General features: G+C 71.6%; 50 protein-coding genes and 1 tRNA gene (2 of these 51 running past the window's edge). 30 read left to right on the forward strand and 21 right to left on the reverse strand.

The window, feature by feature from the left end; genetic code table 11:
- Positions 1-827, forward strand: partial view of a sodium:solute symporter family protein gene (locus LQF12_RS02620; protein ID WP_231054452.1) — the 3' end only. It extends 859 nt beyond the left edge of the window; 827 of the gene's 1,686 nt are visible here — the last part of the coding sequence; the start codon falls outside the window, past its left edge; the stop codon is at positions 825-827.
- 18 nt (positions 828-845) lie between these two features.
- Positions 846-983: a putative transporter small subunit gene (locus tag LQF12_RS02625; protein ID WP_231054453.1), complete on the forward strand. Its 138-nt coding sequence runs from the start codon at positions 846-848 to the stop codon at positions 981-983.
- Positions 984-992: 9 nt separating this feature from the next.
- Here LQF12_RS02625 and LQF12_RS02630 read toward each other — a convergent pair whose 3' ends face one another.
- Complete coding sequence (locus LQF12_RS02630) at positions 993-1,892, reverse strand: DNA-3-methyladenine glycosylase family protein (protein WP_231054454.1); 900 nt, start codon at positions 1,890-1,892, stop codon at positions 993-995.
- Positions 1,893-1,932: 40 nt separating this feature from the next.
- Positions 1,933-2,658 (reverse strand): MerR family transcriptional regulator, encoded by a 726-nt coding sequence (locus LQF12_RS02635; RefSeq protein ID WP_231054455.1) that lies wholly within the window; start codon positions 2,656-2,658, stop codon positions 1,933-1,935.
- A gap of 112 nt (positions 2,659-2,770) precedes the next feature.
- On the opposite strand from LQF12_RS02635, the gene cysS reads away from it, so the two are divergent.
- The 5 genes from cysS to LQF12_RS02660 all read left to right on the forward strand — a co-directional run bounded on the left by cysS (position 2,771) and on the right by LQF12_RS02660 (position 8,284).
- The gene (gene cysS / locus LQF12_RS02640; RefSeq protein ID WP_231054456.1) at positions 2,771-4,204 is read left to right on the forward strand and encodes a cysteine--tRNA ligase; all 1,434 of its coding nucleotides are present in this window, start codon (positions 2,771-2,773) and stop codon (positions 4,202-4,204) included.
- Positions 4,194-5,168: a 23S rRNA (guanosine(2251)-2'-O)-methyltransferase RlmB gene (gene rlmB, locus LQF12_RS02645; RefSeq protein WP_231054457.1), complete on the forward strand. Its 975-nt coding sequence runs from the start codon at positions 4,194-4,196 to the stop codon at positions 5,166-5,168. The genes cysS and rlmB overlap by 11 nt, the downstream gene beginning before the upstream one ends.
- Positions 5,169-5,212: 44 nt before the next feature.
- Positions 5,213-6,427: a hypothetical protein gene (locus LQF12_RS02650; RefSeq protein ID WP_231054458.1), complete on the forward strand. Its 1,215-nt coding sequence runs from the start codon at positions 5,213-5,215 to the stop codon at positions 6,425-6,427.
- A gap of 76 nt (positions 6,428-6,503) precedes the next feature.
- Complete coding sequence (locus LQF12_RS02655) at positions 6,504-7,211, forward strand: ThuA domain-containing protein (protein ID WP_435531207.1); 708 nt, start codon at positions 6,504-6,506, stop codon at positions 7,209-7,211.
- On the forward strand, positions 7,208-8,284 hold the full coding sequence (locus LQF12_RS02660) for a Gfo/Idh/MocA family protein (RefSeq protein WP_231054460.1): 1,077 nt from the start codon (positions 7,208-7,210) through the stop codon (positions 8,282-8,284). The genes LQF12_RS02655 and LQF12_RS02660 overlap by 4 nt, the downstream gene beginning before the upstream one ends.
- Positions 8,285-8,287: 3 nt before the next feature.
- Here the strand turns inward: LQF12_RS02660 and LQF12_RS02665 are convergent, their stop codons facing one another.
- Complete coding sequence (locus LQF12_RS02665) at positions 8,288-9,310, reverse strand: LacI family DNA-binding transcriptional regulator (RefSeq protein ID WP_231054461.1); 1,023 nt, start codon at positions 9,308-9,310, stop codon at positions 8,288-8,290.
- Positions 9,311-9,418: 108 nt separating this feature from the next.
- On the opposite strand from LQF12_RS02665, the gene LQF12_RS02670 reads away from it, so the two are divergent.
- Positions 9,419-11,227 (forward strand): glycoside hydrolase family 2 protein, encoded by a 1,809-nt coding sequence (locus tag LQF12_RS02670; protein ID WP_231054462.1) that lies wholly within the window; start codon positions 9,419-9,421, stop codon positions 11,225-11,227.
- Positions 11,228-11,255: 28 nt separating this feature from the next.
- Here the strand turns inward: LQF12_RS02670 and LQF12_RS02675 are convergent, their stop codons facing one another.
- The 4 genes from LQF12_RS02675 to LQF12_RS02690 form a co-directional block, all read right to left on the reverse strand.
- The gene (locus tag LQF12_RS02675) at positions 11,256-12,506 is read right to left on the reverse strand and encodes a DUF4032 domain-containing protein (RefSeq protein ID WP_231054463.1); all 1,251 of its coding nucleotides are present in this window, start codon (positions 12,504-12,506) and stop codon (positions 11,256-11,258) included.
- Between the two features lie 82 nt (positions 12,507-12,588).
- Complete coding sequence (locus LQF12_RS02680) at positions 12,589-13,713, reverse strand: ABC transporter ATP-binding protein (protein WP_231054464.1); 1,125 nt, start codon at positions 13,711-13,713, stop codon at positions 12,589-12,591.
- Positions 13,714-13,837: 124 nt separating this feature from the next.
- Positions 13,838-14,626 carry a trehalose-phosphatase gene (gene otsB / locus LQF12_RS02685; RefSeq protein WP_231054465.1) on the reverse strand — a complete coding sequence of 263 codons (789 nt, stop codon included), beginning with the start codon at positions 14,624-14,626 and terminating at the stop codon, positions 13,838-13,840.
- Between the two features lie 10 nt (positions 14,627-14,636).
- Positions 14,637-16,064: an alpha,alpha-trehalose-phosphate synthase (UDP-forming) gene (locus LQF12_RS02690; RefSeq protein WP_231054466.1), complete on the reverse strand. Its 1,428-nt coding sequence runs from the start codon at positions 16,062-16,064 to the stop codon at positions 14,637-14,639.
- A 70-nt stretch (positions 16,065-16,134) separates the two neighbouring features.
- Here LQF12_RS02690 and LQF12_RS16395 point away from each other — a divergent pair, with 70 nt between their 5' ends.
- The 6 genes from LQF12_RS16395 (at position 16,135) to LQF12_RS02720 (ending at position 22,285) form a co-directional block, all read left to right on the forward strand.
- Positions 16,135-17,844 (forward strand): serine/threonine-protein kinase, encoded by a 1,710-nt coding sequence (locus LQF12_RS16395; RefSeq protein ID WP_290370721.1) that lies wholly within the window; start codon positions 16,135-16,137, stop codon positions 17,842-17,844.
- A gap of 57 nt (positions 17,845-17,901) precedes the next feature.
- Positions 17,902-18,396, forward strand: a complete 495-nt coding sequence (locus LQF12_RS02700; RefSeq protein ID WP_231054467.1) for a hypothetical protein — start codon at positions 17,902-17,904, stop codon at positions 18,394-18,396.
- 59 nt (positions 18,397-18,455) lie between these two features.
- Complete coding sequence (locus LQF12_RS02705; RefSeq protein WP_231054468.1) at positions 18,456-19,250, forward strand: DsbA family protein; 795 nt, start codon at positions 18,456-18,458, stop codon at positions 19,248-19,250.
- Between the two features lie 86 nt (positions 19,251-19,336).
- Positions 19,337-19,412 (forward strand) — tRNA-Thr (locus LQF12_RS02710).
- 27 nt (positions 19,413-19,439) lie between these two features.
- The gene (locus LQF12_RS02715) at positions 19,440-20,267 is read left to right on the forward strand and encodes a hydroxymethylpyrimidine/phosphomethylpyrimidine kinase (protein WP_231054469.1); all 828 of its coding nucleotides are present in this window, start codon (positions 19,440-19,442) and stop codon (positions 20,265-20,267) included.
- 44 nt (positions 20,268-20,311) lie between these two features.
- Positions 20,312-22,285 (forward strand): S9 family peptidase, encoded by a 1,974-nt coding sequence (locus tag LQF12_RS02720; RefSeq protein WP_231054470.1) that lies wholly within the window; start codon positions 20,312-20,314, stop codon positions 22,283-22,285.
- Positions 22,286-22,289: 4 nt separating this feature from the next.
- Here the strand turns inward: LQF12_RS02720 and LQF12_RS02725 are convergent, their stop codons facing one another.
- Both LQF12_RS02725 and LQF12_RS02730 read right to left on the reverse strand, forming a co-directional pair.
- Complete coding sequence (locus LQF12_RS02725; RefSeq protein WP_231054471.1) at positions 22,290-23,081, reverse strand: SGNH/GDSL hydrolase family protein; 792 nt, start codon at positions 23,079-23,081, stop codon at positions 22,290-22,292.
- Complete coding sequence (locus tag LQF12_RS02730) at positions 23,078-23,773, reverse strand: uracil-DNA glycosylase (protein ID WP_231054472.1); 696 nt, start codon at positions 23,771-23,773, stop codon at positions 23,078-23,080. The genes LQF12_RS02725 and LQF12_RS02730 overlap by 4 nt, the downstream gene beginning before the upstream one ends.
- A gap of 145 nt (positions 23,774-23,918) precedes the next feature.
- Here LQF12_RS02730 and LQF12_RS02735 point away from each other — a divergent pair, with 145 nt between their 5' ends.
- Together LQF12_RS02735 and LQF12_RS02740 are read left to right on the forward strand one after the other, a co-directional pair.
- Positions 23,919-24,209, forward strand: coding sequence for a DUF3263 domain-containing protein (locus LQF12_RS02735; protein ID WP_231054473.1), 291 nt, complete (start codon positions 23,919-23,921; stop codon positions 24,207-24,209).
- Between the two features lie 29 nt (positions 24,210-24,238).
- Positions 24,239-24,862, forward strand: a complete 624-nt coding sequence (locus LQF12_RS02740; RefSeq protein ID WP_231054474.1) for a LytR C-terminal domain-containing protein — start codon at positions 24,239-24,241, stop codon at positions 24,860-24,862.
- 9 nt (positions 24,863-24,871) lie between these two features.
- On the opposite strand, the gene LQF12_RS02745 is transcribed toward LQF12_RS02740, so the two are convergent.
- Complete coding sequence (locus tag LQF12_RS02745; protein WP_231054475.1) at positions 24,872-26,194, reverse strand: glycoside hydrolase family 15 protein; 1,323 nt, start codon at positions 26,192-26,194, stop codon at positions 24,872-24,874.
- A gap of 158 nt (positions 26,195-26,352) precedes the next feature.
- Here LQF12_RS02745 and LQF12_RS02750 point away from each other — a divergent pair, with 158 nt between their 5' ends.
- The 5 genes from LQF12_RS02750 (at position 26,353) to groL (ending at position 36,323) form a co-directional block, all read left to right on the forward strand.
- On the forward strand, positions 26,353-30,876 hold the full coding sequence (locus LQF12_RS02750; protein WP_231054476.1) for a Rib/alpha-like domain-containing protein: 4,524 nt from the start codon (positions 26,353-26,355) through the stop codon (positions 30,874-30,876).
- Between the two features lie 131 nt (positions 30,877-31,007).
- On the forward strand, positions 31,008-31,835 hold the full coding sequence (locus tag LQF12_RS02755; RefSeq protein ID WP_231054477.1) for a DUF5819 family protein: 828 nt from the start codon (positions 31,008-31,010) through the stop codon (positions 31,833-31,835).
- Positions 31,832-32,980, forward strand: a complete 1,149-nt coding sequence (locus LQF12_RS02760) for an HTTM domain-containing protein (RefSeq protein WP_231054478.1) — start codon at positions 31,832-31,834, stop codon at positions 32,978-32,980. Before LQF12_RS02755 ends, LQF12_RS02760 begins: the two co-directional genes overlap by 4 nt.
- Positions 32,981-33,012: 32 nt before the next feature.
- Positions 33,013-34,488 (forward strand): phytoene desaturase family protein, encoded by a 1,476-nt coding sequence (locus tag LQF12_RS02765; protein ID WP_231054479.1) that lies wholly within the window; start codon positions 33,013-33,015, stop codon positions 34,486-34,488.
- Positions 34,489-34,688: 200 nt separating this feature from the next.
- Positions 34,689-36,323, forward strand: a complete 1,635-nt coding sequence (groL, locus tag LQF12_RS02770) for a chaperonin GroEL (RefSeq protein WP_231054480.1) — start codon at positions 34,689-34,691, stop codon at positions 36,321-36,323.
- A gap of 98 nt (positions 36,324-36,421) precedes the next feature.
- Here groL and LQF12_RS02775 read toward each other — a convergent pair whose 3' ends face one another.
- The 3 genes from LQF12_RS02775 to LQF12_RS02785 form a co-directional block, all read right to left on the reverse strand.
- On the reverse strand, positions 36,422-37,309 hold the full coding sequence (locus LQF12_RS02775; protein ID WP_231054481.1) for a DUF4031 domain-containing protein: 888 nt from the start codon (positions 37,307-37,309) through the stop codon (positions 36,422-36,424).
- Between the two features lie 16 nt (positions 37,310-37,325).
- Positions 37,326-37,616, reverse strand: a complete 291-nt coding sequence (locus tag LQF12_RS02780; protein WP_231054482.1) for a WXG100 family type VII secretion target — start codon at positions 37,614-37,616, stop codon at positions 37,326-37,328.
- 146 nt (positions 37,617-37,762) lie between these two features.
- Entirely contained in the window at positions 37,763-38,758 is a 996-nt protein-coding gene (locus LQF12_RS02785; protein ID WP_435531208.1) for an HD domain-containing protein, read from the reverse strand.
- Positions 38,759-38,905: 147 nt separating this feature from the next.
- Between LQF12_RS02785 and LQF12_RS16480 the strand changes: the two genes are divergently transcribed.
- From LQF12_RS16480 to LQF12_RS02810, 4 genes are all read left to right on the forward strand, one after another.
- Positions 38,906-39,907 carry a molybdopterin-binding protein gene (locus LQF12_RS16480; RefSeq protein ID WP_354004692.1) on the forward strand — a complete coding sequence of 334 codons (1,002 nt, stop codon included), beginning with the start codon at positions 38,906-38,908 and terminating at the stop codon, positions 39,905-39,907.
- The gene (gene moaA, locus LQF12_RS02800) at positions 39,907-40,920 is read left to right on the forward strand and encodes a GTP 3',8-cyclase MoaA (RefSeq protein ID WP_231054483.1); all 1,014 of its coding nucleotides are present in this window, start codon (positions 39,907-39,909) and stop codon (positions 40,918-40,920) included. Before LQF12_RS16480 ends, moaA begins: the two co-directional genes overlap by 1 nt.
- Positions 40,913-41,404, forward strand: a complete 492-nt coding sequence (locus tag LQF12_RS02805) for a hypothetical protein (RefSeq protein ID WP_231054484.1) — start codon at positions 40,913-40,915, stop codon at positions 41,402-41,404. Before moaA ends, LQF12_RS02805 begins: the two co-directional genes overlap by 8 nt.
- Positions 41,405-41,468: 64 nt before the next feature.
- Positions 41,469-42,254 carry an inositol monophosphatase family protein gene (locus LQF12_RS02810; protein ID WP_231054485.1) on the forward strand — a complete coding sequence of 262 codons (786 nt, stop codon included), beginning with the start codon at positions 41,469-41,471 and terminating at the stop codon, positions 42,252-42,254.
- A 105-nt stretch (positions 42,255-42,359) separates the two neighbouring features.
- Here LQF12_RS02810 and LQF12_RS02815 read toward each other — a convergent pair whose 3' ends face one another.
- Genes LQF12_RS02815 through LQF12_RS02845 form a run of 7 tightly spaced genes read right to left on the reverse strand, consistent with a single transcriptional unit; the run spans position 42,360 to position 47,165 of the window.
- On the reverse strand, positions 42,360-42,596 hold the full coding sequence (locus tag LQF12_RS02815) for a MoaD/ThiS family protein (protein ID WP_231054486.1): 237 nt from the start codon (positions 42,594-42,596) through the stop codon (positions 42,360-42,362).
- The gene (locus LQF12_RS02820) at positions 42,593-42,853 is read right to left on the reverse strand and encodes a DUF6457 domain-containing protein (RefSeq protein ID WP_231054487.1); all 261 of its coding nucleotides are present in this window, start codon (positions 42,851-42,853) and stop codon (positions 42,593-42,595) included. Before LQF12_RS02820 ends, LQF12_RS02815 begins: the two co-directional genes overlap by 4 nt.
- Positions 42,850-43,485 (reverse strand): molybdenum cofactor guanylyltransferase, encoded by a 636-nt coding sequence (gene mobA, locus LQF12_RS02825; RefSeq protein WP_231054488.1) that lies wholly within the window; start codon positions 43,483-43,485, stop codon positions 42,850-42,852. Before mobA ends, LQF12_RS02820 begins: the two co-directional genes overlap by 4 nt.
- Positions 43,486-43,495: 10 nt before the next feature.
- Positions 43,496-43,975 carry a cyclic pyranopterin monophosphate synthase MoaC gene (gene moaC / locus LQF12_RS02830; RefSeq protein ID WP_231054489.1) on the reverse strand — a complete coding sequence of 160 codons (480 nt, stop codon included), beginning with the start codon at positions 43,973-43,975 and terminating at the stop codon, positions 43,496-43,498.
- On the reverse strand, positions 43,972-45,216 hold the full coding sequence (locus tag LQF12_RS02835) for a molybdopterin molybdotransferase MoeA (RefSeq protein WP_231054490.1): 1,245 nt from the start codon (positions 45,214-45,216) through the stop codon (positions 43,972-43,974). Before LQF12_RS02835 ends, moaC begins: the two co-directional genes overlap by 4 nt.
- Complete coding sequence (locus LQF12_RS02840) at positions 45,213-46,364, reverse strand: ThiF family adenylyltransferase (RefSeq protein ID WP_231054491.1); 1,152 nt, start codon at positions 46,362-46,364, stop codon at positions 45,213-45,215. Before LQF12_RS02840 ends, LQF12_RS02835 begins: the two co-directional genes overlap by 4 nt.
- A 36-nt stretch (positions 46,365-46,400) precedes the next feature.
- On the reverse strand, positions 46,401-47,165 hold the full coding sequence (locus tag LQF12_RS02845; protein ID WP_231054492.1) for an SDR family NAD(P)-dependent oxidoreductase: 765 nt from the start codon (positions 47,163-47,165) through the stop codon (positions 46,401-46,403).
- Positions 47,166-47,293: 128 nt separating this feature from the next.
- Between LQF12_RS02845 and LQF12_RS02850 the strand changes: the two genes are divergently transcribed.
- The 5 genes from LQF12_RS02850 (at position 47,294) to LQF12_RS02870 (ending at position 56,284) form a co-directional block, all read left to right on the forward strand.
- Entirely contained in the window at positions 47,294-53,170 is a 5,877-nt protein-coding gene (locus LQF12_RS02850) for an Ig-like domain-containing protein (protein ID WP_231054493.1), read from the forward strand.
- A 120-nt stretch (positions 53,171-53,290) separates the two neighbouring features.
- The gene (locus tag LQF12_RS02855) at positions 53,291-53,680 is read left to right on the forward strand and encodes a TOBE domain-containing protein (protein WP_231054494.1); all 390 of its coding nucleotides are present in this window, start codon (positions 53,291-53,293) and stop codon (positions 53,678-53,680) included.
- Positions 53,677-54,441 carry a molybdate ABC transporter substrate-binding protein gene (gene modA / locus LQF12_RS02860; RefSeq protein ID WP_231054495.1) on the forward strand — a complete coding sequence of 255 codons (765 nt, stop codon included), beginning with the start codon at positions 53,677-53,679 and terminating at the stop codon, positions 54,439-54,441. The genes LQF12_RS02855 and modA overlap by 4 nt, the downstream gene beginning before the upstream one ends.
- A gap of 44 nt (positions 54,442-54,485) precedes the next feature.
- Positions 54,486-55,256, forward strand: coding sequence for an ABC transporter permease (locus LQF12_RS02865; protein WP_231054496.1), 771 nt, complete (start codon positions 54,486-54,488; stop codon positions 55,254-55,256).
- Positions 55,253-56,284: a sulfate/molybdate ABC transporter ATP-binding protein gene (locus LQF12_RS02870; RefSeq protein ID WP_231054497.1), complete on the forward strand. Its 1,032-nt coding sequence runs from the start codon at positions 55,253-55,255 to the stop codon at positions 56,282-56,284. The genes LQF12_RS02865 and LQF12_RS02870 overlap by 4 nt, the downstream gene beginning before the upstream one ends.
- Before the next feature lie 20 nt (positions 56,285-56,304).
- On the opposite strand, the gene LQF12_RS02875 is transcribed toward LQF12_RS02870, so the two are convergent.
- On the reverse strand, positions 56,305-57,218 hold the 3' portion of the coding sequence (locus LQF12_RS02875) for a sensor histidine kinase (protein WP_231054498.1). It continues 517 nt past the right edge of the window; only the last 914 of its 1,431 coding nucleotides appear in the window; its start codon lies beyond the right edge, outside the window; its stop codon occupies positions 56,305-56,307.

Here is a 57,218-nt window from a genome sequence, read left to right on the forward strand (position 1 = left end):
TGCTCGGTGTGATCGCTCTGTACGCGGGGCTGGAGCCGCTCGGCGGCGATACCAACAACTTGATCCCGCACATGGCGGCCACGTACTTGCCCGGCATCCTGATCGCGGTGTTCTTCGTCATGATCATCGGATCGCTGGCCTCGACCGCCGATTCGGACCTCTCGGCGCTTGCGGCCATCGTGATGGCCGATGTCTATGGCCAGAACATCGCAGGCAAGAAGCGAGCAGACCCGCGCACCATGGTGTGGATCGGCCGGATCACGATGATCGTGGCGGTCGCCGCAGCCTTGTACTTCGCCAGCGGCCAGATGAACATCCTCGACCTCTTGGTGTTCGTCGGGGCCCTGTGGGGCACGCTGGTATTCCCTGTGATCGCGAGCTTCTACTGGAAGAAGGTTTCGAACCTCGCGTTCACGGCTGCCGTCCTCGCTGCGATGGCCTGCTTCCTGCCGGTGCGATTCGAATGGGTCGAGCTGGCTGGGCCGGTCGGGATCGTCGTCGACGTCCTGTCGGTGATCGGCGTCGGCATCGTCCTCGGACTGATGGCATTCGGATTCTTCGGTCTGCGTACCGCGCGAATCGTCGGGGTCGTTTCGGCTGTGGCCGCGGCCCCGTTCACGATCGGCTTTCTGCACGAGTACGCGGTGCTGTCCGGATCGTTGGTCGCCTACGCCGTCAGTGCACTCGTGTGCATCGCGCTCTCGGTGCGCAGCGGCGTGAGCTTCGACTTCGCCGTGCTCGCCGAGCGTACGGGGAAGTTCGACGAGTCGGACGCCTCCGTAGGCGACACCGGCCAGACCGATCTCGATCTCGACCGCACTCGCTGAGGGCTGGAAGGAATTCCTATGGACTTCTCTGCTTTGATCATGACCCTGTACATCCTGGTGTGGCCTGTCATCGTCGCCGGCACGTTGTTCGTCATCGTGCGGTCCTTCACGAAGGAGGCACGCGCGGCCAAGCGGGATGGCCGGACGATGATCTGATCGAGGAGATCATGCCGGTCCCTCCAGCTGGGCGTGCCGCCACAGATGGTGCGCCGCATAGGTGCGCCAGGGTGCGAACTCCGTACCGCGTGGGTCTGCCGGGGCGCCGCTGAGCCCCACGGCCGTTCGGCGCAGCACGAGGTCGGTGCCGCAGTAGGCGTCCGGATCGCCGAAAGCGCGCATCCGCACGTACTGGGCCGTCCAGGGGCCGATGCCGGGGACGGCGAGCAACGCCGCCTCGGCCTCATCGGCACTGATCCCCCCGTCCAGGTCCATTCCCTCCAGTACCGCGCGGCTCAGCGCGAGCACCGCGCGACGGCGTCCGGCCGGCATGGCGAGGACGCTTTCCTGTGCGGTGTCGTCCGTGCCGAGGGCGGCGACCTGCGCGGGCGTCGGGAACACGTGCGTCACTGTCCCGACCGGGGTGGGTAGGCGCGTCCCCGTCGCGGTCACCAACCGGGCGGCGTGGGTGCGTGCCGCTGTCAGCGACACCTGTTGCGCGAGCACCGCGCGCACTGCCACCTCGAAGCCTCCTGGATGTTGCGGAGCGCGCAGGCCGGGCCGTGCCCGCACCAGCGGTCCCAGCCACGGATGGGCGCCGAGCCCCTCGAGGACGTCGGTGGGATCCCGGTCCAGATCGGCCGTGCGTCGCACTATCGACTCCGCCTGGGCCCGGTCGGCGGGAACGCTCAGTCGGACAGTGGCGCGCAGCACCCCGGGGGCCGTGGCCTCTGGCTCGGGGCGGCGGAGTTCGAGAACCCCCGGACCATGGGCGAGGTGAACGGCCCGGCGGTACCGGGCGCCGTCGATGTCCTCCACGCCGGCCACCGTGCGTGCGGCGAGGTATGCCCACAGCGCCTCCCCGTCGAACGGAGACGCTGTGGGCAGCTCGATCGTGGTGATGTGCACCTGGGCATCGTGTCAGCAGACCCGAGAGCCTTCCGGGCTCTCAGGCGCTCGCGCGCGTGATGAACTCGATCTGCTCGGCGCTCGGGCCACCGTAGTCACGACGGATGGCCTCGGCATTGTCCTGCTGCATCGAGTAGAGCGACTCACGCAGCTGCGCATCACCCTGGTGGAACTCGTGCAGCAGCGCCTGCCACTCACGCCCGAGGGCACGCCCGTCCTCACTCGCCGGGTCGACTCCGGCGTCGATCGCCCGCTGGACCCGGCTGATGAGATCCGGCCAGGCGGCCTCGACGCCGGCGATCCGCTCAGCGTCGGTGTCCTTCCGCTCGGCGAGCGCACTGAGCTGCTCTGGGCTGAAGTACTTCTGGACGGTCTCGTCCACGATGATCACCTTCCTGATGACGTCCAAGAGGTCGTCGGAGGATCGTCCGGATCCAGCAGCGAGAGTCGCGGCCAGTCCGTCCCGGAGCCGGCGCAGTGCGGCGATCTGCTCGTCCACCGCGGCGAGATGGCTGGTGAGCACCTCGCCGACCTCGGCCGCGCCGTCGAGCAACGTCCGCACCGTGGCCAGGTCGACCCCGAGGCGTCGCAGCGTGAGCACGTGGTATACCCGCTCCACGTCAGACCCGGTGTAGAGCCGGTGGCCAGCCGTGGTCCGGGCCGTCGGCACCACGAGCCCGAGATCGTCCCAGTGGTGCAGCGTGCGCACCGTCAGGCCGGTGGCTCGCGCGAGCCCGCCGACCTTCCAGCTCCCGTCCTGCTCCATCGATTCCTCCTCCGCCCTCACCGGCGCTCTCTGCGCCGGTGAGAAGGACGCTAGGACCTCACGCCGCGTGAGGTGCAAGTGCCCGCGTCCCCATGGCCGCTAAACTCGCCGGGTGACTGTCCGCCTGCATGATTCCGCCACGCGCGAGGTTCGCGACCTCACGCCCCGCCGACCGGGCCACGTGGGGATCTACCTGTGCGGTGCCACCGTCCAGGGCGCTCCCCACATCGGGCATCTGCGCTCGGCTATCGCCTTCGACATCCTGGTGCGCTGGCTGCAGCGCCAGGGCCTCGCGGTGACCCTCGTGCGCAACGTCACCGACATCGACGACAAGATCCTCACCAAGTCCGGCGAGGCGGACGTCCCGTGGTGGGCCTGGGCACACCGGTTCGAGCGGGCCTTCGCCGCCGCCTACGCCGCGCTCGGGGTGCTGCCGCCCACCTACGAGCCCCGCGCCACCGGCCACGTGCCGGAGATGGTCGGGCTGATCGAGCGGCTGATCGAACGCGGACACGCCTACACCGGTGCGGAGGGCAACGTCTACTTCGATGTGCGCTCCTGGAGCGAGTACGGGGCGCTCACCCACCAGCTGCTGGAGAACCTCAGCGCCGAGGAGGATGAAGCCTCCGACAAGCGCGACCCGCGCGACTTCGCGCTCTGGAAGGCGTCGAAGGCCACCGACCCCGACGGCGCCGCCTGGCCCACTCCGTGGGGGACCGGGCGCCCCGGTTGGCACCTGGAGTGCTCGGCGATGGCCCGCAAGTACCTCGGTGAGGGCTTCGACATCCATGGCGGGGGCATCGACCTGCGCTTCCCGCACCACGAGAACGAGCTCGCCCAGTCCCGGGCCGCCGGATGGGACTTCACCCAGGTGTGGATGCACAACGCTTGGGTGACGGTCGGCGGAGAGAAGATGAGCAAGTCGCTCGGCAACTCCCTGACGGTGGAGGCGGTGCTGGAGCGCACCACGCCGGTGGTGCTGCGCTACGCCCTCGGCGGCGTGCACTACCGCTCCACGCTGGAGTTCTCGGAGGACACGCTGGCCGAGTCCGCCGCCGCATGGGAGCGGATCAGCCAGTTCGTCACCCGCGCCGGCGAATTCGCCGGCGTCGCCTCCGAGTCCGAGGTGGCCGAAGCTCCACTGCCCGAGGCATTCGCCGCCGCCCTCGACGACGACCTCAACGTCTCCGCGGCGTTGGCGGTCGTCCACGAGCACGTACGCCGCGGCAACACCCTCCTGGCCGGCACAGGCGAGGCCGATGACGTACGCACGCACGGGCTGGCTGTTCGTGCGATGCTGTCCGTGCTGGGTCTGGATCCGCTTGCCGAGCCGTGGGCCGGGGAGGCCGCCCACGACGACGCAGCCCACCACGCCCTGTCCGTCCTGGTCCAGGCGGTGCTCACCGAACGGGCGCAGGCCCGCGCCGCCAAGGACTACGCGCGCGCCGATGCGTTGCGCGACCGCCTCGCCGAGGCGGGAATCGTCGTCGAAGACTCCGCCGGCAGTGTCCGGTGGAGCGTGAAGGAGGCCCCAGGTGGCCGGTAACTCCAAGCGTCAGGGAGCCGTGCGCAAGTCCGGCTCCAAGAAGGGTGCCCAGGTCGGCACCGGTGGGCACCGCCGCAAGGCGCTCGAGGGCAAGGGACCCACGCCCAAGGCCGAGGACCGGCCCTATCACCCTGCCCACAAGCGCAAGGCGGCGGCCGATCGCGAAGCGCAGAAGCGCGGCGGGGCGCCGAGCCGGGGCGGCCAGCGGGTGGCCAAGAGCCACGAGCTCGTCGTGGGGCGCAACTCCGTGGTGGAGGCTCTGCGTGCCCAGATCCCCGTCAGCGCGGTCTACCTCGCGACCGGGATCGACGCCGACGACCGCACCCGCGAGATCGTGGCGGCGGTCGCCGCGCGCAGCCTGCCGGTCAAGGAGGTGCGCAAGCCCGAGCTGGATGCCCTCACCGACCGGGCGGTCCACCAAGGAGTGGCCCTGGAGGTGCCCGCCTACGACTATGCCGAGCCCGACGACCTGCTCGATGCCGCCGCCGGTCGCGGTGGCGCGCCGTTGATCGTCGCGCTCGACGGAATCACCGACCCGCGCAACCTCGGCGCCACGCTGCGCTCGGCCGGAGCCTTCGGGGTGGACGGCCTGGTCGTCCCCGCCCGCCGCTCCGCCGGCGTGACGGCCACGGCGTGGAAGGTCTCCGCCGGTGCGGCAGCCCGGGTGCCGGTAGCACGCGCGACCAACCTGGTCCGTGCGTTGCAGGACTACAAGAAGGCCGGGTGCTTCGTGGTCGGTCTCGACGGTGGGGGCGAGACCCGCGTCGGGGATCTGGAGCTGGCCACCGACCCCCTGGTGGTCGTGCTCGGCTCGGAGGGCAAGGGCCTGAGCCGTCTCGTGCAGGAGACCTGCGACATGGTGGTCTCCATCCCCATGGCGGCCTCGACCGAGTCCCTCAACGCAGGCACCGCCGTCGGGATTGCGCTGTACGAGATCGCACAACGGCGCGCCGAGCGCCGCTGAGTGATCTGCACTGCGCTCGCGAGAGTGGTCGGTAGGCTCTGGGGATGAGCACGTCGACCTCGTGGCAGCGTTGTCAGGGACAGATCCTGGCCCCGGAGCAGCAGGTGCTGCGTGCGGCCGGGTTCCTTGACGGGGCCCTGGTGGTGGCGATCCTGGAAGCGGACCCGGAGGAACCGACCGTCGTCTCGATCACCGTCGCCGTGGATGAGCAGTCGCGGGTAGCCGTCCTGGACGAGTCGCTCGCCGGTGTCATCGCCGGGCCGCCGCTGGCCGAGCTCGTCGAGGCGCTGGCGACTGAGTGCCGGGGCAGGGCCCAGTTCGGCGACCTGATCGCCACCTGCGAGGAGCGCGAGGACGACCCGTTCGAGCCGCATCTGGAGATCGCCTCCGTGACCGAGCGAGCCGTCGTGCTCACCCCGGCCACCGGGGAGGCACTCGAGGACCTGGCGACCGACGCCGGTACGACCCTCGACGCGCTGGCTCTCCCGAACCGGTCCGCCGCGCTGGTCGAGGACGTGGCCACGATCGATGAGCTCGGCCTACGCGGCGCCCGCCTTCCCGCGATCGTTCTCGAGCGTCGCACGGTCCGCGCTGCGCTGACGGTGCTGGGCGAGACCGAGGGTCAGCACGTCTGGGGCCTGGAACGGGCGACGATCCCGGACGGACGCGTCGCGGAATCCTTCGCCGATGAGCTTCTCGGACAGGGGGCGCTGCTCGAGGCCGTCAGCCGCACCTGGCCCGGCGTCGACCGCGCGCGGCTGCGCGCCGCGCTCGGGGGTGACGTGAACTTCGAGGAGGTGCTCGCCGCGCTCGAGACCGGTGCGGCGGCAGGCGCACTGGCACGGTTCCTCGAGGGTGACGTCGCGGCCGCAGACGTCGAGGGTGTCGAGCAGATCGCGCCGGTGCCCATCGCCGAGCTGGTGCGGCGCCGCGCGCACGTGGCGGCCGAGGACGCCCGGAGGGCGGCCCAGCAAGCACGTGAGGACGCGCGCCGTCGGGCCCAGCAGGCGGCCGAGGATGCCCGGACCGGGATGACGGCGTTCGCGGAAGCGGCGGAGGAGCCCGTGCGCACCTGGGCGCCCTATGTCGCCGCTGCCGTCGACGTCGCGGTCGGGACCCTGATCTGGCGCCGTGCGGCGCGGCCGGGAACGCGCCCCGGATGGGCGACCACGGGCAAGGTCACCGCCGGGATCCTCTGGGGTGGTGCCGCGGCCAATGTGGTGGCAGCGGTGTGGCCGCGCGTGCGCGGCGCGCGCTGAGCCCGGGCAGACCGCTGGTTGGTTGTTCGGCGCACCATATCTAGACTGTCGATGACCCGGACCTTCGAGGACGAGGATGGCTGTGACGACGCACGACACGCCCGCACGCCGGGCCTTGGTGGTACGAGGTGGCTGGGAGGGTCATTCACCGGTCGAGGCGACCGAGATGTTCCTGCCGTTCCTGCGTGAGCACGGTTTCGAGGTGGCCGTGCACGACTCGCTCGAGGTCTACGCCGACGCCGAGACCATGGCCGCGACGGACCTGATCGTGCAGTGCTGGACGATGGGGACGATCGAGAAGGAGCAGTTCTCCGGTCTCGCCGGGGCCGTCGCCTCGGGCACCGGGTTCGCCGGCTGGCACGGCGGGATCGCCGACTCCTTCCGCGCCACCAACGACTACCTGCACCTGGTGGGCGGCCAGTTCGCCACCCATCCCTCGCGCCCCGCCGAGCAGCGCGTGGGCCAGGCTCGCGACAACTACCTCCAGCACCGGGTGCACATCACCTCCGACCACGAGATCGTCGCCGGCATCGGCGACTTCGACCTTGACACCGAGCAGTACTGGGTCCTCACCGACGACCTCATCGACGTGCACGCCACCACCACCCACCCCGCACGCGAGGACCAGCCATGGCATCGCGAGGTCACCTGCCCCGCGGTGTGGACCCGCCACTGGGGCTACGGCCGGGTCTTCGTGGCCACCCCCGGGCACTCGGTGGATGTGCTCGAGCACCCGAGCGTGCGCACGATCGTCGAGCGGGGACTGCTGTGGGCGGCGCGATGACGGTACGCATCGGCATCGTGGGCCTGGGCAAGATCCTCGACCAGTACCTCGCCACCTTCGACCGGCTCCCGCAGGCCCAGGTGACGGCGGTCGCGGACCTGGACGCCGCCCGCGCCGAGGAGGTCGCTGCTCAGGTGGGCGCCCGCGCGCTGAGCGTGGAAGCGCTGGTCAGCGATCCCGAGGTGGACGTCGTGCTCAACCTGACCATCCCCGCTGCGCACGCCGAGGTGGCCCACGCCGCCATCGCGGCCGGGAAGCCCGTGTACACCGAGAAGCCGCTGGCCGCCACGGCCACCGACGCGTTCGGGGTGCTGGAGGCCGCGCGTGCGGCGGGCGTGCGCGTCGGCGGGGCGCCGGACACGGTGCTGGGTGCGGGGATCCAGACCGCACGGGCCGCCGTCGACGCCGGCCGGGTCGGGATCCCCACCTCGGCGACGGCCACCTTCGCCTGCCCGGGACACGAGTCCTGGCACCCGAACCCCGACTTCTACTACCAGGCCGGTGGCGGGCCGCTGCTGGACATGGGGCCGTACTACCTGACCACGTTGGTGACCATGCTCGGGGAGGTGGCCTCCGCCGTCGGGGTGGCCGGTGCGGCGCACGAGACCCGCACCATCGGCTCCGGCGCACGAGCCGGCCAGAGCGTGCCGGTGGACGTGGCCACGCACGTGACCGGCATCCTCACCCATGCCGGCGGTGCGATCTCCACCGTGGTCATGAGCTTCGACACGGCCGGCACGGAGGCCCCGAAGATCGAGGTGCACGGCACGAAAGGCTCGCTGAGCGTGCCCGACCCCAACCGCTTCGACGGCGACGTCCGGCTGCGTGCGCAGGGTTCGCCGGAGTGGGTGGTGCTGGAGCCCTCGGCCGGGGACATCCCCGGCGGGCGGGGGATCGGCGTCGTGGACATGATGACGGCGGGTGACGAGGCGGGGGTGCGGGCCTCCGGCGAGCTCGCGCTGCACGTGCTCGAGGTGATGGAGGGCATGCTCACCTCTGCCGAGACGGGCCGCGCGGTCCCGATCTCCTCCCGGGTGCAGCGACCGGCTCCGGTGCCGCTGACCCGGTCCTGACTCTCAGGGGCGGGTGCTGCCGCGGTGCAGGAGGTGATGGGCGACCACGAGCTCGGCGGGGGACTCATGGGAGCCCTCGATCCGGGCGATCACCAGGTCGACGGCGTGCCGTGCCACGGCGCGCACGTCCAGGTCGATGGTGGTCAGTGGCCGCCAGGTGAAGCGCCCTTCGTCGATCCCGTCCCACCCGGTGACCTGCACCTGCTCCGGGACGTTCACCCCGGCCTCCCGGAGCGCGTGCAGAGCGCCGACGGCGATCAGGTCGCTCGCGCAGACGAGCGCGTCGAAGTCGCGCCCCTGGGCCAGCAGGTCCGCCACGGTGCGAGCGCCCTCCTCCCGGCTGTAGCGCTGGGTGGGCACCACGGGAGCGGCGTCGTCGGTCGCCAGTCCGAGCGCGTCCAGGAAGCCCTCCGCGCGTAGCCAGCCGGTGCCGAACCGGTGCCGCGGATCGGCGCCGAGGAAGAGCGGGCGCCGCGCACCACGGGCGAGAACGTGCTCGGTGGCCGTGCGGGCAGCGCTGCGGTTGTCGTAGATGACGTGGTCCAGCGCCGATCCGGCGACGCGCTCACCGAGCAGCACCAGCGGCACGTGGGCGCGGGCGCCGACCACGTCGGCCCCGTCGAGGGAGAGCGGACTGAGGATGACGCCGTCGGCCACCTGGGTGTCGAAACCGCGTAGCGCCGCCCGTTCCCCGGCCTCCAGGCCGCGCGTCTCGGTGATCAGGGCGGTGTAGCCGCGCATCCCGGCGTGGGCGAGCACCTCGTGTGCGAGGTCGGCGAAGTACGGGGTGGTGAGTTCGGGAACGGCCAGGGCGATGATGAACGAGCGCCCGTACCGGAGCTGGCGGCCGGCCGGGCTGCGGCGGTAGCCGAGCTCGGCGATCGCCTCCTCCACCCGGAGGCGGGTGTGCGGGCGGACGTTGACACCGCCGTTCATCACATTCGAGACGGTCTTCCATGACACACCGGCGCGCTCGGCCACGTCCTTGATGGTGGGCGGGCGCTGCTGATCGGGCTGGTCGGGCACCTGGCCCCTCTCGATGGTGCTTGACGGTCGGTCTGCTCGCGGCCTACCGTAACGGAGACATCATTACAACGTGAGAATTTGCGTTCCTCCGATCGAGAAGGCCATCACATGAGCACCGACGCTCCGCGTCCCGAGCACCCCCGCCCGCAGTTCGTCCGAGACACCTGGGAAACGCTGAACGGCACCTGGGACTTCGAGTTCGATCCGGGTGACTCCGGGCTGGAGCGTGGTCTGCTCGAGCGACCGCTGAGTGGCTCGATCACCGTGCCGTTCGCTCCCGAGTCCGAGCTCTCCGGGATCGGGGACGTCGACTTCCACGAGGCCGTCTGGTACCGGCGCGAGGTGACGATCCCGGCCGGGTGGACCGGTCTGCGGCCGCAGCTGCACTTCGCTGCGGTGGACCACGACGCGACCGTGTGGGTGGATGGTACCGAGGTGGTGCGTCATCGCGGCGGCTTCACGTCCTTCACCGCCGACCTGACCGGGCTGGCCACGGCCGGCCAGACCGTGACCGTGACCGTCCGAGCGCGCGACCCACGCCGCGGCCCGCAGGCACGCGGCAAGCAGGCCACGCGCTATGCCAACACCGACTGCCACTACACCCGCACCACCGGGATCTGGCAGAGCGTCTGGCTCGAAGGCGTGCCGGAGGTGGCGATCCGCCGGCCCCGGATCACCCCGGACGTGGCGGGCGGGCGGTTCCACGTGAGCGTGCCGCTGACCGCGAACCGGCCCGGCCAGCGGGTGCGCGTGCAGGTGCGCGACGCCGGCGGCGTGGTGGCCACCGACGAGGTGGCGGCGCACGCTGATCTGGCGCCCACGGCGGTGCTGACCCTGCCCGCCGACCGGGTGCGACTGTGGCAGCCCGGGGACCCGCACCTGTATGACGTCGACATCGTGCTGCTCGACGGCGAGACCGTGCTGGATGAGGTCACCAGCTATGCGGGTCTGCGGTCGGTGAGCATCACCGGGCGCAAGTTCCTCCTCAACGGCAAGCCCGTCTTCCAGCGTCTTGTGCTCGACCAGGGTTACTGGGCCGAGAGCCTGATGACGGCGCCCAGCGACGCGGCCCTGGTGCGCGACATCGAGCTCTCCCTCGCCGCCGGCTTCAACGGTGCCCGGCTGCACCAGAAGGTGTTCGAGGAGCGCTTCCTCTACCACGCGGACCGGCTCGGCTACCTGGTCTGGGGCGAGTTCGGCGACTGGGGTGCTGGTGGCCACGGCACACCGGGTGACCACCAGCAGCCCACGGCCTCGTTCATCACCCAGTGGCTGGAGGCGGTGGAGCGGGACTACTCCCACCCCTCGATCATCGGCTGGTGCCCGCTGAACGAGACCTACCAGCGCCTGCACGACCGGATCACCCAGCTCGACGACGTCACCCGCGGGATGTTCCTGGCGACCAAGGCGATGGACACCACCCGGCCGGTGCTGGATGCCTCCGGGTACTCCCACCGGGTGCTGGAGACCGACGTCTGGGACTCCCACAACTACGAGCAGGACCCGGCGGCGTTCGCACAGAAGGTCGGCGGGCTCAGCCGTGAGGAGGCCGACACCAACACCAGCGACGGGCGCACCATCTCCCAGCCCTACAACGGCCAGCCGTTCTTCGTGAGCGAGTACGGCGGCATCTGGTGGAACCCGGAGCGGGCGGCGGAGGCCAGCGGTACCCGTCGCGACGACTCCTGGGGGTACGGGGACCGCGTGCGGGACGAGGAGGAGTTCCATCAGCGCTTCGCCGGCCTGACGGACGCCCTGCTGGACGATCCGGAGATGTTCGGCTACTGCTACACCCAGCTCACCGACGTCTTCCAGGAGGAGAACGGGATCTACCGCTTCGACCGGTCCGAGAAGCTGGACGTGTCCCGGGTGCGGGCGGTGCAGGAGCGCGCGGCCGCGTTCGAGACGCAGGGGTAGGACGACGGCGGCGGGCGCGCGGCGGGGGCTAGACGTCCTCGCCGAGCGCCCGCAGGGTCGCGGTGTCCAGGCCGAGCACCGCCTCCTCGTCCGGGCGGTGGCGCAGCACCGTGTCGACGTAGTGGGGGACGACCTCGCTCATCGGGATGTCGTGCCCGGCCTCCTGGGCCATGAACCACCGGTGCTCGAGCACCTCGTGGTAGATCTCGGCCGGTTCCAGCTTGCCGCGCAGGTCCCGCGGCACGGCGCGCACGGCCGGCTCGAACACGTCGGAGAGCCACTCGTGGGCGACGAACTCCTCGTCCTCGTTCTGCTGCTCGGTCGCGGCCTGGTAGGTGTCCATGTCGTTGAGGAGACGGCGCGCCTGGTTCTCCTCGACGTCGAGGCCGGTCAGGCGCATGAGGCGCCGGTGGTGGTGGCCCGGGTCGACGACCTTCGGTTGGATCGACAGGGTGGTGCCGTCGATGTCGGTGGTCATCTGCACCTCACCGACGTCATAGCCGAGCTGGTTCAGGCGCTGGATCCGCGCCGCCACCCGCCACCGGTCACCGGCGCCGAACTCCTCGACACCGAGGAGCTCGTTCCACAGTTCGCGGTAGCGCGTGACGATCATCTCGCCCACGGCCACGGTGTCGACGTCCTCGACGAGCAGCTCGCCCGCCTCGAGGTCCATCAGCTCGCCGATGATGTTGACGCGCGCGATCTCCAGGTCGTACTCGCGCTGACCGTCGGTGAGGGTGTCGTGCAGGTCACCGGTCTCGGCGTCGACCAGGTAGGCGGCGAACTCACCCGCGTCCCGGCGGAAGAGGGTGTTCGAGAGGGAGACGTCCCCCCAGTAGAAGCCGGTCAGGTGCAGCCGCACCAGCAGCACTGCGAGCGCGTCGATGAGCCGGGTGGCGGTGTCGGGGGCCAGGTAGCGGCTGAACAGCGCGCGGTAGGGGAGGGAGAACTTCAGGTGCTGGGTGATCAGCACCGAGTTGAGGTCCTCACCCTCGGGGGTGCTGCGGCCGGTGATCACCCCGACCGGTTCGACCGCGGGTACGTCGAGCTTCTGCAGGTCCCGCAGCAGCTGGTACTCACGGTGGGCGACCGACTCACCGATCTCCTTGACGGCCAGCACCTTGCCGGACAGGCGCACGAATCGCACCACGTGGCGGGAGATACCGCGGGGGAGGGCGGCCAGGTTCTCGGCCGGCCAGTCCTCCAGCGCGATGTGCCAGGGCAGGTCCAGGATGGCGGGATCCGGAGAAGCAGCGGTGATCTGCAGGGACTGCGGCATGGGTCCAGTCTCTCAGGTTCGGTCGTCGGACACACGAAACGGGGGCGGACCGCAGTGGCCCGCCCCCGTGTCGTACCTCAGATCACTCCGGCAGGCGCTGGCCCGTCGCGGAGGAGAACAGGTGCTTCTGGCCGTCCTCGATCTTGATGTAGACCGTGTCACCCTTCAGCGGGGGGTTGCGCGGCTCGACGCGCACGATCACCTGCGCGTCACCGGCACCGGAGGAGATGTGCTCGGAGGCCTCCTTGTCGAGCATCTCGCCGTAGACGAAGGCGTCGGAGCCGAGCTCCTCGACCAGGTTCACCTTGATGCCGAACGAGGCCTCGGTGCCCTCGGAGACGAGGTGCGTGGCCTCCGGGCGGAACCCGAGGGTGATCTCGCCCTTGTCCTCCTCGGTGATGGCGTCGAGGGTGGTGCGCGTCAGCGGGATGTGCGCCCCGCCGAGGTTGGCCTTGCCGTCGGCGACCTTGAAGGAACCGAGGTTCATGGCCGGGGAGCCGATGAAGCCGGCGACGAAGACGTTCTGCGGGGTGTCGTACATGTCGCGCGGGGAGCCGACCTGCTGCAGGACGCCGTCCTTGAGCACGCAGATGCGGTCACCCATCGTCAGGGCCTCGGTCTGGTCGTGCGTCACGTACACGGTGGTGACGCCCAGGCGGCGCTGCAGCGAGGCGATCTGGGTGCGGGTCTGCACACGCAGCTTCGCGTCCAGGTTCGACAGCGGCTCGTCCATGAGGAACACCTGCGGCTGACGCACGATCGCGCGGCCCATGGCCACACGCTGACGCTGACCACCGGAGAGGGCCTTCGGCTTGCGGTCCAGGTACTCGCTCAGGTCGAGGATCTTGGCCGCCTCCTCGACGCGCTGGCGGATCTCGGCCTTGGGCTTGCCGGCGATCTTGAGCGCGAAGCCCATGTTGTCGGCCACGGACATGTGCGGGTACAGCGCGTAGTTCTGGAACACCATCGCGATGTCGCGGTCCTTGGGCTGGACGTCGGTGACGTCGCGGTCACCGATGAGGATGCGACCGGAGTTCACGTCCTCCAGACCGGCGAGCATGCGCAGCGAGGTGGACTTCCCGCAGCCGGAGGGCCCGACGAGCACGAGGAACTCGCCGTCCTCGACCTCGAGGTTGAGGGCGTCCACGGCGGGGCGCTCGGTGCCGGGGTAGATCCGGCTTGCGTGGTCATAGGTCACAGTTGCCATGACTGCGTCATTCCCTTCACCGGCAGGTACGTGCCGGACGATCCGTTGTGAAGAGTGCCATGCGAGTGTCTCCGCTGACACGGCACCGCCGGTCGGAGGTACCGTCGTTCATTCTGACACAGGTTCACCCCTGCTGCTGTGACCTCCGCCACGACGCGAGATCGGCGAGCGCCCCGGCCATCGCCTGCTCGTCGGCCACGCGGTGGCGCGCCACCGTCTCGGCCGCGCCAACCTTGATCCCGAGGTCGTCCTCGCCGAGCACCGCCAGAGCGGTCTCGTCGGTGACGTCATCGCCCGCGTAGAGCACGGCAACGTGGCCGAGGCGCTCGCGCAGGTCCTCGATCGCCATCCCCTTGTTCACGTCCACCACGGCGATCTCGACCACCTGGTTGCCGCGCATCGTGTGCACCCCGGGCTGCCCACCGGGCCCGCGGTAGGCCTCGGCGAGCGCCTCCTCGGCGCGGTCCTCGGCGAGCGCGCGGGTGTGCAGCACAGCCGCGGCGGGCTTGTGCTCCACCCACGCCCCCGGGTAGGCCTCCGCGATCTTCCCGACGGCGGCCGTCACCTCCGCCAGGAGGCTCGCCTCGTCGTCGGCGAGGGTGAACGGCACCCGGTGCAGCTCGCCCGCCTCGTCGAGCTCGGCGGTCTCGGCGCCGTGGCTGCCGACCAGCCAGGTGCCCGGCGGCGGGTCAGCGAGGTCGCGCAACTGCTGCACCGGCCGGCCGGAGACCAGGGCGAGCTGGACGCCGTCGCAGTCCGCGAGGCGGCGCAGCGCCTCGCTCGCCTCCGGGAGGGGGCGGGCGTCGGCCGGATCGGTCACGAACGGGGCCAGGCAGCCGTCGAAGTCCAGCGCCACCAGCACCTGCGGTGTCGCGGCGAAGGCGCGCAGGGCGCCGGGGAGTGAGTCGGTCATGAGGGCGGCCTCACACGTGGCTGTTGCGCTGGGGCATGTTCTGCAGGACCGAGAGGAACTTCTCCGCCCAGCCCTGCACGTCGTTCTCGAGGACCCGCTTGCGCAGGGTGCGCATGCGCCGGCGCCGCTCTGCCGGTGACATGGTCGCCGCCTCCATCATCGCGGCCTTGGTGCCCTCGATGTCGTGGGGGTTGATCAGCAGCGCCTGGCCCAGCTCGTCCGCGGCGCCGGCGAACTCGCTCAGCACCAGGACGCCACCGAGATCGGGCCGGGCCGCCACGTACTCCTTGGCCACCAGGTTCATGCCGTCCCGTAGCGCGGTCACGAGCATGACGTCGGCCGCCCGGTACAGGGCCACCATCTCCTCGAACGGGTAGGAGTGGTGCATGTAGTAGATGGCTGAGCGGCCCCAGGAGCCGTGGTCGCCGTTGATGTGGCCGACCATCACCTCCACCTCCTGACGCAGGGTCTTGTACTGCTCCACCTGCTCCCGGCTAGGGCTGGCCACCTGCACCAGTGCGGTGCGCGGCACGGTCAGCTTCTTCTCTGCGACCAGCTCCCCGAAGGCCTTGATCCGGTGCCGGATGCCCTTGGTGTAGTCGAGCCGGTCCACGCCGAGCATCAGCACGTCGGGGTCCCCGAGCTCGGAACGCAGCTGGGCGGCGCGCTGCTGCGTCTTCTCGCTGCGGGCGGCCTCGTCCACCTTGGCCGAGTCGATCGAGATCGCGAAGGTGCCGGCGCGCACGTGGCGTTCGGGGCGGTTCCAGTGCGGGCCGATCGTCACCTGCTGGCCCCGGGTGCCGTGCTCGGTGAAGCGGCGGACAGCGCGCAGGAAGTTGGCGGCATCCCCGGTGCGCTGGAATCCGACCAGGTCGGCGCCCAGCAGCCCGTCGATGACCTGCTTGCGCCAGGGCAGCTGGCCGAACAGCTCCACCGGCGGGAACGGGATGTGGTTGAAGAAGCCGATGCGCACGTCCGGGCGCAGGCGGCGCAGCATCTCCGGCACCAGCTGCAGCTGGTAGTCCTGCACCCAGACCGTGGCCCCCCGCTCGGCGGTGCCCGCCGCCGCCTCGGCGAAGCGCTGGTTGACCTCGCGGTAGGAGTTCCACCAGATGCGGTGGTACTCGGGCGCCACGATCACGTCGTGGTAGAGCGGCCACAGGGTGGCGTTGGAGAAGCCCTCGTAGTAGCGCTCCACCTCCTGCTCGCTGAGCGGCACCGGGACCAGGTGCATCCCGTCGGTGTCGAAGGAATCGAGGTGCTGATCGGGCGAACCCGACCAGCCGACCCAGGCACCATCCTGGGATCGCATCACCGGCGCGAGGGCGGTGACCAGCCCCCCTGGTGCGGGTGTCGAGGTGATGTTCCCCTCGGAGTCCACGCGGATGTCGGCCGGCAGACGGTTGGCGACAACGACGAAATCATGAGTTCCTGGCATTCCTGCGGTGACCCCACTTCTGCTCGCTCGTCCGCCCAGGCTACCCGGGCGTTGGCGTAGGTTGCCTGTCATGGGTGCAGGGTCCGAGGATCAGCGGCCGATCCGCGAGGTCGGTGGCTACCGGCTGCTCGAGGTGCTCGGTTCGGGCGGCATGGGCACGGTCTACAAGGCGGTGGACGCCGAGGACCGCCATGTCGCCGTCAAGCTGCTGCACCCGGCCTTCAGTGCCGATGACGCCGCCCGCGAGCGGCTGCGACGCGAGGTCGCCTCGCTGCACCGCGTGCGCGGCGAGCGCGTCTCGCGCGTGCTGGACGCCGAGGCGGACTCCGCCGAGGCGTTCATCGTCACCGAGCTCATCGACGGCCAGTCGCTGGAGGAGTCGGTCCGCGAGCACGGACCACTCGATGCCGAGGAGCTGGCCGACCTCGCGGACGGCCTGGCCTCGGCGCTGGAGGCGATCCACGCCGCCGGCGTGGTCCACCGCGACCTGAAGCCGGGCAACGTCATGCTCACCGACGAGGGTCCGGTGGTGATCGACTTCGGCATCTCCCAGCTCGCCGACGATCCCCGCCTGACCCAGACGGGCCTGGTGACCGGCACCCCGGGGTACGTGGACCCGCAGGTGATGCGCGGCGGTGACCCGGGGGCGGTCGGGGACTGGTGGGGCTGGGCGGCGGTGCTCGTGTTCGCCGCCACCGGCCGGGGTCCGTTCGGGCACGGTCAGGGAGTGCTGCTGCGGGTCGAGTCCGGCCGGGTCGACACCGAGGGGTTGCCGGCGCGGGTGGCTCAGGTGCTGCGACGGGCGCTGCACCCGGACCCGGATCGGCGCATGCGTCAGACCTCGGTCTGCCAGGCGCTGCGTGACCACGCCGCGGGCCGGGAGCCGACCTCTCTGCTCGCCGATGACGCACCGGCCGCGACCGCAGAGCCCGTGGACCGGTGGGACGCCACGTCGGTGCAGGGGTACGAGGCGGCGCCCGAGGCGGCGCCCGGCCCGCTGCCTCCGTCGATCCCGCCGGGGCAGGCGCCGCCGGAGCCGGCGCAGCACACGGCCGTGATGCCGCAGCAGCTGCGTGAGCATTACCCGCCGACCGCCCTCGCCCGGCACTCGCCCCCGCCCGGCGGCGCAGCCCCCCTCCCTGGGCAGGAAGGGCCCGCGGCCGTCTCGCCCGCTCCGTACACCCTCGGCCCGGACGGGCTACCGCAGCGGCCGGCGTGGTCGTTCCCGGCCCCCGCCCGGCCGTGGCTGTCCGTGGCGTGGCTGCTGGCGCTGTCGCTGCTGGGTGGCCTCTATCCCGCGGTGGTCCTGCTGGGTGCCGTGGCTCTGGTCGCCGTCTTCGGCGGGATCGGCTCGGATGCCCGGGCGCTGCGCCAGCGGCGGTTCAGTCGCGGCCCGGGCCGGTGGGACCTCCCGCGGGCGACCGCGGCCTTCCCGGTGCATCTCGTGCTCGGACTCCTCCTGGCCCTGCCCGGAGCGGTGGTGGCCACGGCCGGGGTGGTGATCGTCTGGGTGCTGGCGGCGGCTGCGCTCCCGGCTCTGCTGCTGGTGCCGCTGGCGGTGGCGATCGCCCTGCTACTGGTGTGGTGGACACCCTCCAGCGGCAGCGCCCGGGAGGGGCAGCGGGCGGTGCTGCGGGTGATCGCGCCCCCCGGCGCTGCGGCCACGGTCTGGGGCCTGATCGCCCTGGCGGTGGCGCTGACCGCGCTCGCGGTGACGGTGCTCGGCGATGGCGCCGTGCAGTGGTGGCCGTTCGGACCGCCGCCGATGAACTTCTTCTGAACGCTGCTCGCAGATTCCTGGGCCCCCGGGTCAGTGCGGGCGCGTATCCTGTGCGCCATGGCCCCAGCGATTCCCGTGACTCCCGCACGCCGTGCGCGTGCGGGCACGGGCGCCGTCGTGATCGCGCTCGTGGGGCTGTGGTCGCTGCTGTCGGTGGGTCTGACCGCGCTGCTCCGCCCGGCGAACTGTGTCCACGCCGAGGGTGTGGCCGGTTTCGTGGCTGCCAACCTCGCCCAGATGCGCAGCGTGGCCACCTGCCCGGCCGGCACTCTCGGCTACGGACCGCACACGGCAGCCGCCGTCTCGGCCTGCGCGGCGCTCATGGCTGCCCTGGTGGTCGCGCACGTCAGTCTCACCGCGATCGCGGTGGTGCTCGCCCGGGCGGCCGCTGCGGTCCGGGACGGTCTCGCAGCCCTGCGCACCCTTCCCGAGCGCGTGCAGCCCGTCCGGACCCGTCCGCACGAGGAGCCACGCGCCTGGGTCGCCCGTCCCGCCCCCGCGGTGCTGCAGGTGCGGCCGGTCTGGCGGCGGGGACCGCCGGTGCTCGCCTGAGCACCCGACCCCCCACCCCACCTCCCAGGTCGCAGCAGCGGCCGGACAAGGACCCTGTGATGGCAACCAGCAGCAAGGCTGAGCGGCGCGAAGCCGCCCGCCAGGAGGCCGAGCGCCTCCGCAAGATCCAGGCCAGGAACGACAAGCGCAACCGCGGCATCCTCATCGGCGTGGTGCTCGTGGTCGTGGCACTCATCGCCGCCGCCGCGATCATGATCTCCCAGCAGGCCGGCCGCACCCTGCTGTCGGACTTCGAGGGTGAGATCCCCGCCGGTGCGGACCTGCACGGCGGCATCACCTTCGGCGCCGACGGCGTCGGCGCCGCGAATGACGACGAGCCGGCCGTCGACATCTATGTCGACTTCATGTGCCCGTTCTGCGGCCAGTTCGAGGAGATCAACGGCCCCGACATGGCCCAGGCGGCCGCTGAGGGCGAGGCGACCGTGATCTACCACCCGCTCGACTACCTCGACCGCCTCTCCAACGGTACGGAGTACTCCACCCGCGCGGCCAACGCGTTCGCCGTGACCGCGACCGAGGCACCCGAGGCGGCGCTGGACTTCATGGCGGCGATGTTCGCGAACCAGCCGGCCGAGAACTCCACCGGCCTGACCGACGAGGAGATCGCGCAGATCGCCGTCGACGCCGGCGTGCCGCAGGAGGTGGCCGACTCCTTCAGCGAGGGCACCTACAGCGAGTGGGTCGAGGTGGCCTCGGAGCAGGCTCGGCGTGACGGCTACTCCAGCACGCCCACGATCGTGATCGAGGGCGATGAGTGGGGTACGACCGAAGGCGACCCGTCCCAGCAGTGGACCACCGAGGGAGCCCTGCTCAGCGAGCTCCAGAGCCGCTGACCCACCGGCCGGGGCCGGCGGCGACTGCACGAGGTCGTCCCGGCCCCAGCCGATCTGGCACACTGCCACTCGCCCCTCGGGGGCGCGCCACCTTAGCTCAGCTGGTAGAGCACCCGCCTTGTAAGCGGACGGTCGTCGGTTCGAATCCGACAGGTGGCTCCAGCAGCACGGGCGACGTACCGTGGTGGCGTGTCTGAGACCACTACGCCACCGACCACCAGCACCTCACCGGCTCGTGCCTACGTGATCGCGGGCTCCGAAGCGACCGGCGGCGCCGGCATCCAGGCGGACCTGCGCACGTTCCAGGCGCTGGGCGCCTATGGCTTCGGCACGCTCACGTGCATCGTCTCGTTCGACCCCGCGAACAACTGGGCGCACCGGTTCGTCCCGGTCGACCCGCAGGTGATCGCCGACCAGATCGAGGTCGGCCTGGCCTGCCACGCCCCGGAGGTCGTCAAGATCGGGATGCTCGGCACCCCCGCCACCATCGACACCGTGGCGACCTCGATCGCCGCGCACCCGTGGCGGCACGTGGTGCTCGATCCGGTCCTGATCTGCAAGGGCCAGGAACCCGGTGCCGCGCTGGACACCGACAACGCGCTGCGCGAGCGGATCCTGCCGCTGGCCACGGTGATCACCCCGAACGTCTTCGAGGCCCGCACCCTTGCCGGGATGGATGCGATCGAGAGCGTGGACGACCTCGCCGAGGCGGCGCGGCGCATCCACGCCCTCGGCCCGCAGTACGTCCTGGCCAAGGGCGGGGTGGAGTTGCCCGGGCCGGACGCCGTCGACGTGCTCTTCGACGGGGAGCGCACGATCGTGCTCACCACCCCGAAGATCGGCGAGGAGCGGGTGAGCGGGGCCGGGTGCACCGTCGCGGCCGCCGTCACGGCCCTTCTCGCTCAGGGAGCGAGCGTCGAGGAGGCCGTGCGTGCGGCCAAGGGCGTCGTGACCCAGGGGATCCGTGACCGGCTGTCCTCGGCCGCTCCGTTCGACGCGGTCCACCTCGTCGGCTGACGTCGTGGGGCTGTCATGTCGCAGGGCCGTCATAGAGTGCGAGCATGCTGCCTGAGCACCTGAGCCTCGTCCGCGACCTCGGCGCCCCCGCGGTCCACCCCGACGGGACGTGGGCCGTGGTGCCCGTGCGGCGCCCTGACCTGACGGCGGACCGCTACGTTGCGTCCCTGTGGCGGGCGGACCTGGCGGATGGTGCGATGACGCCGCTCACGTTCGGGGTCTCCGACGCCGAGCCGGTGTTCTCCCCCGACGGGCGCTGGCTCGCCTTCGTGCGCACGGTGGAGGGCGCCGCACAGCTGGCGCTCATGCCCGCCGGCGGCGGCGAACCCCGCGTGCTCACCGCCCACCGCACCGGCATCACGGGACGGCCCGCCTTCAGCCCCGATTCCACGCGCATCGCCTACACCGCCCGGGTCCCGGAGGAGGGACGCTACGGCACCACCGACGTCGGTCCCGAGGCGGAGCGGCCGCGCCACTTCCGGCACCTGACCTACCGCACAGACGGGCTCGGCTATTACGCCGACCGGCCGCAGCACGTCTTCGTCGCCGACGTCCCCACGGCAGGCAGCCCACTGCTGGACCCGTGTGCGGACGCTCCGGACGTCTCGGAGCAGGCTTGGGGTGTGCCGGGGGTCCGTGTCGAGCAGATCAGCAGCGAGCCCCGCGACCACCGCATCCCGGTGTGGACACCCGACGGCACCGGCCTGCTCATCATCCGCTCGGCACCCGACGCCATCGCCGGCGACCTGGTCCACCACGCCGCCGAGGCATCCTCGACGGCGACCGTGCTCGACGTGGGGACGCTGGCCCCGGGTGCGGTGAGTATCGACGGCGCCGGCCGGCTCTGGTTGCTGCTCACCGATCAGGGTCCGAACCGGATGGACTTCATCGGCCGGTCGCCGGCGCTGTACCGGGGAGGGCTGAACGGCGCCGCCCTGACGGGCCTGACCAGGCTCACCGATCCGGCGTCGCTCACCCTGACGGGGGTGATCGAACCGGCCGACGACGGCGTCCTTCTCCTCACCGCCGACCGTGGCACCTCGCCGGTGCTGCGCTGGCGAGGCGAGGCCGGCACGCGACTGCTCGAGGGCCATGAGGCGCGTGCCCTCGCCGCTGTGCCCGACGGTTCGGCGCTCTTGGTGGCCGGCAGCCCGGACAGCGTCGCCGACCTGTGGCACGTCCCGGCCACGGGAACCCCACGCCGCCTGACTGACCTCTCCGCCCGGCTGCGGCAGGAGGCGGGCGTGGCCCGGCCGGTCGAGCTGACCACCACCGGAGCCGACGCCTACCCGGTGCACGGGTGGGTGAGCGTCCCCGAGGGTGAGGGCCCCCACCCAGTGCTGCTGCTCATCCACGGCGGCCCGGCTGCGCAGTACACCTCGATGTTCTTCGATGAGGTGCAGGTGTACACGCAGGCGGGCTACGCCGTCGTGTTCTGCAATCCGCGTGGCTCGCTCGGCTACGGCGAGGACCACGCGCGGGCGATCATCGGCGGCTTCGGCGGCCGTGACGCCGCGGACATCCTCGCCTTCCTCGATGCCTCGCTGGAAAGCCACCCGCAGCTCGACGCCGAACGGCTCGGCGTGCTCGGCGGCTCCTACGGCGGGTACATGTCGGCCTGGCTGACCACGCGGACCGACCGGTTCACCGCGGCGATCGTCGAACGCGGCTTCCTGGATCCGGTCAGCTTCATCGGGTCCTCCGACATCGGGTGGTTCTTCGCCGACGCCTACCTCGGGACCGATCCGGAGCGGATCGCGGCGCAGAGTCCGATGACGTTCCTGGACCGGGTGAGCACCCCGACGCTGGTGATCCACTCCGAGAACGACTGGCGGTGCCCGGTGGAGCAGGGGCAGCGCTGGTACACCGAGCTGCGGCGCCGGGGCGTGGAGGCGGAGTTGCTGCTCTTCCCCGGTGAGGGGCACGAGCTCAGCCGGTCGGGGAGACCGCAGCATCGGCGGGCTCGGTTCGAGCACATCCTGGCGTGGTGGGAGCGGCACCTGCCGGTGGCAGGCTGATCGCTCAGTCGGACGGCCCGGGCTGGGACCGCTTGGCCTGCTGGGTGTCCCCGGAGGAGCGGCCTCGTAACCTCCGGCCCGCCCACGGCAGGACGTCCCGGTGCATCCAGGCGGCGTCCGCGCGCAGTCGTTGCGCCGTCGGGGGAGCGGGCAGCCGGGTCAGGGGGACGTCCCAATCGGGATGCTCGGGCTCCAGCCCAAGAGCGACCAGGGCGGCGTCGGCGACGCGCGCGTGGCCCAGCGGGCTGAGGTGGATCCGGTCCTGGGCCCACATACGCCAGTCCTGCAGGGGCAGCAGACCCCAGACGTCAAGCACGTGCGCACCATGGCGCCGGGCGATCGACCAGAGGTGGGCGTTGTAGATCGCCACCCGGGGCCGGATGCCGCGCAGCAGCCCCGCGTTGCGGGTGTCGGTGCCGGTGGCGAGGAGCACATCCGTCCCGGCCGCGCGGGCGGTGCGGACCGCCCGGTCGAGCCGGACCGCTAAGCGGTCGGGGTCGGAGCCGGGCCGGAGCAGGTCGTTGCCGCCTCCGACGATCGAGATCAGGTCCGGGGAGGTCTCGAGCGCGCGTGGCAGCTGGTCCTCGAGGATAGGCCCGAGCAGGCGTCCGCGGACGGCGAGATTGGCGTACTCCAGCGGCAGTTGCCCGGCGGCGCGCTGACGGTTGGCGATCGCGGCGGAGAGGCGGTCGGCCCAGCCGAGCAGGTGGTCGGGGTGCTCGGGGTGGGGATCCCACAGGCCTTCCGTCATGCTGTCGCCGATGGCGACGTAGCGGCGCCAGCGGGGCGCGGTCATGCGAGCCGCCAGTCCACCGGGTCCCCGCCGAGCTCGCGCAGCAGGTCGTTCGCCCGGGAGAAGGGCCGCGAGCCGAAAAAGCCGCGGGAGGCGGACAGCGGGCTCGGATGGGCGGAGGCGATGATCGGGGTCTGCCCGAGCAGCGGACGCAGCGACTGGGCGTCGCGCCCCCACAGGATGGCCACCAGCGGCTGCTGCCGGGCGACGAGCGCGCGGATCGCCGCATCGGTGACCCGTTCCCAGCCCTTGCCCCGGTGGGAGGCGGGTTCGCCCGGCTGCACGGTCAGGCTCCGGTTGAGCAGGAGCACGCCGGCGTCAGCCCAGGGCGTGAGGTCTCCGGTGCTGGGGGCGGGCAGCCCGAGGTCCTCGCCGAGCTCGCGGTAGATGTTCTGCAGCGAGCGGGGAATCGGCCGCACGTGCGGCTGCACCGAGAACGACAGGCCCATGGCATGGCCGGGGGTGGGGTAGGGGTCCTGGCCCACGATCAGCACCCGCACGTCGGAGATCGGGTGGGTGAACGCCCGCAGCACGTGCTCGCCGGCCGGCAGGTAGCCGCGGCCGGCGGCGTTCTCGGCACGGAGGAACTCACCCATCGCGTGGATGTCGGCCTCGACCGGGGCCAGCGCCTGGGCCCACCCGGGATCGACGATGTCGGCGAGCGGGCGGTGGTCGGGTGCGGGCGAGTTCTCCACCAGCCCAGGGTAGGAGATGGAGCTGGTGATGAGGTGGGCGGGCCGGGCTGCGCTATCACATCGGCCCGTGGGGGAGGCGAATGACACGCGTGTCGTTTGCCCGTAGGATGGCGCGCAGTTGTCAGGAACGAACCGAGGAGGACCGATGGCGGCAGCGCACCCGCTCCCCACGCCGAGCGGCACGGCCGAGCTCAGCGACCGAGACGCCGAGATCCTCGCCTTCGAGCGCCAGTGGTGGAAGTACGCCGGTGCGAAGGAGACCGCCATCCGCGAGCTCTTCGACATGTCCGCCACCCGCTACTACCAGGTGCTGAACGCGCTCATCGACGAGCCCGCGGCGCTGGCGGCTGAGCCGATGCTGGTCAAGCGACTGCGGCGGATGCGCAGTGTGCGTCAGCGCGAGCGCTCCGCGCGGCGCCTCGGCCACGACCTGTGACCGGCCGCTGACGGGTTAGCCTGCCTGTCGTGAGCAACCCGGATCCCTCCTACCCCTACGACGAGGACGAGTTCGACGCCCTCGGTGCCGACCGCACGCCGGCCGGGGTGCACCGTGAGCGGGTGCCCCGGTGGCGCCAGGCGCTGCCGTTCCTCGTGGTACTGGTGCTCGCCCCGCTGCTGGCCTTCGTGGTGGTGCAGGCGGTCTCGCGTGACACCATCGACCCGGGGGCCGACCCCACCCCGTCGGTGGGTACCTCGGACGAGGAGACGTCGGGCGATGCCACCGAGGAGCCCGTCGACGAACCGACCGACGGCGAGCCGACGGACGAGGAGACCGAGCCCGCTGAGCCCACCGAGCTCCCGGCTGATCTGGATCAGGGCGTTGCCGTGTGGGTGCTCAACGGCACCAGCGAGTTCGGCGTCGCCGGGGAGAGCCAGGCCGTGCTCGCCGAGGCGGGTTGGACGAACGTCGTCACGGGCGACTACGCCTACAGTCTGCCGACCACTACCACGATCTACTACCGCGACGAGGACATCGCGGCGGAGGCCGAGGCGATCGGAGCCGAGCTCGGCATCACCGATCTGGTCGAGGATGCGAACGCGGCACCGAACGGGATCTATGTGGTGCTGCGCCCGGACCAGTTGGGGTGAGCGCGGTCGTCACTGTCGGTCGGGCTGCTCCAGTTCGTGCAGGGTGAGTAGCACGAGCGCGCACGTCCACGCGAGTGGGGCGACGGCGGCGGGGGCGCCGTCCGGGCCGACCTTCTCCGGGATGGCCCCGGTGGCGGTGCGGTGCTCATCGATCCACGTCAGCAGGCTCATCGCCAGGTCGTCATCGCCCATGCTCGCAGCGGTCCAGGCGTAGAGGGCGGTCTGTGGGGTCCAGGAGTACTGCGTTTCCGGCCATGCAGCTCCGGGGGCGAGTCCGCCCGCAGGCCGGGCCATGGCGTCGATCGAGGTGCGCCAGGCCGAGGCGGCGCCGGGCAGCGGCTCGCTCACGTACGGCGGGAGCACGAACGCGGCGGCGGCGTCCTGGACCGACCGGCCCGGGTAGCGGCCGTAGCCGGAAGTGCCGAATTCGGCTGCGATCGCCTCCCGCAGCTGCGCGGCGCCGGCCGAGATCTCGCTCGCGCGCTCGGTCGTCCCGCGCAGTCCGTGCAGGTGCGCCGCTGCCTCGAGGCCGGCCAGCACCGGGGCGGCGGTGCCGAGAGTGACTTCATGCTCCTGGTGCTCCCAGTAGTCGGCCGACGGCGCGGGGAGCGGGCCCGCGGCGACCTCGGCGAGCAGGAAGGCGGTTGAGCGGTCGAGCAGTGGGGCGAAGCGGTCGAGCAGTTCCTGCTGTTCGGTGGGCCCGACGGCGCTCACCACGTTGTCGAGGGCCCACAGCGCCCAGCCGGTGCCGTCGGTCTGGAGCCCGCGGCCGTCCGGAGGCAGCTGGTCGGCCACGGTGTAACGCGCATGGAAGGTGCCCTCGGGCGCCTGGACCTGCTGCAGGAATGTGAGCACCTCGAGGGCGTCCTCGTGGTGGCCCGTTGCGCTCAGTCCGGAGGCGATGAACGCGGCGTCCCGGGGCCAGACGTAGTGCCACCGGGGCATGGCGCCGGCGATGGCACCGTCGCCACCGCGCAGCAGGGCGTGCAGGTCCAGCAGCGCGTCGGTGGCGAGGTCGTCGAAGCGGCCCCCGGCGCCGGGCACCGAGCCGGCGTCCATCCACGCTCGGGTCTGCTCGGCCAGGTCCTCGGCGCCGGCGAGGGTGGCTGCCGGGGCGTCGGGTGCAGGTGCGAGCACCCGGGACCCGGGGAGGTAGGCGGGCGCCTCGCCCTCGGGGATCAGGACCAGCTCACCGGTTGCGCTCAGGCCGATGCCCTCGTGGTAGAGCGCGATCGTGTCGGCACGGGTGCGGGGCGCCGTCAGGACGGCGACGGCAACCAGCGCCGCCACGAGCACGGCCCCGCACAGGGCGGGGAGCAGGCGTCCGGACATGGGCTCGAGCGTAATCGTGGTTGCCGACATAGCGGGTCGGATGTGTCACGCCGGGGTCGGGCCAGCATGCGAGATGTTATCGATTCGTGATGTTCCTGGGGTGACGGCGATGCTTGAACGTCCGTAGAGTCTCGTTGCAGTCGTCTGTGATGGACGTCATGGAATCGAACACGCCACGGACCCGACCGGGTCACGGGCACCACGCACCCAAGGCTCGGGGGAGTTACGTGCAGAAAAACAGGAATGTCGCGCGCAGACGAGCGCGCTCCGCATGGCAGCGGCCGTTGGCGGGCGCAACCGCCATGGTCACCGCCATCGCGCTGGGGGCCGTTGGTCTCTCCGGCACGCTGACGCCGGCCAACGCCATCCCGTCGGACGACAGTGAGGCACTCGCCGAGCTGATCAACCTCGACGCACTCGGTCTCGACGCGGTCGACGCGATCACCACCGAGTCCGGCAACCCGAGCGACCCCGGGCCGAACAGCGCCGACATCGACGCCTCGGTGCTCGAAGGGATCGTGGGTATCAACGTCGGCGGCGTCACGCTGCCGCTCATCGGTAACGGCACCGCCGGTAGCGGGCTGCTCGACCTCGGTGACAACGCCGCGGCCGGCCTGCTCAACGGTTATGCCTCCTCCCCGGACTTCCAGTCCTCCGTCGCCGCATCCGGTGCGATCACGGGTGAAGGTTCGATCAACCCGGACGCCATTGATGGCGGACCGGTTGCCACAGTCGACCTGACCGCGCCGCTGGAACAGCTTGGCCTCGACGGCGTCACTGACGAGGTCGTGGATCAGCTCGGGATCCAGCTCGGCGCCATCGCTTCACGCGCCGAGGTCACCGACGGCACGGCGGTCGACAGCGAGTACCTGATCGCCGACGCCCAGCTCGCGGTCTCCAGCCCTCTGGTTGACGACCTGTCCACGGACCTCGACGACACGCTCATCGGTGTCGGCGGCACGGTCGATGCAGCACTCGGTTCCGAGGGCACGGTCGGCAGTCTGCTGGGTGACCTGGACATCGACCTGAGTGTTCTCGGTATCGGTGTGGACGTCAGCTCCGGGACGATCGGTGTCGACGGTCTCGACGCCGCGCTCAGCGAGCTCAGCAACACGCTGATCAACGAGCCGCTGGTCGACCCGAACGGCATCGTCTCCATCGACCTGAACAGCGGGCTGATTTCGGTCGACCTCGCCCAGCTCGGTGGTCCGGAGGGGCTGAACGGCCTCGACGCCAACACCCCGCTTCTCGACGACGAGCAGATCGGTCTCGTCACGACGGCGGTCTCGGAGGCGCTCGGCAGCCTGACTTCCAAGGTCACCGAGGGCGTGACCGAGGTCCTCAACGAGACCTCCGTGACGCTCGACCTGTCGGCTCAACTGTCGTACCTGGTCAACAGCACCTCCGCCGAGATCTTGGTTGACACCACGCTCGGCCAGCTCGCAGGCACCGACGACACGACCGAGCCTGCCGTGGAGATCAACACAGACGGTGGCGTCCTCGACACCATCCTTGGGCTTCTTGGCTTGAGCCTCGAGGACCTCACCGACGGACTCGTCACACCGCTGGTTGACGAATTGCTCGATGTCGTCGGCGGCACCGTCGGCACGCTCATCGACACCATCGGTGACGACCTCGACACCACGCTCACCGGCCTGATCGACCCGATCCTGGCCTCGCTTTCGCCGCTGTTCAGTGGGCTCAACGACCTGGTCAGCATCACGATCAACGAGCAGCCCACCGCGGAGCCGATCAACGGCGAGGGCGACCTGGGCGACGAATCCTTCACGGTCCGCCCGATGGCGATCGACGTGCTGCCTGGCCTCGCCAGCGGCGTGGCGCTCGACCTGGCCTCCTCCACGGTTCGCGCCAGCGATGAGCCCTCCAACGCCACCTCCTTCGAGCCGGCGTACGCGCCGACGGATGCGGTGCCGGGTGAGTCGGTCGACTCCGAGGAGCCGACCTTCACCGATGCCGAGGGTGACCCCGCCACCGCGCCTACCGGCACGGAGTACGCCCTGGGCGACGACGCGCCGGACAGCGCGTCGATCGATGAGACGACCGGCGTGGTCACCTTCACGCCGGCCCTGGACGACGCCAACACCACGGTGAACGTGCCGGTGGTGGTGACCTACCCGGACGGTTCGACCGACACGACCGACGCGCCGTTCGAGGTGGGCGACACCAACGCCGGGCTGTTCGAGCCGGCCTACACCGACACCGACGCGTTCGTGGGTGTCGAGGTGACGTCCGAGGCGCCGACCTTCTCCGACGCTGATGGCCCGGTGGACGAAGCGCCGGAGGGCGTGGAGTACGCGCTGGGCGATGACGCGCCCGACGGCGCCACGATCGATGGCGCCACTGGCGCGGTCACCTACACCCCGACCGTGGACGACGCCGACACTACGGTGGACATCCCGGTCGTGGTGACCTACGACGACGGCTCGACCGATGAGGTCGACGCCCCGTTCGTAGTGGCCACGCTGGCCGACTCCTTCGATCCCTTCTACACCGACACCGACGCTGAGATCGGTGAGGAGGCGACGTCCGAGGACCCGACCTTCACCGACAGTGAGGGCACGGAGGGTCTGGACGCTCCCGAGGGCACGACCTTCGCCTTGACCGATGAGGCGCCGGACGGCGGCAGCATTGACGAGACCACGGGTGCGATCACGTACACCCCGACGCTCGACGACGCGAACGACACCGTCACCTTCCCGGTCGAGGTCACCTACGACGACGGCTCGACCGATCTGGTCGGGGCCAACTTCCAGGTGGGCGACACCGTTGCCTCCGAGTTCGACCCGGAGTACGCGCCGACCCAGGCGAGCCCGGGCGTGGCCGCTGTCTCGGATTCGCCGGACTTCGGCGAGGACGTCACGGCACCTGAGGTCAGCTACGCGACCGGATTCGACGCACCTGACAGCGCCGAGGTCGACTCCGAGACCGGCGAGGTCACCTTCACGCCGGCCCTGGAGGACGCCAACACCACGGTGAACATCCCGGTCGTGGTGACCTACTCGGACGGCTCGGGCGACCTGATCTACGCGCCGTTCGTGGTGGGCGACACCTCCGCGAACCTGCTGGACCCGGCGTACGCCGTGACCCCGGCGGAGCTCGGACAGGAAGCACTGTCGGACGAGCCGACGTTCACTGACGCCGACGGCGCGGCCGAGGCCCCTGAGGGGACCTCGTACGAGCTGGCTGAGGGCGCGCCGGAGAACTCCGCGGTCGACGAGGCGACCGGTGTCGTCTCCTTCACGCCGTTCGGGGAGGACGCCGGACAGCTCGTGAACATCCCCGTGGTGGTCACCTACCCGGACGGATCGACCGACGAGGTCGACGCCCCCTTCCAGGTGGAAACCATCGCCGAGGCGATCGATGTCGACTACACCGAGACCGAGGCGAACGTGGGCGTGGAAGCCACGTCTGCGCCGCCGACGTTCAGTGTGGACGGCGAGCCGGGCGACGGCTTCCCGCCGGGGACGAGCTTCGCCCTCGCGGACGACGCTCCGGAGGGTGCGACGGTCGACGCCGAGACCGGTGAGGTCACGTGGACACCTGGCATCGAGGATGCCGACAGCACCGTCAACATCCCGGTGCTGGTGACCTACGCGGACGAGTCGGTCGACGAGGTCGATGCCCCGTTCGTGGTCGGCGTCTACAACGACAATGCGTCGGCCTCGGCCGCCGCGTCTGCCGACGCCGATGACAACTCGAACGCGTCGGCTGAAGCGGCAGCGGAAGCTGCGGCGAGTGCGGACAACGAGACGGATGCCTCGGCTGCTGCCGATGCGACCGCGGCTGCGGCAGCTGAGGCCGCTGCAGACGAGGACGCCTCTCAGGACGCCTCGGCGGATGCGACCACGGACCCGGATGCGTCGGCTGCTGCGGCAGCTGAGGCGGCGGCGAACGCGGACAACTCCTCGAACACCGCTGCGGACGCTTCGTCGGCCGCGTCGGCGAACGCCGATTCCGACGCCACCTCCGAGGCCGCTGCTGCGGCCGACGCGGCGGCGACGGCGGACTCCTCCACCGATGCCTCGGCTGAGGCTTCGGCGGACTCCGATGCCAACACCAACGCCTCGGCGTCGGCGTCGGCCTCGGCGGATGCGGACGATGACTCCAACGCCTCGGCTGAGGCTGCTGCTGAGGCGGCGGCTGACGAGGACAACGAGTCGGACGCTTCGGCTGCTGCCGATGTGACCGCGGCTGCGGCGGCTGAGGCCGCTGCGGACGAGGACGCCTCGAGCGATGCGTCGGCGGATGCGACCACGGACCCGGATGCGTCGGCTGCTGCGGCAGCTGAGGCGGCGGCGAACGCGGACAACTCCTCCGACACCGCTGCGGACGCCTCGGCGGCCGTGACCGCGGATGCCGACTCCGACGCCACCGCTGAGGCCGCTGCTGCGGCCGACGCGGCAGCGACGGCGGACTCCTCCACCGACGCCTCGGCTGAGGCTTCGGCCGACGCCGATGCGGCTGCGGACGACACGGCTGACGACACCGCTGACGCGACGAGCGCCAGCGATGCGGATGCCGACGCGGACGGCGACGATGGCGGGAGCCTTCCCGACACCGGCGCCGGCCTCGACACTCTGTTCGTCGTGATCGCCCTGGCACTCATGTGCCTCGGTCTCGGCCTCCTGCTGACCGGCAACCGGCGGTCGCACGTGGCCTGATCCGCATCGCGGATGAGCACGGATCAAGGGTCGGTCCCGGAGCGTCGCAGGACGCTCCGGGACCGACCCGCGTCACGGCCTTCCCGCTGCACGGCGGTGCAGCATGATGGCCCGGTGGGAAACGAACTGACATGACGAGCAACGACGCGGCGGCCCGCACCGACGCCGCCCACGCCACCGGGGGCGAGAGCCCGGACAGCGAACACGTCGGCACACCGTTGAGCCGGCTCAAGCGCGTGGTCGTGGTGGTGGCGGTGCTGTTCACCGCCTTCCACATCTTCGCCACCTTCCTCTGGATCGCGCCCGCCTCCGGCCTGCGCCAGGTCATCCCCGGCGAGGTACTGAGCCGGTACATGATCCCGATGCACGGCCAGAGCTGGAGCGTGTTCGCGCCCGAGCCGATCAACGGTGACTACCGCCTCCAGGTGCGCGCCACCATCACCGAGGGTGAGTCCACCGCGGAGACCGAGTGGGTCGATGCCACCGCCGCTGAGCTGGACATGCTCACCCACAACTTCTTCCCGCCACGGGCCGCCATCACCGCCAGCGAGCTCTCCGGGCGCTACCGCAGCGCCTACCTCGACCTCGACGACGCCCAGCAGGAGATCGTCGCCCTCGGGTACTACAACGGCGAGGACTGGCGTGAACGTATGGAGGAAGCCCTGCGGGAGCACGGCAACGGCGGCGCCGTCACCGACTACATGGCGATCGAGGAGACTGTGAACGCCTACGCCACCCAGGTGGCCTACGCCATGTGGGGTGAGGACGTGCTCCAGGTGCAGTTCGTCGTCAGCCGCCAGAACGTCATCCCCTACGGCCAGCGCAACGACCCTGAGGCCGAGCGCCCCGCCGTCCAGCCCTATGTCACCGGCTGGCGGGGCCTGATCGAGTACCCCGGCCAGTCCCGGGAGCGGTTCGCGGACATCTTCCGCACCGCGGTCGAGGAGTCCCAGCGATGAGCGCGCGCCACGTCATCGGCGCCGGTGCCCGCGCCGCCACCTCGCTGACAGCAGACCTCGCCCGTTCGACGGGCTCGCTCACCGGGCGCACCTTGGCCTGGATCGAGACCTGGCTGGTCGGTGCCAAGCACGCGCGCTACGGCCTGGCCGTCACCCGGATCCTGCTCGGCCTGACCGCCCTGGGGATCCTGGCCACCAACTGGCGCACCCGCTACTACGCCTTCGGCAGCGGCTCGGTGTGGAACGGGGAGGCGGCCCAGCCGCTGAGCGACTTCCCGCAGATCCCACTGTTCAGCCTGTTCCACCGCGTGGCCCTCGACGACCTCACGTTCACCATCCTCTACCTCGCCCTGGCCTGGCTGGCGCTGCTGGTGGTGCTGGGCTGGCGGACCAAGATCATCCTCCCCGTCTTCTTCGTCGCCTGGACCTCGTTCGTGGAGATGAACGACTCCCTGGGAGACCAGGGCGACAACATGTTCCGCATCACCCTGCTCGCGCTGCTCTTCGCCGACACCGCCGGTCGTTGGTCACTGGACGCCAACCGGCGCGCCGAGCCCGCCGCCCAGGACGGACCGTTGCTGCGGCGGGCCTGGAACGGCGGCCCATGGATGCCGTCCTGGCTGACGAACCTGGCCCACAACCTGGTGCTCGTGGTGGTGACCTGCCACGTCTGCTTCGTCTACGCCTCCGGCGCCCTGTTCAAGGCCGGCGGCGCGCCCTGGCAGCACGGCTATGCGATCTACAACCCGCTGCAGACGGCCCGCTTCGGCTCCTGGCCCGAGCTCAGCGACCTGCTCACCACCTGGGCACCGATGGTCACTGTGATCACGTGGAGCTCGATCATCCTGCAGATGATCTTCCCGCTCGCGCTGCTGCGCCGCCCCTCCCGGGTGATCGCCCTGTTCGGTATCACCTCCTTCCACGTCGGCATCGCCATCCTCATGGGCCTGCCGTGGTTCTCGCTGGCGATGATCGCCATCGACGCGATCTTCATCCGCGACCTCACCTGGCGTTATGTCGCCGACCGGATCACCGGCGCCTGGCGCAGCGCCCGCGGCCGCGAGCCCTCCGAACCCGACGACCCGCCCGGCGCCGAGACCTCGGAAGAGACAGAGGAACGCCGCGCCGCAACGGCGGCCCGCTGACGCCCGTCCCGGAAACAGGGGAGACTGGAGGCATGGTGCGCAGCGCAACGGACGTCGTCGTGATCGGCTCGGGCCCGAACGGGCTGACGGCGGCCGTCACGATGGCGCGCGCCGGCCTCGAGGTGATCGTGCTCGAGGCTCAGGCGGTGGCCGGCGGGGGTGCGCGCACGCTCGACTCGCCGCAGGCCGACGGGCTCCGTGAGGACATCTGCTCGGCCGTGCACCCGCAGGCGCTGGCCAGCCCCGCGTTCGGGGAGTTCGACTTCGCCGCCCGCGGGGTCGAGCTGATCGCACCGGAGGTCTCCTACGCCCAACCCCTTGACGACGGGCGCGCCGCGATCGCCTACCGCTCGCTGGAGCGCACCGTGGCCGAGCTCGGCCCGGACGGACCGGCGTGGCAGCACTTCTTCGCACCCCTGGTCGAGAACGCCGGGCTGCTCACCGAACTTGCGCTGGGCGACCGCCGCCACGTGCCGGCAGGCCTGGGCAGCGTGCGCGGACTGCGCGCGCTGGCCGCTGCCGGGCTGCGGGTGCTCGAGCAGGCCACACCCGCCTGGAACCTGCGCTTCTCCAGTGACCTCGGCCCCGCCCTGCTCACCGGCGTGGCCGCCCACGCGATCGCCCCGCTGCCCAGCCCCGCCGCCTCCGGCACGGCGATGATGCTGGCCACGCAGGCCCACACCGTCGGCTGGCCGATCCCCGTCGGGGGGTCGGGCTCCCTGACGGCGGCCCTGATCGCCGACCTGGAGGCGCACGGCGGCCGCGTGGTCACCGATGCCGAGGTGCGGTCCTGGACCGATCTGCCACGTGCCCGGGCCTACCTCGCCGACACCTCACCGGCCGGGCTGGTGCAGATCTGGGGGGAACGGATGCGCCCGTCGGTGCGCCGCGCCCTGGAACGGTTCCGCTACGGCGACGCCGCGGCGAAGGTCGACTACGTCCTCTCCGGGCCGGTGCCGTGGGCGGATCCGCGCGTCGGCGAGGCCGCCACCGTGCACGTCGGTGGCACCCGGGAGCAGATGGCCGCGGCCGAGAACGAGGTCGCCTCGGGCCGGATGCCGCAGCGACCCATGGCCCTCTTCTCCGATCCGGCGATCGCCGACCCGGGCCGGATCGTCGGCGGCCTGCGCCCCGGCTGGGCCTACGCCCACGTGCCGGCCGGGCACCCCGGCGACATCACGGAGGCCCTGACCGCGCAGATCGAACGGTTCGCGCCCGGGTTCCGGGACGTCGTCGTGAGCGCGCGTTGTACCCCGGCCTCGCAGATGTCGGTCCACAATGCGAACTACATCGGCGGTGACATCGCCTCCGGTGCCCTGTCCACCTGGGGCCTGCTGGCCCGCCCCCGGCTGGCGTGGGACCCCTACCGGGTCTCGATCCCGGGGGTGTATCTGTGCTCGCAGTCCACGCCGCCGGCCCCGGGCGTGCACGGCATGTCCGGATGGCACGCCGCTCGCCGGGCCCTCGCACAACGGTTCTCGCTGCCCGTGCCCTCGCTCGCTCCCTGAGCGCGTGACCGTCCCTCCTTGCACTCTCGGGCCGAGAGTGCCAATAATGGCATTAGCACTCTCGCTCTGAGAGTGACAACCGTGGTCAGCGAGACGAGGCGCCGGCCCGGTGCGTGACGTGAACGCACCGGATCGACGTCGTCCGTCGCGGGCGTCCCGCCGGCCGAACCGAAAGCCAGTTCCGGAGGATCGAACCGCCAATGGCTAAGCAGATTGCTTTCAACGAGGAGGCCCGTCGCGGGATGGAGCGTGGGCTCAACGCCCTCGCCGACACCGTGAAGGTCACCCTCGGCCCGCGGGGACGCAATGTCGTCCTCGAGAAGAAGTGGGGCGCCCCCACGATCACCAACGATGGTGTGTCCATCGCCAAGGAGATCGAGCTCGAGGAGCCCTACGAGAAGATCGGCGCCGAGCTCGTCAAGGAGGTCGCCAAGAAGACTGACGACGTCGCAGGCGACGGCACCACCACCGCCACCGTGCTGGCTCAGGCGCTCGTGCGCGAGGGTCTGCGCAACGTCGTCGCCGGCGCCAACCCGATCGCCCTCAAGCGGGGCATCGAGAAGGCCGTCGACGCCGTCACCGCCGAGCTGCTCACCTCGGCCACCGAGGTGGACACCAAGGCGCAGATCGCGGCCACCGCCGGCATCTCCGCCGGTGACCCGCAGATCGGTGAGCTGATCGCCGAGGCCCTCGACAAGGTGGGCAAGGAAGGCGTCATCACCGTCGAGGAGTCCCAGGCGCTGGGCCTCGAGCTCGAGCTCACCGAGGGTATGCGCTTCGACAAGGGCTACCTGTCGGCGTACTTCGTCACCGACCAGGACCGCCAGGAGGCCGTTCTGGAGGACGCCTATGTCCTGCTCGTCGAGGGCAAGATCTCCAACGTCAAGGAGGTCCTGCCGCTGCTGGAGAAGGTCATCCAGTCGGGCAAGCCGCTGCTGATCATCTCCGAGGACGTCGAGGGCGAGGCCCTGGCCACCCTGGTGCTCAACAAGATCCGTGGCACCTTCAAGTCCGTGGCCGTCAAGGCCCCGGGCTTCGGCGACCGCCGCAAGGCCATGCTCAACGACATCGCCATCCTCACCGGTGGTGAGGTCGTGTCCGAGACCGTCGGCCTCAAGCTCGACAACGTCGGCCTCGAGGTGCTCGGTACCGCCCGCAAGGTCGTCGTGACCAAGGACGAGACCACGATCGTCGAGGGTGCCGGCGACGCCGACGCCATCGCCGGCCGTGTGAGCCAGATCCGCGCCGAGATCGAGAACTCCGACTCCGACTACGACCGCGAGAAGCTCCAGGAGCGCCTGGCCAAGCTCGCCGGTGGTGTCGCGGTCATCAAGGCCGGTGCCGCCACGGAGGTCGAGCTCAAGGAGCGTAAGCACCGCATCGAGGACGCGGTGCGCAACGCCAAGGCTGCTGTGGAGGAGGGGATCGTCGCCGGTGGTGGCGTGGCCCTCATCCAGGCTGCGGCGCTGGCCTTCGCCAAGCTCGAGCTGGACGGCGACGAGGCCACCGGTGCCTCGATCGTCCAGATCGCGGTGGACGCCCCGCTCAAGCAGATCGCCGTGAACGCCGGCCTCGAGGGCGGCGTCGTGGTGGAGAAGGTGCGCGGACTGCCCACCGGACACGGCCTCAACGCCGCGACCGGTGAGTACGAGGACCTTCTCGCCGCCGGCATCAACGACCCGGTGAAGGTGACCCGTTCTGCGCTGCAGAACGCGGCCTCCATCGCCGGCCTGTTCCTCACCACCGAGGCCGTCGTGGCCGACAAGCCGGAGAAGGCCGCCCCGGCCGCCGGCGGTGGCGACGACATGGGTGGCATGGGCGGTATGGGCTTCTGATCGAGCCCCTCGCCCTCACCTGAGGCATCGAAGGCCCCCGGTTCCCTCGTGGAACCGGGGGCCTTCGTCATGCGGGCCTTCGTCGTGCCGGAGGTGTCTCAGCTCGGGCTGCGTAGGCTCTCCAGCTCGGCCGTGAGGTTGGCGCGGGCCCGATCCTGCCATCGATGCACGCCCTGAGGCGTACGGAACAGCGGCTGCAGCTCCAGCAGGCCCTGCACGACGGCGGAGCGCCCCGTCCGCCAGTCGGCGTCGGTGACGTGGGCGTACTCCTGCCGGACCTGGTGGAGGTAGCGCCCGTAGCCGGCCTCGTCCCGCCCCAGGACGGCGAGATCGGCGTCGCACAGCAGCCCGCCGTGCAGATCCTCGGGATCGGGACGATGCGCCATGGTCACCAGCACCAGCCGGGTCACCTCCGCGACGAGGTCCCCCGGTAGCCCGGCGCCGTCGAGCGTGCGCTGCGCCAGCGCGGCCGACTGGCGTTCGTCCTCGCCTGCCTCACCGCGGTGGACGGCATCGTGGAACCACGCCGCCAGCAGCACCGCCGGCGGTGGGGAGTGCGGACGGCATAGTTTATCCAGCGCCTCCAGCACGTCCAGCAGGTGTTCGCTCGTGTGATAGCGCCGGTGGTCCTCCTCCCAGCGGTCGAGCACTCCCCGGCCGAGGTCGGCCCGGCCGGGGAGAACCTGCTCCCACCTGCCGAGCAGGGCGGCGCGTCGTGGCCGGGGCCGCCGGCGGGCGGGCACCCGCAGCCCGCTGCGGCGAAGCCGCCGGATCAGCTCACCGGCGGGCACGGCCAGCGCCCCCCGGGCCACCAGCTCGGCGTGCAGTCGTACGGGGACGTCATAGTGGTCGGCGTCGAAGGCGCGCTCCGAGAGTCCCGCGGCAGCGGCGAACGCGTGCAACTCGGCGAGCGAGTGGTCGGAGACCAGATGTGAGAACCGGGTGCCGTGCGCCGGCCACAGCGGCGGGTCGATGAGGATGGCCACCGGCCCAGCGTAGAACTCAGCGGGTGAACAGCCGGGTGTTGCTCGTCTCCGCGGTCTCGTACTCGCGCGCGCCGGTGTCCAGCGCCTGGGAGATCTGCTCCAGTGACGACTCCACCTGCTGCTGCGTGGCACGCCACTCCGTGATCAGCGCAGCGAACGACGTCGAGGCGCTGCCCCGCCACGAGCTCTGCAGCGACGTCAGGTGGCGCATCATGTTGGTCACCTCGGTGCGGATCGCCGCCGCGGACGTGCGTGCGCTCGCCCCCGCTCGGGCCACCTCGGCGCTGTCGACCTGGAACTGTGCCATCTCGTCCTCCTTCGTCCCGGGTGCCGTGTGCATCCCGACGAGGACGACGCTACGAGCGCACCACCAGGGGAGGGGGAGCGGGCGTGCGGGGTTGTGGACGGAGCGGCATCGCGTGGTCCGAGCGGTGCTGGCTCAGCAGCGCCGCCTCAGCGACGTGGGCCGCGGTGGCCGTGCTTGATCGCCGGCATCCGTGGCGGCCGGCTGAGCGAGGGCACCGTCTCGGTGGAGTTGGCACTCTCGGTGGAGCGGGCACGCTCGGCGGGCTGAGCGGGCTCGGGTGACTCCGTCGCCCCGTCCTGCTCCGCCGTCACGTCCGACTGCTCGTCGTCCCCACCGGCCTCGGCCTGGTCGTCGTCGGCGGGGGCCTGCCCGTCCGGCCGGTCCTCCTGCTCGGGGCGGTCCTCGTCGGCTCGGGCGGCCTCCGCCTCGGCGCTGCCCCGCGGCGGGAGCTCGGCCAGGTCGGCAGCGAGCCGGTCCCGCTCGGCGCCGAGATTCTCGCGCGCCGCGTCCTCCCAGGACTGGGCCAGGGGGCTGGCGAACAGGGTGCTGCGCCCCAGCAGCTTGGCCACGATCGCCAGCCGGGCCTCGAGGTAGTCCCGGTCGGGGATGTGCCGGTACTCCTCGCGCACCTCCCGCCGATAGCCCTCGTAACGCTGTGGCTCGGCGGCGAGGCCCCCGAGGTCGGCGTCGCACAGCGCCTGGGCGTCGATGTCGCCCTTGGGTGCACTGTGCCGGGAGATCGCGATGATGAGCTCGGCCACCCGGTCCACGATGTCGCTGGGCACCCCCAGCTCGGTCAGCTCTGCGCGGGCCAGATCCGCGGAGGCGAGTTCGTCCACCCCGCCCCGGTGGGCATAGGCCTGACGGGCAGCGGCGTCGAAGGCCGCGCCGTGGTACCAGGCGGCGATGCGCACCACATCGGGGTTGTGGGTCTCCGGTGCGAGCTCGTCCACCCGGGCGAGCACCCCGATCAGCCGCTTGAGGTTGTGGTGGATCCGGCTCGGATCCGACCACCGCCGGATCAGCCGCTCACCGCAGGCCTCGATCTCGGCTCGCCCGGCAGTGGCGCCGACGGCCTCCAGGCTGCGGCGCCAGGCTGCGAGTACCCATCCCGGTGCGTCGACGACGCCCATCACGCTCACGTTCCTCGTTCGGAGAACAGGTTCACGTCATCGTAGACCCGCCCGGCGGGTCCACGGAGACGCTGATGGCCTCCGCGCCGCGATCGTGATCAGCCTGTCATCGCAGCCCTGGGAGGCGGGCGCCGGTACCGCAACTACGCTGGGGTCATGACGGGACAGGTACGCGCGGCCGTGATCACGGTCTCGGACCGGTGCGCGCGCGGTGAGCGGGTGGACCGGTCGGGCCCTGCGGCCGCCGCGATGCTGGCCGAGGCAGGCTACGCCGTCGGTGACGTGCGGGTGGTGCCGGACGGCGCGGACGCCGTCGAGAGTGCTCTGCGGGCGGCGCTGGCCTCGGGCGCCCGGGTGGTGCTGACCACCGGCGGCACGGGCATCTCCCCGCGCGACCGTACCCCCGAGGGCACCGCGCCGGTGCTGGACCGCCGTCTGCCCGGCATCATCGAGTACGTGCGCCGCGTGGACGCCGACGACGTCCCCACCGCCGTGCTCAGCCGGGCGCTGGCGGGCGTGGCCGGCCGTGCCCTGGTGATCAATGCGCCGGGCTCGATCGGTGGTCTCACCTCGACTGTGCGGGCCGTGGTGCCGCTGATCGCCCACGTGCTCGACCAGCTCGACGGTGGCGACCACCCGCCGATGACCCCCGCGCAGGCCGAGGTGCGCACAGCCACAGCTACCCCCACAGCCACGGAGACGTCGCCGTCAGGGCCCGCGTCTGAGGCCGAGGCGCCCGTGGCACTGGCGCAGCTCAGCGCCGACGCGCTGGACCTGGCCACTCATCAGGAGGCCGTGACCGGATCCGCGGACGGGGCGGCGGCCTGCTTCGTCGGCACCGTCCGCGACCACAGCCCGGACGCTGCCGGGCGGGTGGTCGGATTGGAGTACGCCGCCCATCCCGATGCCCCGGCCGCCCTGCAGCGGATCGCCGCGGACGTGGCGGCCCGGCACCCGCAAGTCAGGCTCGCCGTCAGCCATCGCACAGGTGAACTGGCCGTGGGGGACGCGGCGATCGTGGCGTGCGCCGGGTCGGCCCACCGCGCCGAGGCGTTCGAGGCGTGCCGGGACCTGGTCGAGACGGTCAAGGCCGAGCTGCCGATCTGGAAGAAGCAGCTCCTGGCGGACGGCTCACACACCTGGGTGGGGGCGCTCTGATGGTCTCCGAGCATCTCGCCCGCCCCCTGGTCGACGCCTTCGGGCGCGTGCACCGCGATCTGCGCATCTCCCTGACGGACAAGTGCAACCTGCGCTGCGCCTACTGCATGCCGCCCGAGGGCGTGCCGTGGCTGAGCAAGAACAACATCCTCACCACCGACGAGCTCGTGCGGGTGGCGCAGGTGGCCGCAGCGCTGGGGATCGTCGAGGTGCGCCTGACCGGCGGGGAACCGCTGCTGCGGCAGGACGCCGTCGACGTGGTGCGCCGGATGGCCGCGATCGAGGGGGCGACCGGCCCGCTCGAGGTCTCCATGACCACGAACGGCATGGCGCTCCCGCGCGTGGCCGCCGACCTCGCCGAGGCCGGCCTGGCTCGGGTCAACATCAGCCTCGACACCCTGAACAAGGAACGCTTCCACGAGCTGACCCACCGGGACCGGCTCGCGGACGTCCTCGCCGGGATCGACGCGGCGCTCGCGGCCGGGCTCAACCCGGTCAAGATCAACGCCGTGGCCATGCGCGACGTCAACGACGATGAACTCGTCGACCTGGTGCGCTTCGCCGCCCGCTCCGGATGCGAGATGCGCTTCATCGAGCAGATGCCGCTGGATGCCGGGCACCTCTGGTCGCGGGTGGCGATGGTGCGCGGGGAGGAGATCCTGGCCCAGTTGGAGCAGGCCTTCACCCTCACCCCGCTGCCCGGCCGGGGCGCGGCTCCGGCCGAACGCTTCCTCGTCGACGGCGGCCCCACCACCGTCGGTGTGATCCGATCGGTGACCAAACCGTTCTGCGGGGCATGTGACCGGGTGCGGATCACGGCCGACGGGCAACTGCGCAACTGCCTGTTCGCGCGGGAGGAGTCCGATCTGCTCACCGTGCTGCGCTCGGGCGGGACCGATGACGACGTCGCCGAGCTCATGCACCGCTGCATCGCCGGCAAGCTGCCGGGCCACGGGATCAACGACCCGGGCTTCCTGCAGCCGGACCGGCCGATGAGCGCCATCGGTGGCTGACCTGCCTGGTCCAGCGATCCCGGAGCTGGGGGTGCTCCCGGCACTGCACGAGGCGATCGCCGTCCACGGCGCCGTGGCACTCGGCGGCTCGGGCCTGCTGCGCGCCCTGGGTATCGAGGTCGCCGTCAACGACTGGGACCTGATCACCGACGCCGACCCGGAATTGGTGCGCGCGGCGATCGACGGGCTCGGCCTGCCGGTGCGCCGGGTCGGCGGTGACAGCGAGCGGTTCGCCACCCGGGCGCTGTTCCAGGTGTGCGACCCCGGCACCGGGCGCGCGATCGACGTGATGGTGGACTTCGCGATCGTCAGCGGCAGCGAGGTGGTGGCGATCCCGGTGCGGCCGCTGCGCCGATGGCACGGGCTGTGGCTGGCCGACCCCCGCGACTGGGAGCTGGCCTACCGGTTGATGGGCCGCCCGGAGAAGGCAGCGCTGCTGCGGGACTGGCTCACCGCCTCCCACGGCACGGCCAACACCGCGTGAACAGCATCACCCGGTCGGTGAGACGGACCGGCGCAGGAGCGCGAGGATCTGGCAGGTTGGGGGGATGGACTCCGCCGCTCTGCTCGATCTGCTGAAGGAGACGGCCGCGACCGTCATCACTCCGCGATTCCGCGCCCTGGCGGCCGAGGAGGTGATCGAGAAGAGCCCCGGCGATCTCGTCACCGTCGCCGACCGCGAGTCCGAGGCGGTGCTCACCAAGGCCCTGCAGGCGGCCTACCCGCAGGCGCTGATCCTCGGCGAGGAGGCGACCGCGGCCGACCCCAGCCTGCTGGAGGTGTTCGCCGACGCCGAGCACAGCTTCACCATCGACCCGGTCGACGGCACCAAGAACTTCGTCAATGGTTCCCCCGATCACGCCGTGATGCTCTCCGAGCTGCGCGGCTCCGAGGTGGTCCGAGCGGTGATCTGGCAGCCCGAGCACCAGGTGGCCTGGGTGGCCGAGAAGGGCGCCGGCACCTACCGCAACGGTGAGCGGGTGGCACCGTTCGTCCGCGAGAGCGGGCCGGCCGGGCTGCGCGGGGCGACGTCGTCGGTGCTGCGGCGCTCGGCGGCGCCCTCCGATCTGCCCACGCTGCAGGACTCGTGGTGGTGCGCCGGGGTGGACTACCCGAACCTGGTCGCCGGCACGGTGGACTACCTCGTCTACCGCAAGGACTGGCCGTGGGACCACGCTCCCGGGGCGTTGCTGGTCACCGAGACCGGCGGGTACGTCGGCCGTCTCGACGGCGGGCCCTACGACCCGCGCGTGCTCACCCCGTGGCTGGTCGCCGCGGCGACCCCGGAGATCTTCCGGACGGTGCGGGGCCCGATCGTCGCTGCTCTCGCCTGATCGCACCTGCCCAGCTTGGTCGCCCTTGACCCAGGTCCCCGGCACGGAGTCAGCTTCCAGCCTGGGTCGGCGCCTGGATGGTGGGTCGGTCGGGACTGTGCCTGATCAGCCGCCCGCGAACGGCGGCAGCACGTCGACCACGTCGGTTTCCTCCAGCGTGGTGCCATCCTCGGCGACCACGCCGTCGACCAGCAGCGAGCAGCGGGTGAGCACGCGCTCCAGCGGTTCGCCGTGACGTTCGACCATGAGCTCGCGCAGCTCGCCCACGGTGTTGGCGGCCAGGGATTCCCCGTGCCGGCCGGCGGCCTCGGCGGCAGCGGCGAAGTAGCGCACCTCGGTCATCGCTCCTCCTCCTGCTCCTGCTCCCAGGCGTGAGCCAGCTCGCTGATCCGCGCGGACACGACCTTCGCGTCCCCGCCGGAGGCGACCGCGAGCCCGGCGATGAAGGCGGTCACGGGCGCGGCCGGGCGGTCCACCTCATGGGCCACGTCCCGGGTCATCTCCAGCAGCGGGCGCAGGTCGACCAGGGCCGGGGGAACGTCGAGCTCGGCGCACACGTGCGCCACCCAGGCCTGGATCGGAGGAAGGTCGGTGCTCATCGCGTGCCTCGATTCTGCGCGGGGTCGCTGCCTGCGCCCGAGTCTGCCAGACGCTCCGCCGCTCGCGCCGCCCGGAGATCGTCCTCGGTGTCGACATCGCGCCCGGACGCACTCGTGAGCGCGCGCAGCCGCAGGCCGGCGAGCAGGCGCCGCAACGAGACCCCTTCCACCCGGGGCAGCTGCGCGAGGGCGGTCTGCAGCGACTGGCGCCGGTACATCCCGGCCAGCCACTGCCACCGGCCGCCGGCATCCTGCAGGCACACGCCGTCGAGACCCTCTGCCGCGGCCGCCGCAGGCAGCAGCTCGGCCACCACCTGCTCGGCCCCGGGAAGGTCCGCAGCCAGCAGCGCCACCCAGGCGGCGCCGTCGGGCAGGGCCTGCAGGCCGGCGTGGACGGCGGCCACCGGGCCACCGAACACCGGATCCTCCCGGGTGCGGAGCACCTCGGGCGGCAGTGGCAGCTGCTCCGGGCCCACCACCACGGTGCGCCGGGCCCCCGCGCTCGCGCGCAGCGCGCGATCGAGCAGGCTCCGCCCACCGACCTCCAGCGCAGTCTTGTCCACCCCACCCAGGCGCGTGCCGCGCCCACCGGCCAGCACGACGGCGTCCCACGCCAGTGCACCTGGGCTCACGCTCACCGGGCTAGTCCGCCCGGTGCCAGTCACCGGACTTCCCGCCGGTCTTGGCCACCAGCCGGACCTGCTCGATGGTCGTGCCCTTGTCCAGCCCCTTGACCATGTCGAGCACGTTCAGCGCTGCCACGCTGACCGCCGTCAGGGCCTCCATCTCCACCCCGGTGCGGTCGGCCGTGCGGGCCGTGGCGCGTAGCGTGACGCCGTCGTCGGTGACCTTGGCCTCGAGGGCCACCCCGTGCACACCGATCACATGGGCCAGTGGCAGCAGCTCGGGGGTGCGCTTGGCGGCGGCGATCCCGGCGATGCGGGCGACGGCGAGGACGTCACCCTTGGGCACCGACCCCTCCCGCAGTGCCTCGAGCACGTGCGGGGCGCAGCGCACGAGACCCTCGGCGGTGGCTGAGCGGACCGTCGGCTGCTTCTCGGTCACGTCGACCATCCGGGCGTGCCCGGCCTCGTCCAGGTGGGTGAAGCGGGGCTGAGTCATCGCTCGGTTCCTTCCAGCAGGTCGATCAAGTCCCCGGGGCGCACCTCGGTGACCTCGGCCGGCACCCGCGCGAGGGCGTCCGCGGAGGCGAGGGTGCCCACCAGGTGCGAGCCGGACCCGCGGGCGCTCGCGGGCTGGACCCGCACCACCTCCACCGGGTCGGACTCGGTCGCGGCGGTGACGATCCGCACGGGCATGAACTGTTCCCTCCCCGCGGGGGAGGACCACCCCTGCCACGCACGGGCCGCCGTCACCGGGATCTCGGGGGAGGCCGCGTGCCCGGCGAGGGCGCGCAGGGCGGGCGCGACGAACACCTCGAAGGAGACGTACACGCTCACCGGGTTGCCGGGCAGGGTGAACACCAGCGTGCCGTCGCCCAGGCGGCCGAAGCCCTGCGGCTTGCCCGGCTGCATCGCGACCGGGCCGAACCACATCGCCGGCTCGGGGGCGAGCACCGCCTTGACCACGTCGTAGGCACCGACGCTGACGCCGCCGGAGCAGATGATCGCGTCGACCTGCCCGCTGGTCTCGGCGAGGATGCGCGCGAAGGTGGCCTCGTCGTCGGGGACGGCGCCGATGCGGATCGGATCGGCGCCCGCCTGGCGGACGAGCTCGGCGAGCAGGTAGGAGTTGGAGTCGGGGATCTGCCCGTGCTCGGGGGTGGTGCCCGGGGCGATGAGCTCGGTCCCGGAGGAGATGACCGCCACCCGGGGGCGCGGATGGACGGTGAGGCGCCCGTGACCGGCGGCTGCGGCGGCGGCGACGTGCCGGGCGCCGAGGGTGGTGCCGGCGGCCAGCACCAGGTCCCCGGCCGCGAGGTCGTCCCCGGCGCGGCGTACGTGCCGACCGACCTCCGGGGCCAGGGTGAGGTGCACCTGCTCGGTGCCGCCGTCGGAACGCTCGACCGGCACGATCGCGTCGGCGCCCTCGGGTAGTGGGGCACCGGTCATGATGCGGGCCACCGTGCCCGGGGCGAGCGGGTCGATCCGGGTGGCGCCGGCAGGGATGTCCGCGCTGACCGGCATCGCGACCGGGGCGTGCTCGTCCGCGCCGGTCAGCTCGGCCGCCCGCACGGCGTAGCCATCCATGGCGGAGTTGTCGAACAGTGGGATCGCGGTGGTGGAGCGGACGTCGCCGGCGAGCACGAGGCCGCCGGTCGCGGCCAGGTCCACGGTGGCCGGCGGGAGCGGGGTGACGGTGGCCAGGATGTGGCGGCGGTGCTCGGCCGCGGTGCGCGTCATCGGTTCTCCCAGGCGGTGATGCCACCCTCGAGCACGGTGACGGCGTAGCCGTGGCCGGCCAGGTCGGTGGCGGCCTGCTCCGAGCGCGGCCCCTGGGCGCAGTAGACGATCACCTCGGCGGTGTCGCCGATCTCGCCGCGGCCGGCCTCGGTGAGGGCGCGCGCGAGCGGGATGAGCCGGGAGCCGGGGATCGAGCTGCGCAGGTACTCCTCGGACTCGCGCACATCGAGCAGGATGAAGTCCTCGAGCCGGTGGCGGCGCTGGGTGAGGCGGTGGTCCAGCTCGGCGGGGGAGAGGCGGGGGATCGGTGGGGCAGGCGTGGCGCCCTCAGCAGCCTGAGAGGGAACGGGGGCCGGGGTGGCCTGACGCCCGGCAGCCGCGCTGGAGCGCAGCGGCAGCTCCGTCCAGCGGGCGTTGAGTGCATCCAGGACCAGCACCCGGCCCAGCAGCGGCTCGCCGATTCCCGCGATGAGCTTGATCGCCTCGTGCGCCATGACCGCTCCCACCTGCCCGCACAGCGCTCCCAGCACCCCGGCCTCGGCGCACGAGGGCACCTCGCCCGCAGCAGGTTCGCGCGGGAACAGGGTGCGCAGCCGCACCGGGTCGCGGCCCTGCGGCGGGGCGGCCCAGAACACCGAGACCTGGGCGTCGAAGCGCAGCACCGAACCCCACACCAGCGGCAGGCCGAGCCGTGCGCAGGCGTCGTCGACCACGTACCGGGTCGCGAAGGTGTCGGTGCCGTCGAGGACCAGGTCGGCCCCGCTCAGGAGGGTGTCGGCGTTGTCGGCGGTGAGGTGCTCGCTGCGCCGGTCGACGGTCAGGTCGGGGGCCAGGTCCCAGAGGGTCTCGGCGGCCGACTCGACCTTCGGCCGCCCGATGTCGGGGACACCGTGGGCGATCTGACGGTGCAGGTTGGACCGTTCGACCACATCGTGGTCGATGATCCGCAGCGTGCCCACGCCGGCCGCGGCCAGGTACATCAGCGCCGGGGAGCCGAGACCACCGGCGCCCACCACCGCAACGGTGGCGGCTCGCAGTCTCCGCTGGCCGATCTCGCCGAGCTGGGGCAGCAGGATGTGACGCGAGAGGCGGTCGGTCTCGGCGCGACTGAGCGCCGGACCCGGATCGACGAGCGGCGGCAGCGGCATGCTCCCTACGGTAGTGGGCCGCGTCGGCACCACGAGTCAGCGCGGCGGCATCCGCAGCGCGCCGTCGAGCCGGATCACCTCACCGTTGAGCAGCGGGTTGGCCACGATGTGGGCCACGAGGTCGGCATACTCCTCCGGGCGGCCCAGGCGCGCGGGATGCGGCACCAGCGCCTCGAGCGAGGCCCGCACCTCCTCGCCCAGCCCTGCCATCATCGGCGTCTCGAACACCCCCGGCGCGATCGTCATCACCCGGATCCCGCGGCTGGCGAGGTCGCGCGCGGCCGGTAGCGTCAGGCTCGCCACCCCGCCCTTGGAGGAAGCGTAGGCCGCCTGGCCGATCTGCCCGTCGTAGGCCGCCACGGACGCCGTCATCACCACCACGCCGCGGTCGCCGTCCAGGGGCTCGTTGCCCGCCATCGCCTCCGCGGCCGCCTCCAGCACCGCGAACGTGCCGATCAGATTGTTCTCGACCACCCGCCGGTAGTCGGCGAGGGGCAGCATCCCGCCCTTGCCGAGGATGCGGCCGGGGGTGGCCACCCCGGCGCAGCAGACGGCGGCCCGCAGCTCGCCCAGCTGCGTCGCCTGCTCGACGGCGGACCGTACGTCCTCGGCATCGGTCACGTCCCCGGGGGCGAAGGTGGCCGCTGCTCCCAGCTCGGTGGCCAGGCCGGCGCCACGGGAGGTGGGCAGGTCCAGCAGGACCACGCGGGCGCCGTCGGCGAGGAACCTCCGGGCCGTCGCCTCGCCCAGGCCGGACGCGCCACCGGAGATCAGGGCCACGGACTCGTCGGTGAGATGCACGTGCTCAGGGTAGGCGTTGCCCGGTCGTTCGACGTCTGCTTGACGCCTGTGCAGTGATCCGGGTTACCGTATCCCTGTTCTCGGGGGTGCCGGCTGGGGTGTTGTCGCCATGGTGGTCGGGCACGCCTGTGCAGATCGAACCGGGAGAGTTCTTCGTGCGCAGACTTACTGCCTTCTCACGCCTGCTGACCGCTGCCGCCGTGGCGTTGACGGGCTCGGTCGTCGCGGTCGGCACCGCGACACCAGCGGCCGCCGCGCCGCCGGCCTCGTGCATCGACACGCTGTACCTGGCCGACAACCTCAGCGGGAACATCCGCTCCCTGAACGTCAACACCGGAGCGGTCGGCGGCGTGCTCTACGACGGCACGCCGGGGTCGACGACGACTCCGAACCAGAACGGCATCGGTGCCGGCGGGGCGTACGCAATCAGTGCCAACAGCTCGCAGATCGTCGACTGGACGGCCTCGAGCGAGGCGATCCAGACCGCTACCAAGCCGACCGCGGCCAACGTGGGGCAGGTGGCCGGCGCCGTCAATCCGGCCACCGAGATGTTCTACTTCGGCGGCTACACCAGCCAGGCCTCCCCGCTGGTGCTCTGGACCTACGACCGGGACACCAACACCGTCGCCGGTCCGGTGGCGCGCATCAGCGTCCCCGACCTGCCCGGCGGGAACGGTGACCTGGCGTTCGGTCCCGATGGCACCCTCTACTTCGTCGCGGCCTCGGCGACTACGACAGCGCTGTACCGCTTCGAGGAGCCGGTCCCGACCAGCGGACCGGCCGTGACATTCCCGGCGTCCTCCGTGACCGAGCTCTCACGGACCACCGGCCTGACGGGAGCCTCGAACGGCATCGCCTTCGGCTCCGACGGCCTGCTCTACCTGGGTCGCGGCGCCGAGATCAGCCGTGTCAACCCGATCACCGGCGCCACCCAGGCGACGATCCAGATGACCGGTGCCTCCGTCTCGAGCACGGACCTGGCCTCCTGCGCCACCCCCAACACTGTCGAGGTCACGGTCGAGCTGCCCGATGGGCGGCTCGTGGACGGCGACCAGTTCACCACCGAGATCAGCGGCGGCAGCTACAACACGCCCGGCGTGGACAACCCCACCGGCACCACCAGCGGTGATGGCGGCGGCACGCAGGACTCCTCCGCAGGGCCGGCCCTGGTGCTGCCCGGCGAGACCTACGAGCTCGCGGTCGGCGGCGCCGGCGGCACCGATCTGAGCAACTATGTCGCGAACCACGTGTGCACCGACACCGCGACCGGCACCCAGGTCGCCAGCGGTCCCGGAGCGTCGCTGTCCTTCTCTCCTCCTGAGGGCACCGGCGCCGCGGTCGATTGCGTGGTCCAGCTCGCCGAGCCGGCCCCCTCGCTCAGCGTCGACAAGTCGGTGACCCCGGACACCTTCGATGCCGCCGGCGACGAGTTGGCCTACGAGATCGAGGTCTCCAACACCGGCAACGTGGCTCTCTCGGACTTCGCGGTCACCGATCCGCTGCCCGGCCTCGGCGACCTCACCTGCTCCCCGGTCGCCCAGGGCGAGACGTTGCCGATCGACGGGATCACCCTCTGCTCCGCCGGCTACACGGTGACCCAGGATGACATCGACTCCGGGGAGGACCTGGTCAACGAGGCCACGGCCGCCGGCACCCCGCCGCCGAACCAAGGCGATCGGATCAGCGCCAGCGACACCGTGACCTCCGCGAACGCGATCGAGGGTCCTGTCGCCGTCGACGACGAGGCGACCACCACCTTCGATGAGTCCGTGACCCTCGAGGGCGCCACCAACGACGTCGGCGGCTCCACCGTCGACCCGGCCGAGACCGTCTTCACCTCTCCCGAGGCCACCGACGGCGGCACGACGCTGATCACTGTTGAGGGAACCTGGTCGATCCAGCCCGATGGTTCGGTCGAGTTCACCCCGGCGCCGGGCTACTCCGGCACCACCGAGCCGGTGGAGTACGCCGTCTCGGACGCGCTCGACCGCACCGAGACCGCCACCCTGACCGTGACGGTACAGCCCGGCCCGGCGGCGGAGCCCGACAGTGACACCACCACCCAGGGCGAGCCCACGACCTTCGACCCGCTGGCCAACGACACCCCCGGCGTCAACCTGGACGGCAGCGACGGCGAGCTCGAAGCCGGCTCGATCGTCTTCGACCCGGACAACATCCCGGACGGCGGCACGCTCTCCGAGGACGGGAAGAGCCTCGAGGTCCCGGGCGAGGGCACCTGGACCTTCGAGGAGTCGGGTGAGGTGACTTTCCAGCCACTGCCGACGTTCGTCGGGGTGACCACCCCGGCCGGTTACCTGGTCACCGACCAGCTGGGCAACGAGGCCGGTTCGACGCTGACCGTCGTGGTCACCGCGGTCGACCCGGTCGCCAACGACGACAGCGCGAGCACCCCGTTCGCGACGCCCGTCACCCTCGAGGCAGGCACCGACGACACCCCCGGCCCCGGCGGCGAGATCGACCAGTCGCTGACCGTCTTCACCTCAGGCGACGCCACGAACGAGGGCACCACCCTCGTCACCGATGAGGGGACGTGGCAGGTGGAGGAGGACGGAACCGTCACCTTCACTCCGGCGGACGGCTTCACCGGGACGACGGCCCCGGTTGAGTACCAGATCACCGACACCAACGGTCAGAGCGATGTCGCCGACCTGACCGTGACGGTCGCCGTCGGACCCAGTGCTGAGGCGGATACGGAGACGACGCCGCAGAACGTGGACGTCGACGTCGCTCCGCTCGAGAACGACACCCCGGGTGACCTGGCCGACGGCGGTCCGGGGAGTTTCGACCCGGCCACGCTGGCGTTGCTGACCGACGGGCTGCCGGACAGCACCACCGTCTCCGACGACGGGCGCACCCTGACCGTCCCGGGCGAGGGCGAGTACGTCGTCGACCCCGAGACCGGGATCGTCACCTTCGATCCGGAACCGCTCTTCCGCGGGGACGCCTCGTCGGTGACGTACACGGTGACCGACCAGGCCGGAAACGCGACCACGTCGACGATCACGATCACGGTCAGCCCGATCGACCCGGTGGCGGGCGATGACGGCGCCAAGGGGCCGGCCGGACAGCCGGTGGTCGTGGACGCGCTCGAGAACGACGCCCCCGGTGCGGACACCGCACCCCTCGTGCCGGGTTCGGTCGTCCTGACCTCCCCCGACGCCGTCGACGACGGCAAGACCCTCGTCGTCCCCGGCGAAGGCGAGTGGACGGTCGACGAGGACGGAGTTGTGACCTTCACTCCAGAGGCCGGCTTCGCCGGTCAGGTCACTGTCGAGTACGAGGTCTCCGACAGCAACGGTGAGACCGCCACCGCGACCATCGTGGTGGTCGTGGGCAGCGCCCCGCTCGCCGCCCCTGACCTGGGCAGCACGCCGCAGGCAACGGCGACGGTGGTCGATCTCCTCGGCAACGACATCCCCGGCGACCAGGGCACGCCCTGCGACCCGCCCGGCTCGGACGAGCCCGCGGATTGTGACACCGGGGAGATCGACCCCGCGACCGTCGTCTTCACCGAGGACGGTCAGCCCGAGGGTGTCGAGATCTCCGAGGACGGCCGGACCCTGACGGTGCCCGGTGAGGGCGAGTACGTCATCGATGCCGAGTCCGGTGAGGTGACGTTCACGCCGGTCGCCTCGTTCCGCGGCGAGGCGAGCCCGGTGAGCTACCAGTTCACCGACAGCTACGACAACGTCGCCTCCTCCACCGTCACGATCACGGTGCGTGGGATTGATCCGGTGGCGAGTGATGATGCGGCGTCGACGCCGTTCGGGACGCCGGTGACGTTGCCTGGTGTGGTCGATGATGTGCCGGGTACTGATGACAATGGCACGCCGGAGGATCCGGCTGATGATGTGACGCCGGCGTTGGTTCCTGGGGCGACGGTGTTCCCGGTGGAGGGTCAGCCTGAGGGGGCTGTGGTCTCCGAGGACGGGAAGACCCTGACTGTTGATGGTGAGGGTGTGTGGCAGGTTCTCGAGTCCGGTGAGGTGGAGTTCACTCCTGCTGAGGGTTTCGCTGGTGTGACCTCGCCGGTGGTGTACCTGATCGAGGATGAGAACGGCACGACCGATACTGCTGAGCTGGTGGTCACGGTCGCCGTCGGACCCAGTGCTGAGGCGGATGCGGAGACGACGCCGCAGAACGTGGACGTCGAGGTCGCTCCGCTCGAGAACGACACCCCGGGTGACCTGGCCGACGGCGGTCCGGGGAGTTTCGACCCGGCCACGCTGGCGTTGCTGACCGACGGGCTGCCCGAGGGCACGACGGTCTCCGAAGACGGCCGGACCTTGATGGTGCCCGGTGAGGGTGAGTACGTCGTCGATGCCGAGACCGGTGCGGTCACCTTCGATCCGGAACCGCTCTTCCGCGGGGACGCCTCGTCGGTGACGTACACGGTGACCGACCAGGCCGGAAATGCGACCACGTCGACGATCACGATCACGGTGCGTGGGATTGATCCGGTGGCGAGTGATGATGCGGCGTCGACGCCGTTCGGGACGCCGGTGACGTTGCCTGGTGTGGTCGATGATGTGCCGGGTACTGATGACAATGGCACGCCGGAGGATCCGGCTGATGATGTGACGCCGGCGTTGGTTCCTGGGGCGACGGTGTTCCCGGTGGGGGGTCAGCCTGAGGGGGCTGTGGTCTCCGAGGACGGGAAGACCCTGACTGTTGATGGTGAGGGTGTGTGGCAGGTTCTCGAGTCCGGTGAGGTGGAGTTCACTCCTGCTGAGGGTTTCGCTGGTGTGACCTCGCCGGTGGTGTACCTGATCGAGGATGAGAACGGCACGACCGACACCGCTGAGCTGACCGTGACGGTGGCTGCCGGTCCGGTGGCTGAGTCCGATGCTGCGTCGACTGCGCAGAACACGGCGGTGACGGTGAACCCGTGGGGTAATGACACCGCGGGTGTGGATCCGGCCACGGGTGAGCCCGGTGCCTGGGACGCTTCGTCGGTGGTCTTCCCTGAGGGTCAGCCGGCTGGTGCTGTGGTCTCCGAGGACGGCAAGACCCTGACGGTGCCCGGTGAGGGTGAGTACGTCATCGACGCCGAGTCCGGTGAGGTGACGTTCACCCCGGAGGCGCAGTTCACCGGTCAGGCCACTCCGGTGGTCTATGAGGTGACCGATGAGTTCGGTAACCCCGCCACGGCCGAGATCGCCATCACCGTCGGTGAGACGGTGCCGGTCGCGACCGACGACGCCACCCGGACCGCCTACGAGCGCCCGGTCGACATCGACGTGCTCGACAACGACACCCCGGGTGCCGACGACGTCCCGCTGGACCCGAGCACGCTGCGGCTGATCGACCCTACGAGTGGTGACGAGGTCGAGCGGCTCGAGGTGCCCGGCGAAGGCGTGTGGAGTGTCGTCGACGGCCAGATCCGGTTCGAGCCCGAGGACGGCTTCTCGGGCCCGGTGACCCCGGTGCGCTACGTCGTCCTCGACGACAACGGCACCCAGGCCACCGCGGAGGTCTCGGTCGTCGTCGGCGGCCCGGGCGTGGCCGAGGCCGTCAGCGGGAACGTCATGGCCGGGCAGACCGTCACCCTCGACGTCATCGGTGCGGTCTCACCGGCACCGGGGGAGGAACTGCTGCCCGAGACCCTGTGCCTCGTGCCCGGCAGCATCGTCGTCGACGGCGAGCTCCTCGACCCGAGCGGTGACGTGGTCGAATGCGTCGACCGGCACACCGAGCCCGGCGTCGGCACCTGGGTCGTGCAGCCGGACGGCACGGTCGACTTCACCGCGGCCGAGGAGTTCAGCGGTTCGGTCTCGATCGAGTACCGGATTGAGGACACCGGCGGCTACACCTACGGATCGACCATGACCGTCGACGTCGAGGCCGCTCCGGCCGAGCCGGGTGCCGGTGAGGATCCGATGCCGGACACCGGCGCCCCGAACCTGCTCTGGCCGCTGCTGGCAGCCGGCGGGGCCATCCTGCTCGGCGTGCTGCTGCTGATCCGCCGGCGGATGACGCGCTGATCCTCGGCAAGGCCCGCCCCCAGGGAGACCTCCTCGGGGGCGGGCATTGCTGTATCCGTGAGCGCACTAGCGAAGCGGAACCGACACACGATCCGCATCTGCGTCGCCTAGGATCGATTCATGCCGCATTATCGGATCAGCGAGGCCGCCGCTCTGCTCGGGGTCAGCGACGACACCCTCCGCCGTCGTATCGACGCCGGTGACCTGCCTTCGACCACCGATGACGCCGGCCGCGCGGTCGTCCCGGGGGAGGCCCTCGCCCGCTGGGCGCAGCAACGCGCCGCGACCCCCGCGCAGCACGGCCCGACCAGCGCCCGCAACCGCCTCGAGGGACTGGTCACCGCGATCACCACCGATGCCGTGATGGCGCAGGTGGAGCTCCAGTGCGGGCCCTTCCGCATCGTCTCGCTGATGTCCTCCGAGGCGGTGCGCGATCTCGGCCTCGAGATCGGCTCCCGCGCCGCCGCGGTGGTCAAGGCGACCACGGTGATCGTCGAGGCGCCGCGATGAGGCGACGACGCAGGCTCGCCGTCGTCGCCGCGCTTGCCCTGGCCCCCGCCCTCCTCGCGACCGGCTGCAGCGCCGCTTCCGAGGCCGGGCAGGAGACGCTCACCGTCTATGCCGCCGCCTCGCTGGCCGGCCCGGTCAGCGAGCTGCTGTCCGAGTACGCCGCCGGGCACCCCGAGGTGAGCGTCGAGCCCGCCGTCTTCGACGGCTCGTCCACCCTCGCCACCCAGATCGGCCAGGGCGCCGATCCGGACGTCATCGTCACTGCCAACGAGGCCACCATGGCCGACCTCACCGCGGCCGGGCTGGTGGACGAGCCGCAGGTGGTGGCCACCAACACCCTCGTCATCGCCGTCCCCGAGGGCAACCCGGGCGGTGTCGGCTCCCTGACCGACCTCGCCGGGCCCGGGGCCGTCGCCACTGTGCTCTGTGCACCCCAGGTGCCCTGCGGCGATGCCGCCGCCACCCTGCTCGCACTCAATGACGTCGAGATCGACCCACTCAGCCTCGAGCAGAACGTCACCGCTGCCGCTGAGCGCGTGGCGTCCGGCGCCGCCGGCGCTGCCCTGGTCTACGCCACCGACGTCTCCGCCCGGGAGGACCGGCTCGACGCCGTCGTGCCCGAGCGGGCCGAGGCGGTCGTCAACCGCTACCCCGCGGCCACGCTGACCACCGCCGGCCCTGCTGGTGACCAGTTCCTGGAGCTGCTCAGCTCCGCGCGAGGCGCCGCCGTGCTCGCCGACTATGGATTCGGCCCACCGTGAGCGGCACGCGCCCATCGCGCGAGCAGGGTGGTCGGATCCCGCCGATGCTGCTGGCCCCCGCCCTCCTCGCCGTCGCGCTGCTCACCCTGCCGCTGCTCGCGCTGCTGCCCCAGGTCGACTGGGCGAGCGCCCCGCGGGCGCTCACCTCGCCGGACGCCCTCGCCGCGGTGAGCCTGTCCCTGCGGACCGGACTGGTCGCCGTCGGGTGCTGCCTGCTCCTGGGCATCCCGCTTGCGCTCGTGCTCGCCCGCGCACCCGGACCCGTCGCCACGGTGCTGCGGGTGCTGGTGACACTGCCGCTGGTGCTGCCGCCCCTGGTCGGCGGCCTCGCCCTGCTGTACCTGTTCGGACCCACCGGCTGGCTCGGGCAGGCCACGGGCGCCGTCGGGATCTCGGTGCCGTTCACCACCGCGGCGGTGGTGCTGGCGCAGACCTTCGTGGCGTTGCCGTTCCTGGTGATCTCCCTCGAGGGGGCCCTGCGCACCGCGGGTGGGCGCTACGCCACGGTGGCGGCCACGCTCGGTGCCGGCCGGTGGACGGTGCTGCGGCGGATCACCCTGCCGCGTGCGATGCCGGGTCTCATCGCCGGCACCGTGCTGGCATTCGCGCGCGCGGTGGGGGAGTTCGGCGCCACGGCGATGGTGGCCGGCAATGCCCCCGGACGCACCCAGACCATCCCGATGGCGATCTACACCGCATTCAACGGCGCGGGCGTGAGCCAGGACTCCGCGCTCGCGCTCGCCCTGCTGCTGGTGATCGTCGCCCTGGTGATCCTGCTCGGGTTGCGGGACTGGCGCCGCCGGGAGACGTGGTGAGGCCGTTGCAGGCCCGGGTGCGCCTGGAGCGCCCCGGCTTCCTCCTCGATGTCGAGCTGGAGGTCCCGGCCGGTCAGGTGCTGGCGATCGTCGGGCCGAACGCGGCGGGCAAGTCGACCCTGCTGCAGGTGCTGGCCGGCTTGCTGCGGCCCACCGCCGGTCAGGTGCGGATGGGGGAGCGGGTGCTGACCTCCGACCGCATCCACGTGCCGCCCGAGCGGCGGGGCATCGGACTGCTCGGCCAGGACCCGCTGCTCTTCGATCACCTCAGCCTGCTGGAGAACGTCGCCTTCGGCCCGCGCGCAGCGGGCCTGCCCCGCGCTCCGGCGCGGGCGGCGGCGCAGCGCTGGCTGACGCGGGTGGGGCTGGACGGACTGGGCGCGCGCCGTCCGGCCAGTCTCTCGGGCGGGCAGGCGCAACGCGCGGGGCTCGCACGTGCCCTCGCCGCCGAGCCGGAGGTGTTGTTGCTGGACGAACCGCTGGCCGCCCTGGACGCCGAAGCCGCTCCGGAGCTGCGCCAGCTGCTGGCAGGCCAGCTGCGCGAGACCGGAACGACCGCCGTCGTGGTCTCCCACGACGTGCTGGACGCAGCGTTGCTCGCCGACGAGATCCTGGTGCTGCGCGAGGGTGCGGTGGTCGAGCACGGCCCGGTCGCCCAGGTGCTGGCGGCGCCGGCCACGGCCTTCACCGCGGCTCTGATGGGCGTGACGCTGGTCCCCGGGATCGCCCGGGGCGGAATCGTGCACACGGCGTGGGGCCCCGTGCCGGCGGAGGTTCCCGACGGCGTCCGGTGCTCCGTGCGCGTGCCCCCGGCCGCCGTCGTGGTGACCGGTGAGGGCGACGGCGTGCCCGCGCGGGTGCGGTGGCTGGAACCCGCGGCGGGCGGGATCCGGGCCCGCTTGATCGGTGCTGAGGGTGCGGAGCTGCTCGCTGACGTCGACCTGGCACGGGTGGCGCCGGGCCTCGAACCGGGGGCACAGGTGGGGGTGCGCCTGGATCCGGGGCGTGTCGGCGTGGGCGTCGACTGACGAGGATGTCCCGATCGGGTTCACGCCGGCGTCGTTGATCTCCCGAGCCGGACGGTGATGGTCGCCCCGCCACCGGGGGTGGGCTGGTGGGCCACGGTGCCGCCGTGCGCGGCCACGATGGTCGCCACGATCGCCAGGCCGAGGCCGGAACCGCCGGAGGTGCGGGTGCGGGAGGTGTCCGGGCGGTAGAACCGTTCGAAGATGCGGTCGGCGTCCTTCTCAGCCACCCCGGGGCCGTGGTCGACCACCGCGAGCACGGCCCCCTCGCCGGCGAGACCGGTGTGCAGCTCCACCGGCGTACCGGCCGGGGTGTGCTGGACGACGTTGCCGATCAGGTTCGTCACCACCTGCCGCAACCGGTCGCCGTCGCCGGTCACCAGCACCGGACCGGAGGTGACCAGCTCCACCGGCCGGGAGGGGTCCAGCGCCTTGAGGTCCCCGACGGCGTCGCCGGCGATCGCGGTCAGGTCCACCTCGTCGCGGCGCAGGTCCCGGCCCTCGTCCAGCCGGGCGAGGGCGAGCAGGTCGTTGACCAGCGAGCCCATCCGGACCGCTTCGCTCTCGATCCGCCCCATCGTGGTGGCGAGCTCCTCCTGCGGGACGGCGCCCATCCGGTACAGCTCGCCGTACCCGCGGATCGAGGCCAGCGGGGTCCGCAGCTCGTGGGAGGCGTCGGAGACGAACCGGCGCATCCGCGCCTCCGAGGCCGCCTGAGCGGCGAAGGAGGTCTCCAGGGTCGCGACCATCGAGTTGAAGGAGACGGCCAGGCGGCCCACCTCGGTGGTGTCCGGGGCCACCGGGGCGCGCCGGCTCAGGTCCCCCGAAGCCACCGCGGCGGCGGTGTCCTCGATATCACGCAGGCCCCGCAGGGAGCGCTGCACGGCGACATAACCGCCGGCCGCGGCCAGGGTCACCACCCCGAGCCCGACGAGCA

It is taken from the genome of Ruania suaedae (assembly GCF_021049265.1).
Lineage (GTDB): Bacteria > Actinomycetota > Actinomycetes > Actinomycetales > Beutenbergiaceae > Ruania > Ruania suaedae.

Excerpts from the sequence above, each read along its gene's own strand:
- LQF12_RS02625 (WP_231054453.1), top strand. The coding sequence starts at position 846 with ATGGACTTCTCTGCTTTGATCATGACCCTGTACATCCTGGTGTGGCCT.
- LQF12_RS02635 (WP_231054455.1), bottom strand. The coding sequence starts at position 2,658 with ATGGAGCAGGACGGGAGCTGGAAGGTCGGCGGGCTCGCGCGAGCCACC.
- LQF12_RS02650 (WP_231054458.1), top strand. The coding sequence starts at position 5,213 with ATGAGCACGTCGACCTCGTGGCAGCGTTGTCAGGGACAGATCCTGGCC.
- LQF12_RS02655 (WP_435531207.1), top strand. The coding sequence starts at position 6,504 with ATGGCTGTGACGACGCACGACACGCCCGCACGCCGGGCCTTGGTGGTA.
- LQF12_RS02660 (WP_231054460.1), top strand. The coding sequence starts at position 7,208 with ATGACGGTACGCATCGGCATCGTGGGCCTGGGCAAGATCCTCGACCAG.
- LQF12_RS02670 (WP_231054462.1), top strand. The coding sequence starts at position 9,419 with ATGAGCACCGACGCTCCGCGTCCCGAGCACCCCCGCCCGCAGTTCGTC.
- LQF12_RS02675 (WP_231054463.1), bottom strand. The coding sequence starts at position 12,506 with ATGCCGCAGTCCCTGCAGATCACCGCTGCTTCTCCGGATCCCGCCATC.
- LQF12_RS02680 (WP_231054464.1), bottom strand. The coding sequence starts at position 13,713 with ATGGCAACTGTGACCTATGACCACGCAAGCCGGATCTACCCCGGCACC.
- otsB (WP_231054465.1), bottom strand. The coding sequence starts at position 14,626 with ATGACCGACTCACTCCCCGGCGCCCTGCGCGCCTTCGCCGCGACACCG.
- LQF12_RS02690 (WP_231054466.1), bottom strand. The coding sequence starts at position 16,064 with ATGCCAGGAACTCATGATTTCGTCGTTGTCGCCAACCGTCTGCCGGCC.
- LQF12_RS16395 (WP_290370721.1), top strand. The coding sequence starts at position 16,135 with ATGGGTGCAGGGTCCGAGGATCAGCGGCCGATCCGCGAGGTCGGTGGC.
- LQF12_RS02700 (WP_231054467.1), top strand. The coding sequence starts at position 17,902 with ATGGCCCCAGCGATTCCCGTGACTCCCGCACGCCGTGCGCGTGCGGGC.
- LQF12_RS02705 (WP_231054468.1), top strand. The coding sequence starts at position 18,456 with ATGGCAACCAGCAGCAAGGCTGAGCGGCGCGAAGCCGCCCGCCAGGAG.
- LQF12_RS02720 (WP_231054470.1), top strand. The coding sequence starts at position 20,312 with ATGCTGCCTGAGCACCTGAGCCTCGTCCGCGACCTCGGCGCCCCCGCG.
- LQF12_RS02725 (WP_231054471.1), bottom strand. The coding sequence starts at position 23,081 with ATGACCGCGCCCCGCTGGCGCCGCTACGTCGCCATCGGCGACAGCATG.
- LQF12_RS02735 (WP_231054473.1), top strand. The coding sequence starts at position 23,919 with ATGGCGGCAGCGCACCCGCTCCCCACGCCGAGCGGCACGGCCGAGCTC.
- LQF12_RS02745 (WP_231054475.1), bottom strand. The coding sequence starts at position 26,194 with ATGTCCGGACGCCTGCTCCCCGCCCTGTGCGGGGCCGTGCTCGTGGCG.
- LQF12_RS02750 (WP_231054476.1), top strand. The coding sequence starts at position 26,353 with ATGGAATCGAACACGCCACGGACCCGACCGGGTCACGGGCACCACGCA.
- LQF12_RS02755 (WP_231054477.1), top strand. The coding sequence starts at position 31,008 with ATGACGAGCAACGACGCGGCGGCCCGCACCGACGCCGCCCACGCCACC.
- LQF12_RS02760 (WP_231054478.1), top strand. The coding sequence starts at position 31,832 with ATGAGCGCGCGCCACGTCATCGGCGCCGGTGCCCGCGCCGCCACCTCG.
- LQF12_RS02765 (WP_231054479.1), top strand. The coding sequence starts at position 33,013 with ATGGTGCGCAGCGCAACGGACGTCGTCGTGATCGGCTCGGGCCCGAAC.
- groL (WP_231054480.1), top strand. The coding sequence starts at position 34,689 with ATGGCTAAGCAGATTGCTTTCAACGAGGAGGCCCGTCGCGGGATGGAG.
- LQF12_RS02780 (WP_231054482.1), bottom strand. The coding sequence starts at position 37,616 with ATGGCACAGTTCCAGGTCGACAGCGCCGAGGTGGCCCGAGCGGGGGCG.
- LQF12_RS16480 (WP_354004692.1), top strand. The coding sequence starts at position 38,906 with ATGACGGGACAGGTACGCGCGGCCGTGATCACGGTCTCGGACCGGTGC.
- moaA (WP_231054483.1), top strand. The coding sequence starts at position 39,907 with ATGGTCTCCGAGCATCTCGCCCGCCCCCTGGTCGACGCCTTCGGGCGC.
- LQF12_RS02810 (WP_231054485.1), top strand. The coding sequence starts at position 41,469 with ATGGACTCCGCCGCTCTGCTCGATCTGCTGAAGGAGACGGCCGCGACC.
- LQF12_RS02815 (WP_231054486.1), bottom strand. The coding sequence starts at position 42,596 with ATGACCGAGGTGCGCTACTTCGCCGCTGCCGCCGAGGCCGCCGGCCGG.
- LQF12_RS02820 (WP_231054487.1), bottom strand. The coding sequence starts at position 42,853 with ATGAGCACCGACCTTCCTCCGATCCAGGCCTGGGTGGCGCACGTGTGC.
- moaC (WP_231054489.1), bottom strand. The coding sequence starts at position 43,975 with ATGACTCAGCCCCGCTTCACCCACCTGGACGAGGCCGGGCACGCCCGG.
- LQF12_RS02835 (WP_231054490.1), bottom strand. The coding sequence starts at position 45,216 with ATGACGCGCACCGCGGCCGAGCACCGCCGCCACATCCTGGCCACCGTC.
- LQF12_RS02840 (WP_231054491.1), bottom strand. The coding sequence starts at position 46,364 with ATGCCGCTGCCGCCGCTCGTCGATCCGGGTCCGGCGCTCAGTCGCGCC.
- LQF12_RS02855 (WP_231054494.1), top strand. The coding sequence starts at position 53,291 with ATGCCGCATTATCGGATCAGCGAGGCCGCCGCTCTGCTCGGGGTCAGC.
- modA (WP_231054495.1), top strand. The coding sequence starts at position 53,677 with ATGAGGCGACGACGCAGGCTCGCCGTCGTCGCCGCGCTTGCCCTGGCC.
- LQF12_RS02865 (WP_231054496.1), top strand. The coding sequence starts at position 54,486 with ATGCTGCTGGCCCCCGCCCTCCTCGCCGTCGCGCTGCTCACCCTGCCG.